This window comes from Aureimonas sp. SK2 (genome assembly GCF_029813115.1).
Taxonomy (GTDB): Bacteria; Pseudomonadota; Alphaproteobacteria; order Rhizobiales; family Rhizobiaceae; genus Aureimonas.
This window is the reverse complement of record NZ_JAPZDS010000008.1, coordinates 111,088-166,782: the sequence shown is the minus strand read 5'-3', so window position 1 is coordinate 166,782 and position 55,695 is coordinate 111,088. Positions and strand designations below refer to the sequence as shown.

Here is a 55,695-nt window from a genome sequence, read left to right as displayed (position 1 = left end):
CAGAAGGCCGCCGGCCGGACCGGCGTCCAGGCTGTGCGCGGCGGCCCCTTCCGGCGCCGCGACGAGCGGCAGGAAGTAGCGTTGCGCCTCGCCGTCCTCGATGGCGACCACCAGTTCGCCGAGTTCGGCCGCACCGATCGATCCTGCGATCGGCTCGAAACGCGCGCCCGCGACCGGCTCGGAGCGCCCGGCGAACCAGCGCTGGCGTCCGGCGAACTCGATCAGCGCGGCGGACGGCACCGAGGCCGCATCGAAGCCGTCGACCGGCGTCCTGCCCGGACTGGAGGATGAAGAGGTCATGCTGGCACTCTCGCTTCCCTGTGTTCGCGCGACGGCAAGGGCTCGAATCAGGCGGAGATCCGGAATACGGCGTAGGGCCGCTCATCCGGGCGGAACCACCAGTGCTGGATCTTGCCCGTCCAGGTGAACGTGCGCTCGTCCACGAGATCCTCGACCGTGATGGAAGCCTCGTCCCCCAGTCCGAGTTCCCAGAGGGGCACTTCGAAATGGCCCCCTTGCGGGTTGTGCGGGTCGAGGCTCACCATGACGAGGAGGTAGGACGAGCGGTCCGGCGTGCGCTTGGCGTAGTAGAGGACGTTGTCGTTCCAGAAGTTCAGGAACTCGAGGTTGCGGAAGTCCTTGAGCGCGGGTTCGGAGCGGCGGATGCGGTTGAAGAAGGCGATGTCGTCCCGGATGTTGCCTTCGCGCTTCCAGTCGAAGGCGCGGATCTCGTATTTCTCCGAGTCCTTGTACTCCTCCTTGCCCTTCACCAGCGGCTCGGATTCGCAGAGCTCGAAACCCGAATAGACGCCGTAGTTGCCGGCGAGCGTCGCCGCCAGCGCGAGCCGGATACGAAAGCCCGGACGACCGCTCGTGTGGAGGAAGAGCGGGTTGATGTCCGGCGTGTTGACGAAGAAGTTCGGCCGCATGTACTCGGCGCACTCCTCCCGCGTCAGCTCGGTCAGATACTCGCGCAGTTCCCATTTCTGATTGCGCCAGGTGAAGTAGGAATAGGACTGGTTGTAGCCGACCTTGGCGAGGCGCTTCATGAGCTTGGGCCGCGTGAAGGCCTCGGCCAGGAACACGGCGCCGGGATCCACGAGCCGCACCTCGGCGATCAGCCATTCCCAGAAGGGGAAGGGCTTGGTGTGGGGGTTGTCGACGCGGAAGATGCGCACGCCCTTGTCCAGCCAGAACAGGACGACGTCCAGAAGCTCCTGCCAGAGCGAAGGGATCGCGCCCTCGCGGTAGAAGTCCACGTTGACGATGTCCTGGTACTTCTTGGGCGGGTTCTCGGCATATTTGATCGAGCCGTCCGGCCGCCAGTCGAACCATTCGGGATGCTGCTTGATCCAGGGGTGGTCGGGCGAGCATTGAATGGCGAAGTCGATGGCGATCTCCAGCCCGTGGTCGGCCGCGCGCGTCACGAGGCGCTGGAAGTCGGCGAAGGAGCCGAGCTGGGGGTGGAGGTCCTTGTGGCCGCCCTCATGTGAGCCGATCGCGTAGGGGCTGCCGGGCTCGCCTTCCTGCGCCGTGACGTTGTTGTTCTTGCCCTTGCGGTTGGTCTTGCCGATCGGGTGGATCGGCGGGAAATAAAGGACGTCGAAGCCCATCTCGCGGATGTCGGGCAGACGCGCGATCACGTCGTCGAACGTCCCGTGGCGGTTGACGTCGCCCGACTGCGAGCGCGGCATCAGTTCGTACCAGGACGAGAACGCCGCGCGCTCGCGGTCCACCCATACCGGCACCTCGCGACCGTAGGACGAGAGGTTCTCGCGAAGGCCGACATCGCGCAGGAGGGCGATCGTCGCCTCCTCCTCGAAGGCGGCGTAGACGCTTGCGCCGTCGCCCTTGGCGGCGAGCTTGGCGATGCGCTCGCGCAGGGCCTTCAGGGCCTTCTGCTGGTCCTTGCTGCCCCGGCCCGATCCCGATGCCTTTTCGAGAAGGATCGCTCCCTCGCGCAGTTCCAGAGCGATGTCGACGCCCGCGTCCTTCTTCTTCTTGGTATCGCTCGCCCAGGTCGCGAACGTGTCGCGCCAGGCAAGGATGGTGAAGCGGTAGGGGCCGGGCTTTTCGAACGTGACCGTCGCGCCCCAGCGGTCGTTGGCGACGAAGGTGAAGGGCGTTTCCCGCCAGCCCGCATCGTCCCGACCGCGCGTGAGAAGCGCTGCGGCGATGATCTCGTGGCCGTCGGAGAAGATGTCGGCGGTGACGGTGAGCGGTTCGCCCTCGACGCGCTTCACCGCGAAGCGGCCGCCGTCGATCTCCGGCTCGACGCCCTCGATCGCGACGCGGTCGGGGCTGAGGCGGTGCAGGCGTTCCAGGGACGCTGCGGCAGCGGCCTTGCGGGCTGCCGTCTCGCGCTTCTTCGGCTTCTGCTCGGTTTCGGCCTGGGACATGGGCGGACCTTCCTGCTGCCAGTCGAGAAGCCGGGCGGACGGCTGTTCCGGCCCGCCCCGACGCGCAGAAGGAATAGGGGAAGGGCGCGTCTCTTCCAGTGCGCCCCGCCCTTTTGCCCGGCCCTTTTGTCGTCAGCCGTACCGGGTTACTCCGCCGCGGCGAAGACCTGCCGCTGCTCGCCGAGCTTCGGATTGCCGAGGGTGACGATGTCCCCGGCCTTCAGAAAGACCGGCGGCTTCATGCCGGCGCCGACCCCGTGCGGCGTGCCGGTGGTGACGATATCGCCCGGCTCCAACGCGAAGAATTCCGACGCGTAGGAGACGATCGTCGCGAAGTCGAAGATCATGTCGGCCGTGGTGCCGGTCTGCATGCGCTGGCCGTTGACGTCGAGCCACAGCTCCAGGGCGGCCGGATCCTCGATCTCGTCCGATGTCACCAGCCAGGGGCCGAGCGGGCCGAAGCCCGGCGCGCTCTTGCCCTTGATCCACTGGCCGCCGCGATCCTTCTGCCAGGCGCGTTCGGACACGTCGTTGCACAGGCAGAAGCCGGCGACGTAATCCATCGCCTCCGCCTTGGTGACCTGATAGCAGCGCTCGCCGATCACCACGGCGACCTCCACCTCCCAGTCGACCTTGGAGGAGCCCTTGGGGATCACGACGCCGTCGCGAGGGCCGGCGATCGAGGACACCGCCTTGTTGAAGAGAAGCGGCTCGGTCGGCACGTCCGAGCCGGTCTCGGCCGCGTGTTCGGCATAGTTGCGCCCGACGGCGACGAAGTTGCGCGTGCCCGCGACCGGGGGGCCCAAGCGGTGGCTCGGATCGGTCTTGGGCAGGCTCTTCGGGTCCAAGGCGCGCAGCTTCTCGAGGCCGGCGCGCGACAGCACGGCGCCCGCGATGTCGTCGATCTCGCCCGACAGGTCGCGCAAGGTGTTATCGGCGTCGATCAGGCCGGGCTTCTCCACCCCGGATTCGCCGAATCGGACCAGTCGCATGGAAATCTCCCTTTCGGTTGCTGGGTCATGTCCGCGGGCTGACAGGCATAGGCCGAAGGAGGCATGAGAGGCCAGAGCTTGCCGCGCGCAAGCGCCGCAGGTCGTCCGCAAAAGCTTTGCATGCGTCGTCGTGGGCATCGCGGGTGCAGAAGCGTCGCGACAGAAGGGCACGCAACAGCGGCCGGGCGCCTGATGGCGCCATGAAGCGGACATCGCATGGCCGGAAACCGAGGGCGGGTCGGCTCGCGGAGCTTCCGAGGCGTCGCACGGCAGCTCGCAGAAAAGGAGACTTGAAGCGACCGAACAAGCCACTCTACGCTCCCAAAGCATTTGGCGAAGCATGACGCTTCGTCGGCCAGGTCGAGGCAGGCGACGAGTTGCGCGCCGGCCCGACCGAGTTCGCTCGGAAGCAACAGCAAAGCCATGCGCCGATCCAAGCGTTTCTCGAATCTGCCGCTACCGTTCGGCTTGTTTCTGGTCGCCCTCGGGTTGTCGTCGGCCGTCGGCGTCTACTCGTATGCGCGGGCGCTGGACCAGTCGGTGGCCGTCGGGTCGGGAACGCTGAGGCTCGCCTCCGCGGCCTTGTCGGGACACCTCGCGCGCTACGAGGCTCTGCCCGTGCTGGTTGCGGAACGGCCGGAGGTGCTCGCTCTTCTGGCACGGCCCCGCGACGAGGCGGCCCGCCGTGAAGCCAACCTCTACCTGAAGTCGGTCAATTCGCTTCTGTCGTCCTCGGACGTCTATCTCATGCTGACCGACGGCGAAACGATCGCTGCCAGCAACTTCAACGGCCCCGGCAGCTTCGTCGGCGAGAACTTCCGCTACCGGCCCTATTTCCAGGACGCGGCCGAAGGACGGCAGGGACGCTTCTACGGCCTGGGCACGACGTCGGGCAAACGCGGCTACTACTTCTCCGCGCCGGTCCGCGCGAACGGCGTGGTCGCCGGCATCGTCGTCATCAAGGTGGATCTCGATTCCCTCGAGGCCGCCTGGGCAAGCGGCGAGTTCGAAATCATCGTGACCGACCCCGAGGGCATCATCTTCATGGCCGGTCGGCCGGACTGGCGCTTCCGCATCTTCGAGCGCGGGCCGCCGGATGCCCTGTCGCGGACCGAGGAAAGTCGACGATACGCAAACGAGCCATTGCCTGATCTCGGGGCAACCCGCTTCAAAGCCGGCAATCGGACCATCGTGGAAATTCCGGAGAAGGATGTCCTGCGCAGCTTCGTCACCCTCTCGGAGCCGATGCCCGAGGCCGGCTGGACCGTGCGGGTGCTGGTGGATCGAGCGCCGGCGCGACTTTTGGGCGTGGTCGTGGGCTTTGCGGTGCTGTTCCTGCTGGGCATCGGGGGCTTTGCCTTCGCGGCTCTCCAGCAGCGCCGGCACCGGCTGGCCGAGCGCGAGAGGGCACGTGCCGAGGCGCATGTGGAACTGGAACAGCGGGTCAGCGAGCGGACCGCCAAGCTCGCCAGCGTCAATATGCGTCTGAAGAAAGAAGTGGCCGATCGACGGGCCGCCGAAGATCTCCTGCGCCGGACGCAGTCCGATCTCGTGGAAGCGGGCAAGCTCGCGGCGCTCGGACAAATGTCGGCAGCGCTCAGCCACGAGTTCAACCAACCTCTCGCGGCCGCCAGCGCCTACGCCGACAGCACGACCGTGCTCCTTCAGCGCGGCCGCATCGAGGAGGCGAAAGAGAATGTCGAACGGATCGCCAGCCTCGTCGACCGCCTGACGAAGATTTCCCGACATCTGCGCAATTTCGCCCGGCGACCGGAGGAACAACTGGAGGCCGTCGATGTTCATGCGGTCGTCGCCGACGCGCTGGCCATCGCGGAATGGCGCCTGAAGGCCGCCGATGCGGAGGTAGAAACCCAGCTCGACCCACGGATCACGCATGTTTCGGCCGTGCCGGTCCGTCTGCAGCAGGTGCTGGTGAACCTCATCTCCAACGCTGCCGACGCGGTGGAGGGCGGCGAGTGCCGAACGGTGGTCGTCTCGGCGACTCCCGAACCCGACGGTCAGGTGCGCATCGCCGTGGCCGATCGGGGACCGGGCGTTCCCGACGCCATCCTGCCGCGCATCTTCGATCCCTTCTTCACCACGAAGGGCGTCGGCAAGGGACTTGGTCTCGGCTTGTCCATCTCCTACAACATCGTGCGCGACTTCGGCGGGAGCCTGTCGTGCGAGAAGCGGGCCGGTGGCGGCGCGGCCTTCTCCCTGACCCTTCGAACCCCCTCCATGGCCAACTCCGAGGCTGCCCTGTGAAGGATGCGACGGTCCTCCTCGTCGAGGACGAAAAGGAAGTTCGCCTGTCCTACACGCAGGCGCTGGATCTCGCGGGCTTCCATGTTCGCGCCTTCGCCAGCGCCGACGGCGCGCTCGAACAAGTCGGACACGGGCTGTCCGGCATCGTCGTCACCGATATCCGCCTCGCCTCCGGCATGGACGGGATGACCCTGCTCGGCCGCATCAAGGCGATCGATCCCGATATTCCCGTCGTGCTCGTCACCGGCCATGCCGACACCGCGCTTGCCGTTTCGGCCATGCGCGAGGGCGCCTACGACTTCATCGAGAAGCCCTGCCCGCCGCGCCAGCTGGTGGATGTCGTGTCGCGCGCTCTCGACCGTCGCCGGCTGGTGCTGGAAAACCGTCGCCTGCGAACGCTGGCCGACAGCCGTCGCGACGATCTCGAACTGCGCCTGATCGGGCGCACCACAGCGATGGTCGACCTGCGCTATCGTATTCGTGCGCTGGCCGCCGCCGATGCCGACGTGCTTGTCACCGGGGCCACGGGGACGGGCAAGGAGGTCGTATCGCGCGCGCTCCACGACATCAGCGCCCGCAAGGCCCGGTCCTTCGTGGTGGTGGATTGCGCGGCCTTGCCGTCGAACCTGGCCGAGGACGAACTCTTCGGCCACGAAGCGGGCGCCTTTCCCGGTGCCGTGCGGGCGCGTTTTGGAAAGTTCGAGCAGGCCCATGGCGGCACGCTGCTGCTCGACGAGATCGCCTCCCTCCCCCTCGACCTCCAAGCCAAGCTCCTGCGCGTGATCCAGGACCGGACGGTGACGCGGATCGGCTCCCATGTGCCTGTCTCGGTAGACTTGCGGATCGTCGCCACCATGAAGAGCGACCCGCAAGAGGAAGTCGCCGCGGGTCGGCTGCGGCCCGACCTTCTCTACCGCCTGAACGTCGTGACCTTGCGCCTGCCCTCGCTGGACGAGCGACGGGAGGACGTCGCCCTCCTGTTCCTGAAGTTCGTGTCCGAGGCGGCCGTTCGCCTCGGACGCGACGATGCAAGCGTGCCCCCGGCGGTGCTCGACGACATCGCGCGCCGCGCCTGGCCCGGCAATGTGCGCGAGGTGCGCAACGCGGCGGAGCGCTACGTGCTCGGCCTCGGCGTTTCAGCGGCCGAGGACGCGCGCGACCAGCCCGCTACCCGGCGTCTGGCGGACAGGGTGGCCGAATACGAGCGATCGTTGATCGCCGGGGCACTTGCAACGTCAGGCGGCAGCCTGAAGGCGGTCTATGAAAGCCTCGGCGTTTCGCGCAAGACGCTCTACGAGAAGATGCAGAAGTTCGGTCTCGACAAGCGCGGGTTCGGCGATGACGATGGCGGGGACGAGACGACATAACGGGTCTCGCAACGGCGGCGGCCCGCCTTTGGCTCCCAATGGGTCGATATCCACCCATCGCGAACGCGCAGATGGGTCATATTCCACCCATCGGCGGGGCGCTCGTCGAAATCTCTTGGCCGAGTGCCGGTGTTTGCCGTTGCGTCGCCCCATGGGCCTGCGCTCTTTTTGCCGAGCCGCATCGTGTTGGGAGACAGAAGGCGGTCCGACAAGCTGTCTGGGAGGACACGCATGACGCTTCAGCTTCTCTAAGCTTCCAGTTTCCAGCACCGACCGACCGGGCGCCGTCCGCTGCCCGTCGATGGGTCCGTCCGCTGCTGGCCGATCATCCGCCACCATACCGAGCCACCCTTCTGGGAAGGGTTGCCGACGCCGCTCACCTTTAGTCTGGGAGGAACCCTCATGCTCTTGAAACATCTCGCCGTTCTGTCCATCGGCGCGGTCCTGTCCGCCACGTCGGCGTTCGCGCAATCTGATTACCCGACGCAGCCGATCACGATTGTAGTCCCCTTCTCGGCGGGTGGGCCCACGGACACGGTGACGCGTCTGATCGCACAGACGATGACGAGCGAGCTCGGCCAGCAGGTTCTGGTTCAGAACGTGGGCGGTGCTGGCGGCACGCTGGGCGCGGGCCAGGTGGCGCAGGCCAAACCCGACGGCTACACGCTGCTTCTGCACCACATCGGCATGTCGACGGCCCCGACGCTCTACCGCCAGCTCGCCTTCGACCCGCTCACGGCCTTCGCGCCGATCGGTCAGGTGACCTCCGTGCCGATGACGATCGTCTCGCGCAAGGACCTCGAGCCCGCCGACGCGGCCGGCCTCGTCGCCTACCTGAAGGAGAACGGCGCCGACACGACCTACGCCCATGCCGGCATCGGCTCGGCCTCGCATCTGTGCGGCATGCTCCTGCAGGAGGCTCTCGGCGTCCAGATGATCACCGTGCCCTATCAGGGCGCGGCGCCCGCCATGACGGACATCGTCGGCGGCCAGGTCGACGTCCTGTGCGACCAGACCACCAACACCACCAACCAGATCAAGGCTGGCGAGGTGAAGGCCTATGCGGTGACGACGCCTGAGCGCGTCGCCTCCCTGCCCGACCTGCCGACCACCCAGGAGGTCGGCCTCGACAAGCTGCAGATCGGCGTCTGGCATGGCCTCTATGCGCCCGCCGGCACCGACCCGGCGATCATCGCCAAGCTGGAAGGCGCCCTGCAGAAGGCGCTGGCCGACGAGACGGTGAAGTCCCGCTTCGCCGAACTCGGCACTGCGCCGGTCTCGGCCGAGGAGGCGACGCCGGAGTCCCTGAAGAACCAGCTCTCCACGCAGATCGAGCTGTGGCGCCCGATCATCCAGGCCGCCGGCACCTACGCCGACTGATCCCGGCACGACGATCCGCATGACGTCGGCCGGCCGGGGCGCCTTGCTTCCGGTCGGCCCGCGCAAGAACGATGGCCTGGGGGGCAAACCACATGCATGCATCCGAGGGCGCCAAGTCGCGCCGCGACCTTCTGGCCGGCCTGATCTTCATCGCGATCGCCGCCGGCTTCGCTTTCGAGGCGTCGAACTACGAGATGGGCCGGGCGATCCGCATGGGACCGGGCTTCATCCCGATGACGCTGGCCATCTTGCTCGCCCTGTTCGGGGTGATGATCATCGTCGCCGGCCTGAAGAAGGACGAGCGGGTCGAGAAGACGCCGATCCCCTGGAAGGGCATACTCCTGATCCTGGCCGCACTCGTCATCTTCGGCGAGTTCGGCACCCTTCTGGGCCTCGTGCCGGTGGTCTTCATCGGCACCGCCGTCGTGGCGCTCGCCTCGGCAAAGAACCCGGTCGGCTCGGCGCTCGTCATCGCCGCCTGCATGTCGGCCCTGTGCTGGCTGGTCTTCAAGGTGGGCCTGGGCATCACCCTGCCGACCTTCGGCCCCCTTCTCACCTTCTCCTGAGGCGCGCCGATCCATGGAACTCCTGTCCCATCTCGCCCTCGGCTTCGAGACGGCGCTCACCCCCGTCAACGTCTTCTGGTGCTTCATCGGCGTGCTGCTCGGCACGCTGGTCGGCGTCCTGCCCGGCATCGGACCGACGGCGACCATCGCCATGCTCCTGCCGATCACCTTCTCCTTTTCGCCCGTCACCGCGCTCATCATGCTGTCGGGCATCTACTACGGCGCCCAGTACGGCGGCTCCACCACCGCCATCCTGATCAACCTGCCGGGCGAAAGCTCCTCGGCGGTCACTGCCATCGACGGCTACCAGATGGCCAGGAAAGGCCGGGCGGGCACCGCGCTCGCCACCGCCGCGCTCGGCTCCTTCTTCGCCGGCTCGGTCGCAACGTTGCTTCTGGCCATTGCCGCCCCGCCGCTCGCACGGGTCGCCCTTCAGTTCGGCGCGCCCGAATACTTCGCGCTGATCGTGCTCGGCCTTCTCGTCTCGATCTCGCTCGCCCACGGCTCGATCGTCAAGGCGCTCGCCATGATCTGCCTCGGCCTGCTGCTGGGCACCGTCGGCCAGGACATCTATACCGGGACGCCCCGCTTCACCTTCGGCCAGCTCGAGCTCTACCAGGGCATCAACTTCGTCTCCATCGCGGTCGGCGTCTTCGGCGTCGCCGAGATCTTCCGCAACCTCGAGAACGAGACGACACGCGAGATCGGGGTCAAGAAGGTCTCCGGTCTCTGGTTGACGAAGGACGACTTCAAGCGCATCGCCGGCCCCGTCGTGCGCGGCACCGCGCTCGGCTCCATCCTCGGCGTCCTGCCGGGCGGCGGCCACGTCCTATCCTCCTTCGCCTCCTACTCGATGGAGAAGAACCTCGCCTCCAACAAGTCGGAGTTCGGGCAAGGCGCCATCCAGGGCGTCGCCGGGCCGGAAAGCGCCAACAACGCGGCCGCGCAGACCTCCTTCATTCCGCTGCTCACGCTCGGCATCCCCGCCCACCCCGTCATGGCGCTGATCGTGGGTGCCTTCATCCTCCAGGGCATCACGCCCGGACCCAACGTCATCAACACGCAGCCGGCCCTGTTCTGGGGCATCATCGCCTCCATGTGGATCGGCAACGTGCTGCTCGTCATCCTGAACCTGCCGCTGATCGGGCTCTGGGTGAAGATGCTGACCATCCCCTACCGCATCCTCTTCCCCGCCATCGTGCTGTTCGCCGCCATCGGCTGCTACTCGATCAACAACAACCCGTTCGACGTCTATGCCATCGGCGTCTTCGGCGTCATAGGCTACGTCCTGATCCGCCTCGGCTGCGAGCCCGCCCCGCTGCTGCTCGGCTTCGTGCTGGGTCCCCTGCTCGAGGAGCACCTGCGCCGCGCCATGATCATCTCGCGCGGTAACGCCATGGTCTTCCTGGAGCGGCCTATCTCGGCCTCGCTCCTGGCACTTGGCCTTGCCTGCGTGGTCTTCGCGCTCCTCCCCTCCATCCGAAACAAGCGGAAGGAAGTCTTCGTCGAAGACGACTGAGGCATCGAGCATAGACGCAGGAAGCATCCCCAGACCTCACGGTCTGGGGATGCTTCCTGGCGTTCGGGCGATACGTTGATCGTTCGACCTTTTCGAAAGAGCCGACAGGGCCAAGCAGGTCAGGCCTTCGGCAGGCGTCATCACGCCCGCGCTTCATGGCTTTGAACACTGTTCGGACGTGGACGTCAGCGCGCCTGCACCTCGCCGCCCTGGCAGACCGGAGCGCTCCGGGAAGCAGCTGGCTGGTCGAGCCGTTCCGGCGGTTCGCCGTACATCCCACGCGCGTGGACCTTGCGCCCGTTGGCGTAGGTCGCCGCCACGTTGCGCTCATCGCCCATGGTCATCAGAACGAAAAGCTCCTCCTCCAGCGTCTCGACACGCTCGGCGCGTCGGCGCTGCGCCGGGGTAGCCGCCGTGTCGAGAAGGACGAAGTCGGCCTCGAAGCCCGGCGCCACCTGCCCGATCCGGTCGCCCATTCCGATCGCGTCGGCGTTTCCGGCGGCGAGCATGTAGAAGGCGGCGTGGCCGCGCAGCTTCTGGCCGCGCAGAGCCAGGACCTTGTAGCCCTCGGCGGCCGTCGTCAGCATGGAATAGGACGTGCCGCCGCCGATGTCGGTGGCGATGCCGGTCCTCAAACCGCTTTGAAGCGCCGCGTCGCGGTCGAAGAGGCCGGAGCCCAGAAAAAGGTTGGAGGTCGGGCAGAAGACCGCCGTCGCCCCCGCCTCCGCCAGCGCCGTGCGCTCGCGCTCCGACAGGTGGATGCAGTGGCCGAAGAGCGCCTTGGGCCGAACGAGGCCGTAGCGCTCGTAGACGGCCGTATAGTCCTTGGCCCACGGGAATAGCTCGGCGACGAAGGCGATCTCACCGTGGTTCTCGGAGAGGTGCGTCTGGATGTGGAGGCCGGGATGCTCGGCGGCGAGCGCCTGCGTCGCCTCCAGCTGCGCCTCCGTCGAGGTCGGCGCGAAGCGAGGCGAGATGGCGTAGGACAGGCGGCCGTTGCCGTGCCAGCGGCGGATGAGATCCTTCGACTCGTCATAGCCGCGCTGCGGCGTGTCGAGGAGCGCCGGCGGCGCGTTGCGGTCCATCATCACCTTGCCGCCAACCATGCGCAGGCCCAGGCGCTGGCTTTCCGTGAAGAAGCTCTCGGCCGACTGCGGATGCGAGGTGCAGAAGGCGACCGCCGTGGTCGTCCCGTTGCGCAGAAGCTCGGCCATCAGGAAGCGCGCGGCGGCGTCCGACACGGCCGGGTCGCCGTAGCGGGACTCCTCGGGGAAGGTGTATTTCGACAGCCACTCCATCAGCTCGGTCCCGTAGGAGCCGATCACCTGGGTCTGCGGCATGTGGAGATGCGGGTCGATGAAGCCCGGCATCAGGAGATGCGGGCGGTGGTCCGCGACGGGCATCGAAGGGTCGAGGCGGGGCAGAAGCTCCCCCGCCTCGCCGACCGCCTCCACCACCCCGTCGCGCACCACGACGAGCCCGTCGGCGATGTAGCGATGCGAGACGTCGACGCCGGCAAGGAGCGGATGCGCGTGATAGGTGAGGACGCGCGCACGGATCGCCAGCGTGCCGCCGGCCGGATGGATGTCGGTCATGTCTTCGATCTCTTATGGGCGCCAGACGCCGTCGCCGGACCGGATCCAGCGCGCCAGCGCCAGCCGCTCCTCCGGCTCGAGCCCGGTGATGTTGCCAGGCGGCATGGCATGGCTGCGCACGGCCTGCCGGTCGATCAGCGAGGCGTTGAGGACGATGTCGCGACCCGTCTCGAGAAGGATCGCCTTCGGCGCGTGGCTGATGCCTGGCCAGAGCGGCGCGCGGGAGTGGCACATGGAGCAGCGCGACTGGACGATGCTCTCGGCCTCAGTGAAATGCGCGGAGCGGGCGAGCGCGACCTGCGGGTCGGCGGGGAAGTCGAGGCTCGTCTCGGCCGCTGTCGGCTCCGAGCCGGGCGCCGCGCGCCAGCCGGGTGCGCCCGAGAGCGTGATCACCGCGGCGAACAGGATGCCGGCTACGGCCCAGCACCACCAGAGCTGCTGTCCCGTCTTGTGCATCGTGTTGAAGAAGTGGCGCACCACCGCGCCGATCAAGAGCACGAGACCGGCGATCACCCAGTTCCACTCCGTGGCGAAGGCCAGCGGGTAGTGGTTGGACAGCATCAGGAAGACGACCGGCAGCGTCAGGTAGTTGTTGTGGAGCGAGCGCTGCTTGGCCGCCGCGCCGAGGCGCGGGTCGGGCGTGCGACCGGCCTTGAGATCGGCCACCACGATCTTCTGATTGGGGATGATCAGCATCGCGACGTTGGCGGTCATGATCGTGGCGATCATGGCGCCCGTATGCAGCATCGCGCCGCGCCCGGAGAAGAGCTGGCTGAAGACGAAGCTCGCCGCCACGACATAGACGAAGAGAACGCCGAGCAGCGCCGAATCGTTGTTCCTCAGGGGCGACTTGCAGATCGCGTCGTAGACGACCCAGCCGAGCCCGAGCCCGAGGAGGCCGATCAGCGTCGCCCCCCAGGCCGGCAGGTCCGCCTTGGCCGGGTCGATCAGGTAGAGTTCGGCCCCGAGATAGTAGACGAGGAACAGGAGCGCGAAGCCGGAGAGCCAGGTCGCGTAGCTCTCCCATTTGAACCAGGTCAGGTCCTCCGGCATGTGCGGCGGGGCGACCATGTATTTCTGGATGTGGTAGAAGCCGCCGCCATGGACCTGCCATGCCTCGCCGCCGACGCCGACCATGGGCGCCCCGTGCGGCTTGCGCAGGCCGAGGTCGAGCGCGATGAAGTAGAAGGACGAGCCGATCCAGGCTATGGCGGTGACGACGTGCAGCCAGCGCACGCCGAACTGCAGCCATTCGGCGAAATAGGTCCACATGGGATAGCCCCCGAAGCGCCGCCCCCTTGTCGCGGACACTCCCAACGTTGATCCGATGTGCCTTGAGCGGCCCCTCGCCGTTCAGGAGACGGTGGGAGGAGCAGGCGTTGGTTGCGAAGGGCGCTCAGCGCCCTTCGAAGGGTTCTAGAATGCCTTGCCCAACCGCAGTCGGGCAAGGGGCCGCGGCGCGACAGGCCGCGCTTAGTTGCGCACGCCCTCGACGTACCAGTCCATCTTCAGGAGATCGGCGTCCGGAACCACCGCACCCGCCGCGACCTTCTCGGCGCCCGACTGGTCCTTGATCGGGCCGGTGAAGACCTCGTAGGTGCCGGCCTTGGTCTCGTCGATGACCTTCTGCGCGGCGGCCTTCACGTCGGCCGGCATCTTCTCGTTGAAGGGGGCCATCTCGACCTCGCCCTCCTTCATGCCGAGCCAGACGTTGTCGGCCTTCCAGGTGCCGTCGATCACCGCGTTGATGCGGTTGACGTAGTAGGGACCCCACTGGTCCACGATGGCGGTCATGTGGGCGTTGGGCGCGAAGCTCGTCATGTCCCAGGCCTGGCCGAAGGCGATGGCGCCGCGCTTCTCGGCCTCCTGAAGCGGGCCGGGGCTGTCGGTGTGCTGGGTGATGACGTCGGCGCCCTGGTCGAGCAGCGCGCCGGTCGCCTGCGCCTCCTTGGCCGGGTCGTACCAGGAGTTCACCCAGACGACCTGCGTCTCGAAGTTCGGGTTCACCTTGCGGGCGGCGATGGTGAAGGCGTTGATGCCCATCACCACTTCCGGGATCGGGAAGGAGGCGACGTAGCCGGCCTTGCCGGTCTTGGACATCATGCCCGCGATCGTGCCGAGCACGGCGCGGCCCTGATAGAAGCGCGAGTTGTAGAGCGCCATGTTGGGCGCCTGCTGGTAGCCCGTCGCGTGCTCGAACTTCACGTTCGGGAACTGCTTGGCGACCTTCAGCGTCGGGTTCATGAAGCCGAAGGAGGTCGCGAAGATGATGTCGTTGCCGTCCTGCGCGAGCTGGCGGATGACGCGCTCGGCGTCCGGCCCCTCGGCGACGTTCTCGACATAGCTCGTCTGGACCTTGTCCCCGAGCTTCTCCTCCAAGAACTTGCGGCCCTGGTCGTGGGCATAGGTCCAGCCGAAGTCGCCGACCGGGCCGACATAGACGAAGGCGGCCTTGACCGGGCGGTCGGAGACCTGCGCGAAGGCCGGCAGACCGAGCGCGGTGACGGCGGCGATCGCGGCACCCCCGAGGAGGACTTGGCGGCGGTTGAACAGGCTCATGAGGGCTCCTTGCAAGGGCATGGGTGTGGTCAGGCGGTTGCCCGGAACGGCTTGCCGAGGCAGGCCGGCGCGGCATTCCGCGTCCGCGCGCTGCCCGAGATCAGGGCCAGCACCAGTACGGTCGCGAGATAGGGAAGGCTCGTCAGGAACTCCGGCGCGACCAGCGACCAGCCGGCCGCCTTGGCCTGAAGTTCCAGCGTGATGACGGCGCCGAAGAGATAGGCGCCGAGAAGAAGGCGCCCCGGCCGCCAGGAGGCGAAGACGACGAGCGCGATGGCGATCCAGCCCCGCCCCGCCGTCAGCCGCTCGGCCCACATTGGGGTCAGCACCAGCGAGTAGTAGGCGCCGGCGAGCCCCGCCATCGCCCCGCCGAAGAGGACGGCGAGATAGCGCACCTTCAGGACGGGATAGCCGATCGAATGGGCCGAAGCGTCGCTCTCGCCGACCGCGCGCAGGATCAGCCCGGCCCTGGAATGCTTCAGGAACCACCAGACGCCGAAGGTGAGGAGGAGCGAGAGATAGACGACCGGCGAATAGCCGAATAGGACGCGCCAGATCGGGTCGCCCGACAGCGAGGCTGGAAAGACCGAGCCCAGGGTCGGCGTGGTGATGCCGACGAAGCCGGCGCCGGCCAGCGCCGAGACGCCCGTGCCGAAGATCGTGAGGGCCAGGCCCGTCGCCACCTGGTTGGCGGTGAGCGTCAGGGTCAGCCAGGCGAAAATCAGCGACGAGGCGGCGCCCGTCGCGATCGCCGCGAGCGCGCCCGCCCAGGGCGAGCCGACCGTGACGGACACGGCGAAGCCCGTGACCGCGCCGATCAGCATCATGCCCTCGACGCCGAGATTGAGGACGCCGGACTTCTCGACCACGAGCTCGCCCAGCGCCGCGATCAGGATGGGCGTCGCGGAGGCGACGACCGCGACGATGATGGCGACGAGGAGTTCGGGGGTCATGCGGCGGCTCCCCGGCCGGACGTGGGTTCGGGCGCGAGGCTGGGGGTCGACGCGGGCGGGATCGGCGCCGGCGCGGCGGCCGGGCCTGCGCCGCCCGTCAGTCGATAGCGGACGAGGATGTCGACCGCGAGCAGGAAGAACAGCATCATCGCCTGGAACACGCCGATGGCTGCGGCCGGCAGGCCGATCGTGGTCTGCGCGCTCTCGCCGCCCACATAAGTGAGCGCCAGGACCAGCGCGGCGAGCACGATGCCAACCGGATGGAGGCGCCCGAGAAAGGCGACGATGATGGCGGTGAAGCCGTAGCCGACGGGAAAGCTCGGGACCATCTGGCCGAACGGGCCGGAGGCCTCGAAGATGCCGGCGAGGCCCGCCATGGCGCCCCCCAGAGCCATGCACAGCCAGACGACACGCGCCTCCCGGAAGCCGCCGTAGCGCGCCGCCTGGGGGCTGAGGCCGACGACGCGCACCTGGAAGCCAGCCACCGTGCGCGCGATCAGGAACCAGACGGCCAGGGCGAGGGCCAGCGCGACGGGGATGCCGATATGGATCAGCGTTCCCGGCACCGCATAGGGCAGCGTCTGGGCGGACGAGAACATCGCCGTCTGCGGGAAGTTGAAGCCCATCGGGTCCTTCCAGGGCCCGCGCATCAGGTAATACAGGATCTGGATCGCGACGTAGTTCAGCATCAGCGACGACAGGATCTCCGAGACGCCGAGCCGGTTGCGCAGGAAGGCCGGGATCGCGGCCCAGGCCATGCCCCCGAGAACGCCCGCCGCCACCATCGCCGGCAGGATCCAGAACCCGTCCATGTCCAGGGTCAGGAGGGCGACGCCGGTGCCGGCGAGGCCTCCGATGACGTATTGCCCCTCGGCGCCGATATTCCAGACATTGGCGCGGAAGCCGACGGACAGGCCGATCGCGATGGTGGCGAGCGGCGCCGCCTTCACCAGAAGGTCCTGCCAGCGATAGGGGTTGAAGAGGGGCGTGACGAAGATCTCGCGCGCGGCGCCGAGCCCGTCGTAGCCGAGAAGCGTGAAGACCACCGTGCCGACGAGAAGCGTCAGTGCGACGGCGAGAACGGGCGTTGCGAAGAGCATCGCACGGCTCGGCTCGCGGCGGGGAACGAAGCGCAGCGCCATCAGGCGGCCTCGGCACCGGCTTGGGGCTCGCCGTGCAGCCCACCCATCAGGAGGCCGACCCGCTCGATCGAGATGCCCTTCACGCTCATGGATTCCGACAGGCGCCCCTCGTTGAGGACCGCAAGCCGGTCGCACAGTTCCAGCAGCTCGTCGAGGTCCTGGCTGACCACCACGATCGCGGCACCGCGCGCCGCGAGGTCGATCATCGCCTGGCGGATGAAGGAGGCGGCGCCGGCATCGACGCCCCAGGTCGGCTGCGAGACCACGAGAACTGCCGGTTCCTGGCCGATCTCGCGCCCCATGATGAACTTCTGCAAGTTGCCGCCCGACAGGCTGCCGGCGAGCGCCCCGTCGCCCGTCGCCTTGACGGAGAAGGCGGAGATGACGCCCCTGGCATAGTCGCGCGCGGCCGACAGGCGGATCAGCCCGCCCGAGGCCAGCCCCTTGCGGGTGCGTGCGGAGAGGATCGCGTTCTCGGCCAGCGACAGGGCGGGCACGGCGGCGTGGCCGTTGCGCTCTTCCGGCACCGTGGAAAGGCCGAGGCGGCGGCGGGCGGACACGCCCTCGCGCTCGACACGCCGGTCCCCGATCGTGATGGAGCCGGCGACGCCGGCGAGCTTCTCGCCGGACAAGACTTCCAGGAGTTCGTTCTGTCCGTTGCCCGCGACGCCCGCGATGCCGAGGATTTCGCCGGAGCGCACGGAAAAGGACACGTCCTTGAGGCTGGTGCCGAAGGGCGGGTCGCCGGGCGCGGACAAGGCCTCGACCTGCAGGCGGACCTCGGCGAGCCGACCCTCGGCCTTCGGCTTCAAGGCTTTCAGCGAGCCGCCGATCATCAGCTCGGCCATGGATCTGGCGGTCTCCTCGCGCGGGTCGCAGGAGGCGACCACCCGGCCGCCGCGCAGGATCGTGGCAGACGTGCAGAGCGCTTTGATCTCGCCGAGCTTGTGCGAGATGTAGAGGATCGAGCAACCCTCGGACGCCAGCTGGCGCAGCACGCCGAACAGGGCGTCCACCTCCTGCGGCGTCAGGACGGAGGTCGGCTCGTCCATGATCAGGAGCTTTGGCTTGCCCAGAAGCGCGCGCACGATCTCGATGCGCTGGCGCTCGCCGACGGAGAGCGTATGCACCTCGCGATGCGGGTCGAGGCCGAGGCCGTAGGCCGTCATCACCTCGCGCACGCGCGCCTCCAGCTCGCGCCGGGGCGGCGGATCGTCCATGCCGAGGGCGACGTTCTCCAGAACCGTCATCGCCTCGAACAGGCAGAAGTGCTGGAACACCATGCCGATGCCCAAGGCTCGCGCCTCGCGCGGCGAGCCGACGCGCACCGGCCGGCCGTCGAAGAGCATCACGCCCTCGTCGGCCTGCTGCACGCCGTAGATGATCTTGACGAGGGTGGACTTGCCGGCGCCGTTCTCGCCGAGCAGGGCATGGATGCGGCCGGGCTCGACGGAAAAGGAAATGTCGTCGTTGGCGACGACGCCGGGAAAGCGCTTCGAAATGCCCTTCAGTTCAAGACGATGCGCCATGGAACTCCGACCGGCGTCAAACCGGTATCCGTTATTGCACCATGTTTACGCAGGCGCAAAGCCTGCGCAATCCTGGCCCAGGTTTTGCCCAAGAAGTTGAACGACGAGCTCGGCCGCGACCATGGCCGCGATCACCGTCGGCCGCTTGTCGCGCACCGACGAGGCGCCGATCGGCAGGACGAGGCGGGCAATTCGCGCGCCCTCGCCGCGCTCCTCCAGAAAACGGCGGAACTTCTCGCGCTTGGTGGCCGAGCCGATCATGCCGACATAGGCGGCATCGTTCCGCGCGAGCGCCGCCGCGGCGATCAGGAAGTCGAGCCCGTGGTCGTGGGTCATCACGACGAAGGCCGATCCGACCGAAGCCCCGGCGATCTCCGCCTCGGGCATCGCGGGCCGCCGCCGCTCGACGCCCGGCGGCAGCTCGGCGAGCCGGTCGGCGCGGGTGTCGACGACGAGCGTGCGGAGCGGCAGCGGCTCCAGTGCGCGCGCGGTCGCCTGGCCGGTGTGGCCGGCGCCGAAGAGATAGACATGCGGCCAGGCGAGGCGCGCCGTCTCGTCCGCCCGTTCCAGCGTCTCCAGAAGCGCCGCCGTGCCGCGTTGGAGACCGAGCACCACGCGCCCGCCGCAGCACTGGCCGATGGCGGGGCCGAGCGGGATGTCGAGCCGCCCCTCGCGCTCGCCGGCCGCGAGCATGCGCCGCGCCTCGGCGATGCCCTCCATTTCCAGCGCTCCGCCCCCGACCGTGCCGAAGACGCCGGTCGCGGTGACCAGCATCGCCGCGCCCGCCTCGCGCGGGGTGGACCCTTCGGCGCGCTCGACCCGCACCACGAAGGCGGGATCGCGGGCGGCAAGCGCGACTTTCAGGTCGGCCAGCAAGGTCACGCTCCCCGCACCGCCTCGACGGCGGCGAGGATGCGCTCCGGGGTCGCCGGGGCGTCGAGGTCGGGGAAGCGACGGTGATCACCCGCCGCGCAGACGGCATCCCCCAGCGCGGAGAAGACCGAGAGCGCCAGCATGAAGGGCGGCTCGCCGACGGCCTTGGAGCGGAAGATCGTGTCGGCGGGATTGCGCCCCTTGTCCCAGAGCGCGACGCGCAGGTCGTCGGGCCGGTCATTGGCGGTGGGGATCTTGTAGGTGGAGGGTGCGTGGGTGCGCAGCCGCCCCGCCTTGTCCCACCAGAGCTCCTCCATGGTGAGCCAGCCCATCCCCTGGATGAAGCCGCCCTCGACCTGGCCGAGATCGAGCGCCGGGTTCAGGGAGCGGCCGACATCGTGCAGGATGTCGGCGCGCAGGAGGCGGTTCTCGCCAGTGAGCGTGTCGATCACGACCTCCGAGCAGGAAGCGCCGTAGGCGAAGTAGTAGAACGGCTTGCCGCTCGCCGTTTCGCGGTCGTAGGCGATGCCGGGCGTGGCGTAGAAGCCCGTGGAGGAGAGCGAGACGCGCGCGAGATAGGCCTCGCCGACGAGGTCGCGGAAGCGTATCTCCTTCTGGCCGATCCGCACGCGACCGGGCTCGAACTCCACCGCCTCGCGCGCCACCTTGTATCGCGAGACGGCATAGTCGATCAGCCGCTCCTTGATGGTGCGCGCGGCGGCCTGGGCTGCCATGCCGTTGAGGTCGGAGCCCGAGGAGGCGGCCGTCGCCGAGGTGTTGGGCACCTTGGCCGTGGTGGTGGCCGTGATCTTCACGTCCGCGACGTCGATCTGGAACTCCTCGGCCACAACTTGAGCGACCTTGGTGAAGAGGCCCTGCCCCATCTCCGTGCCGCCGTGGTTGAGATGGACCGAGCCGTCCTTGTAGACATGGACCAGCGCGCCGGCCTGGTTGAGATGGGTCGTGGTGAAGGAGATGCCGAACTTCACCGGCGTCAGCGCCAGGCCCTTCTTGAGAACGGGGCTCGACGCGTTGAAGGCGCGCACCGCCTCGCGCCGGGCGCGGTAGTCGCTGGAGGCTTCGAGTTCGGCGACGATCTCGCCGATCACGCAGTCCTCGACGGCCATGTGGTAGGGCGTGCGGCCCGACGCGCCCTCGCCCATCGCGGCGTAGAAGTTGCGCTTGCGCACATCCAGCGGATCGAGCTTCAGGTCGAAGGCGATGCGGTCGATCGCCCGCTCGATCGCGACCATGCCCTGCGGCCCGCCGAAGCCGCGAAAGGCCGTGTTGGAGACGGTGTTGGTCTTCAGGCGCCGCGAGTGGATGTGCGCGGCCTGGAGGTCGTAGGCGTTGTCGGCGTGGAACATCGCGCGGTCGGCGATCGCGCCCGACAGGTCCTTGGAATAGCCGCAGCGGACCGCGTGGCGGAAGGCGGCGCCGAGGATGCGGCCCTCGCCGTCATGGCCGACGCGGTAGTCGGCCCGCATCTCGTGGCGCTTGCCGGTCATCTCCATGTCGTCGTCGCGGTCGAGCCGGCACTTGGCGGGCCGCCCGGTCTTCACGGCCACCAGCGCGCAGACGGCGGCAAACAGCGCCGGCTGCGATTCCTTGCCGCCGAAGCCGCCGCCCATGCGGCGCACCTCGACCGTGACGGCGTTGTCCGGCCGCCCAAGGGCTTTCGCCACATTGTGCTGCACCTCGGACGGGTGCTGCGTCGAGGAGCGCACGAGGACGTCGCCGTCCTCCAGCGGGACGGCAGAGGCGATCTGGCCTTCGAGATAGAAATGGTCCTGCCCGCCGGTCTCGACCCGGCCGGAAACCACATGCGGCGCGGCGGCCAGGGCTGCCTCCGCGTCGCCGAGCCGCATCTCGTGCGGCGGCAGGAGGTCTTCGCCGGCCGCGTCGGCGGCGCCCAGCGCCTCGTCGATGGTGAGAGCGGGCGCGGCGTCCTCGTACGCGACCCTCGCGAGCTTGGCCGCCATCCGCGCGGTGCGCAGGTCCGCGGCGGCAACGGCGAAGAGCGGCTGGCCGACATAATGGACGTGTCCGTCGGCGAAGATCGGATCGTCGCCGAAGACGGGCGAATAGTCGTTGACCCCCGGCACGTCGGCCGCACCGAGGACGCAGACGACGCCGGGTGCCGCGCGCACGGGATCGAGGTCCATCGAGCGGATAGCCGCGTTGGCGCGCGGGCTCATGGCGATGAAGACCTGCAGCGTGCCGGGCAGCTCCGGCTCGTCGTCGGTGTAGCGCGCCTCGCCGGTGACGTGCTTCGTCCCGCTGTCATGGCGGATCGGCTGGCCGACGCCGCCCTTCAGCCGCATGCGGGGGGCCGGGGGCGCCTCGTCCAGCGCGGCCGGATCGACGGTGCCGGCTTCGCCCCGGTCCTGGATGCGGGTCTCGTCCATCACGCGACCTCCGAAATTCGCGTCGGCACGCCGGACAGCTGCAGCCGGAAACGCTCCAGGCAGGCGGCCGCCGCCTTCAGGCGGTAGTCCGCCGTCGCGCGCATGTCGCTGAGCGGCTGGAAGTCCTGCTGGAGCGCGGCCGCGGCGTCGCGCACCGCCGCCGCGTCGAAGGGCCGGCCGGTGAGCGCGGCCTCGGCCTGCGTCGCGCGCTTCGGCGTCCCCGCCATGCCGCCGAAGGCCAAGCGTGCGCTCGCCACACGCTCGCCCTCGAAACCGAGCCTGAAGGCCGCGAGCACGGCCGAAATGTCGGAATCCATCCGCTTGGAAATCTTGGAAGCCGAGAAGCGCTCGGTCTCCTTGAGGAGCGGCACCTCCACCGCGACGACGAACTCGCCCTCGTGCCGATCCTGCTTGCCGTATTCGAGGAAGAACTCCTCCAGCGGCAGCCGGCGCACCGCCTCGCCCTGGCGCAGATACAAGGTCGCGCCGAGCGCGATCAGGATGGGCGGCAGGTCGCCGATCGGCGAGCCGTTGGCGATGTTGCCGCCGACCGTGCCGGCGTTGCGCACCTGATAGCCCGCGAAGCGGCGCATGACCTCGCCGATGTCGGGATGGAGGCCCGCCAGACGCTCGCGGGCGTCGACATGGGTGACCGCCGCGCCGAAGAACAGGCTTTCCGGCCCCTCCTCCACATGGCGCAGGTCGTGGACGCGCGAGACGTCGATCAGCGTGTCGAAGGTCCGGTGCTGCTTGGTGACCCAGAGGCCCACGTCGGTCGCGCCCGCCACCAGCGTCGCTTGGGGATGGGCGGCATAGGTGTCGGCGAGTTCGTCGACATCGCCCGGCGAGAACCAGCGCGCGCCGCCCGCCTCGTACTGGAAAAGCCCCTCGCCCCGCAGCGCCGCCAGGGCCTGCGCCCGCGCCGCATCCGCCGCGCCCGTCTCGGGGATCGGCACCCCGGCGAGATCGAGCCCGGCCTCCACGATCGGCCCGTAGCCGGTGCAGCGGCAGAGATTGCCGGACACGACGTCCTTGACCGACTGCCGGTCGGTGAGGGCGCCCGTGCGCCAGCCGGCATAGAGCTGCATGACGAAGCCCGGCGTGCAGAAGCCGCACTGGCTGGCATGGCGCTCCACCATGGCCTCCTGGATCGGGTGGAGTCCGTCCTGCGACGCCAGATGCTCCACCGTCTCGACCGAGCGCCCGTGGAGCGCCGGCAGGAACAGGATGCAGGCGTTCATCGCGCGGCGCCTGAGGCCGCCGTGCCCGTCCGGCTCCTCGACCATGACGGTGCAGGCGCCGCAGTCGCCTTCGGCGCAGCCCTCCTTGGTGCCGGTCAGGCGCTCGGCGGGACCGCGCAGATACTGGAGCACCGTGGTCGTGGGCGGCAGGCCCTCCACGACGCGCTCTTCCCCGTTCAGGATGAAGCGGATCGGCGCCATCAGCTCCCCCGGTAGGTCGAGTAGCCGAAGGGCGAGAGGAGGAGCGGCACGTGGTAGTGCCGGTCCTCGGAGATGCCGAAGCGGATCACCACGTCGTCCAGAAACTTCGGCTGGGCGAGCTCCACCCCCTGCCCGTCGAAATAGGGGCCGCAGAAGAAGGTGATCTCGTAGGTGCCGTGGCGGAAGACATCGCCCTGCATCAGCGGCGCGTCGCAGCGACCGTCCTCGTTGGTACGCCCCTCGCCCACCAGCTCGCGGCGCTCGCCCTCCAGCCGGTGGAGGACGAGTTCCAGTCCGCGCGCCGGCACGCCGCGTGCGGTGTCCAGAACATGCGTCGTCAGCCGGCCGGAACCGGGTCGCGTGTCAGCCATGGAAAGAGGGTCCGTTCCGTTTTCGGGCATTCGGTTGGTCAGTCTGCACCTGTTGGCTCGGCCCCGTCCAGCGGAAAGGTTGGAAGCGTTCCAGCAGCCTCGCGCTTGGCAAGGGGTGGGCGAAGCGCGTATCGAAACGCAACAGACGCGACCAGCCGAGGCGAGCCCGATGACCACGCCCTATCCTCGCGACATGCACGGCTACGGCCGCCGCGCGCCCGACCCGCAATGGCCGAATCCGGGAGGCTCGGGGGCGGCCAAGATCTGCGTCCAGTTCGTCGTCAACTACGAGGAGGGCGGCGAGAACGCGATCCTCCACGGCGACAAGGCCTCCGAGGCCTTCCTGTCGGAGATCGTCGGCGCGGCGGCCTGGCCCGGCCAGCGCCACATGAACATGGAATCGATCTACGAATACGGCGCGCGCGCCGGCTTCTGGCGGCTCTGGCGCCTGTTCACCGAGCGTGAGATGCCCGTCACGGTCTACGGCGTCGCGACGGCGCTGGAGCGCAGCCCCGAGCAGGTGGCGGCCATGCGCGAAGCCGGCTGGGAGATCGCCTCCCACGGCCTGAAATGGATCGACTACCGTGACCACACCTGGGAGGCCGAGCGCGCCGACATGGACGAAGCGCTCCTCCTTCATGAAGCGGTGACGGGCGAGCCGCCGGAGGGTTGGTACACGGGCCGCTCCTCCGAGCACACGCTGGAACTCTGCGGCGAGCGCGACTTCCTCTACGTCTCCGACGCCTATGCCGACGACCTGCCCTACTGGCAGGAAACGCGCGGCAAGCCGATCCTGGTCCTGCCCTATACGCTGGACAGCAACGACATGCGCTTCGCCACGCCGCAAGGGTTCAACACGGGCGAGCAGTTCTACACCTATCTCAAGGACGCCTTCGACGCGCTCTATGCCGAAGGCGAGGCGGGCGCCGCCAAGATGCTGAACGTCGGGCTCCATTGCCGCCTTGTCGGCCGACCCGGCCGCTCGGCCGCACTCGCCCGCTTCCTCGACTACATACGGTCGAAGCCCGACGTCTGGGTCGCCACGCGCGCCGACATCGCCCGCCACTGGCGCGCCCGCTTCCCCTACCGCGAGACGATCAGCCCGCACCGCATGGAGCGGGCGGTGTTCCTGGAGATGTTCGGCGGGGTCTACGAGCACTCGCCCTTCATCGCGCAGCGCGCCTTCGAGCGTGGCCTGGGCAAGGCCAACGACACGGCCGGGGGGCTGGCGGCGGCGCTCCAGATCCAGTTCCGCCGCGCCTCCCGCGAGGAGCGGCTCGGCGTCCTTCGCGCCCATCCCGACCTTGCCGGGCGCCTCGCGCTCGCCGGCGGGCTGACGGCCGAATCCTCCGCCGAGCAGGCCTCCGCCGGGCTCGACCAGCTGACGCCGGACGAACTCGCCCGCTTCACCGACCTTAACACGCGCTACCTCGCGCGCTTCGGCTTCCCCTTCATCATCGCCGTGCGCGGCCTCACCAAGCACGACATCCTCGCGGCCTTCGAGACGCGGGTCTCGAACGACGAGGAGACCGAGTTCCGCACAGCCTGTGCCCAAGTTGAGCGGATCGCGCGGCTGCGCCTCGACGCGATCCTCGGGGCGCCCGGCGCATGAGCCTTCGCACCTTGCATGCCCGGCCGCTGACGGCGGAAGCCTTCCGTCCCTTCGGCGAGGTGATCGAGCCCGACAACTGCACCGAGATCCGCCTCATCAACAACGGCACCACGACGCGCTTCCACGACATCGCGCCGGTGGACGTCGCCTCGGGCGGCGGTCATGCGCTGATCTCGATCTTCCGGGGCAAGCCCTTCGCCCTGCCCTTCCGGGTGGAGATGCTGGAGCGCCATCCGCTCGGCAGCCAGGCCTTCATGCCGCTGGAAGGGCGGCCCTATCTCGTGGTGGTCGCGCCGGACGTCGGCGGTCGGCCGGGCGAGCCCGTCGCCTTCCTGGCGAGCGGCGCGCAAGGCGTCTCCTATGCGCGAGGCACCTGGCACCATCCGCTGATCGCGCTGGAGGAGCGGTCCGACTTCCTGGTGGTCGATCGCGGCGGACCCGGCGTCAACCTCGCCGAGTTCATGCTGGACGCGCCGGTTCTCGTGGACAGCTGACGCACGTCCTCGCTTGACGCGGCGCATCCCCGCGACATGTCCGCCGGGCTCAGGTGCAGTTCACGGCTTCGCGAGGAAGGCGTGCGTCCCCGGGCGAGGAAGGATGCCCATGCGAACCCGAGACCTGCCCGCCGCCCTACGCGTCATGAGCTGGGTCACCGGCCTCTGCGGCATCGCACTGTTGCTCGGCGGCGGCTGGCTCGCCGCGATCGGCGGCTCGCTCTACTACGTCGTCGCCGCGCTCCTCTTCCTCGCCACCGCCTGGCTCCTCCACCGCGCGCGGCCGGAGGCGCTCGGGGTGTTCGCGGCGCTGGTGATCGGCACCCTGATCTGGGCGCTCTACGAAGTCGGCTTCGACTGGTGGCCGCTCGCCGCGCGCGGCGACATCGTGTTCGTGATCGGCGCCCTGCTCCTCCTCCCCTGGGTCACGCGCCCCCTGTCGCGCCCGACGGTCGCGCAGACGCTGGAAGGGCGCGAGCGCCCGGTCTCCGTCCGCCAGGGCTACGGCGCCCTCCTGTCCGCTTCGCTGGTCGTCGCGGTCGCCGTCGCCGCAACGTCCTGGTTCACCGATCTCCATGCGAAGGAAGGCACCCTTCCCGGCACGCGTCTCGGGGCGGGCGACGGCGGCGTGCCCGAGGGCGAATGGCTCGCCTATGGCCGCAGCCAGATGGGCCAGCGCTATTCGCCGCTTGCCGACATCACACCCGCCAACGTCTCCTCGCTCAAGGAGGCCTGGTCCTTCCAGACCGGCGACCTGCCGCAGCCGGGTGATCCGGAGGAGACGACCTTCCAGGTGACGCCGCTGAAAATCGGCGAGCGCCTGTATCTTTGCACGCCGCACCAGAACGTCATCGCGCTGGACGCCACGACGGGGGCCGAGGTCTGGCGCTACGACCCGGTGATCCAGGGGGAACTGGCCCTCCAGCACCTCACCTGCCGCGGCTTGTCCTACCAGAGCGCCGAGGCGGCGCAGGCAGCCGGCCAGCAGGCCGGAGCGCCGCCTGCGCCGGCTGCGGCGGCGCAGCCCGCCGCGCCATCCGGGACGGCCAGCGAACTCGCTCAAGGCGGCAGTCTGACGGCGCCGCAGGAGGGCGGCGACACGCCGGCTCAGACCGGCGGCGCGCCGGTGGACCAGACGGGCGGCAACACGGACCCCGGCCTGCCGGTCGCCGTCGCCAACGCCCGGACCACGACCTGCGACGACAAGCTCTTCATGCCGACGGCGGACGGGCGCATCGTGATCCTCGACCCCGAGACCGGCGCCGTCTGCGCCAATGCCGGCGGCGGCGACGGGCAGATCGACCTCTGGGACCGGATGCCCAACGTCAATCCGGGCTCCTACTACTCGACCTCGCCGGTGATCGTCGCGGGCAACCGCGTCATCGTCGGCGGCACGGTGCTCGACAACGTCTCGACCGCCGAGGCGTCGGGCGTCATCCGCGCCTTCGACATCACCTCGGGCGACCTCCTCTGGAACTGGGACTCGGGGCGTCCGAACGAGACGCAGCCGATCGCCGAAGGGCAGACCTACACGCCCAACAGCCCGAATTCCTGGTCGATCATGAGCGCCGACGAGGGTCTCGGCCTCGTCTACGTGCCGCTCGGCAACCAGCCGCCGGACCAGTGGGGCGCCAACCGCTCGGCGGAGGTCGAGGAATATTCCTCCTCCATCGTCGCGCTCGACATGGCGACCGGCCAGCCACGCTGGCACTTCCAGACCGTGCACCACGATCTGTGGGACTACGACGTTCCCTCGCAGCCGAGCCTGATCGACCTGCCGGTCGGCGGCGAGATCGTGCCGGCGCTCGTCCAGCCGACCAAGCAGGGCGAGATCTTCGTGCTCGACCGGCGCAGCGGCGAGCCTGTGATGCCCGTGGTCGAGAAGCCGGCACCCGGCGGCGCCGTGCAGCCCGACCGGACCGCGCCGACCCAGCCGAAATCCGCCATCTCCTTCGATCCGCCCCCTCTGCGCGAACGCGACATGTGGGGCGCGACGATGTTCGATCAGCTCGCCTGCCGCATCGCCTTCCACGGCCTGAAATACGAGGGTCGTTTCACGCCGCCCTCGCTGGAAGGATCGCTGATCTATCCCGGCAATTTCGGCGTGTTCAACTGGGGCTCGGTGGCGGTGGACCCGGCGCGCGGCGTGATGTTCGCGACGCCCACCTATCTCGCCTTCACCTCGCGCCTCGTGCCCCGCCCGGACGACGAGACGCTGGTCGTCAACCGGAGCCAGCCGCAGGGCGCGCTGCCGGCGCTGAACGAGAATTTCGGCGCCCCTTACGCGATCGAGCTCGGCCCCTTCACCTCCGTCCTCGGCCTGCCCTGCCAGCAGCCGCCCTGGGGTTATGTCGCGGGCGTCGACCTCACCACCGGCGAGACGGCCTGGATGCACCGGAACGGCACGACGCGCGACGCCTCGCCGATCCCGCTGCCCTTCCGCATGGGCGTGCCCAATCTCGGCGGGCCGATGATGACGGCGGGCGGCGTCGCCTTTCTGTCGGGCACGATCGACTACTACGTGCGCGGCTACGACGTGACGACCGGCAAGGAGCTCTGGAAATCGCGCCTGCCGGCCGGCGGCCAAGCGACGCCGATGACCTATCGCGGCGCCGACGGGCGGCAGTACGTGCTCGTCGTTGCCGGCGGCCACGGCTCGCTCGGCACCAAGCGCGGCGATTCGGTCATCGCCTACGCCCTGCCGAACGGCAACTGACGCCGTCCAGATCGTTTCCGCCGAACGAGAGTTCGTCGGAAACGGTCTATGCCTTTGTTTGCCGCATTGTCCGACGCCGGAGCGATTCCGCTTCGGCTGGAAATGCTCTAGGCGAAGCGGCGCGCGGCCTCTCCGTGCTCGCGCCGCAGCCGGGCGAGGTCGACCCCGACGGGCTGGCCGTCCACCACGCGCCAGCGCCCTGCCACCATCACCCGGTCGGCGCGCGTCGCGCCGCACAGGACGAGCGCGGCGATCGGATCGTGCGCGCCGGAAAAGCGCAACTCGTCCAGCGTGAAGAGGGCGAGGTCCGCCTGGAGCCCGACCGCGATGCGGCCGATGTCGGTGCGCCCGAGGCAGGCGGCGGAGCCCTGCGTTCCCCAGCGGATGGCATCGCGCGCCGTGACCGCGGAGGCTGAGTTGCGCGACAGGCGGTTGACCATCAGCGCATGTCGCACCGCCTCCATCATGTTGGAGCTATCGTTGGAGGCCGAGCCGTCGACGCCGAGACCCACCGGGCTGCCGGCTGCCTCAAGCTCGGCGGTCGGACAGAAGCCGGAGGCCAGCACCGCGTTGGAGGTCGGGCAATGGCAGACCCCGACCTTGTGGGCACCGAGGCGCCGGCATTCCTCCGACGTGAAATGGATACCATGAGCGAGCCAGGTGCGGGGGCCGAGCCAGCCCACCTCTTCGAGATAGTCCACCGGCCGGCACCGGAAGCGCTCGACGCAGAAGCGGTTCTCGTCCTCGGTCTCGCCGAGATGGGTGTGGAGGCGGGCGTCGAAACGCTCGGCGAGCCCGGCGCTCTTCTCCATCAGGCTCTGGGTCACGGAGAAGGGCGAGCAGGGCGCGAGCGCCACCTGCACCATGGCCCCCTCGCCCGACTCGTGGAGCGTCGAGAGCAGGCGCTCGGAATCGGCGAGGATCTCGTCCTCGTCCTGCACCACCGAATCGGGCGGCAGGCCGCCGTCCTTCTCCGAGAGGTTCATGGAGCCGCGCGTCAGCGTCACGCGGATGCCAAGGGCGCGCGCCTCCTCAGCCTCGACGTCGATCGCGTTCCCGAGGCCGGCCGGGAAGAGGTAGTGGTGGTCGGCCGCGGTGGTGCAGCCCGAAAGCAGGAGTTCGGTCAGCGCGAGGCGGACCGAGAGGCGGAACGAATCCGGGTCGAGCCGCGCCCAGATCGGATAAAGCGCCTGGAGCCAGGGAAACAGCTCCTTGTCCACCGCCTGCGGATGGGCGCGCGTCAGCGTCTGGTAGAAATGATGATGCGTGTTGACGAGGCCGGGCAGCACGACATGGGCGGAGGCGTCGAACGTCTCGTCCACCGGCACCGACGGCCGGCCGCCGCTCGGCACGAGTTCGGCGATCCGGCCGTTCTCCACGACGACGCCGCCCTCGGCGCCTTCGGCTAGGACGGCAAGCGGCGTCTTCAGGAAGAGGCGCGCCATCAGGCGGCTCGCGCCCGCGCGGGAAGACCGCCGGTGGCCGCCAGGAAGTCGAGGATGTCCTCCAGCCCGACGCGCCGCGACAGATCGGCGAAGACCGTCGGCAGCCCTTTGCGGCCACGCTCGGCATCCGCCTCCATCCGCGCGAGATCGGCGCCGACATAAGGGGCAAGATCGGTCTTGTTGACGACGAGAAGGTCCGAGCGCGTGATCGCGGGTCCGCCCTTGCGGGGAATGTCGTCGCCCTGGCAGACGGAGATGACGTAGATCGACAGGTCGACGAGGTCGGGCGAGAAGGTGGCCGCGAGGTTGTCGCCGCCCGATTCCACCAGCACGAGATCGAGATCGGGATGGCGGGTCCGCAGGTCCGCGATGGCGCGCAGATTGAGCGAGGCATCCTCCCGGATCGCCGTGTGCGGGCAGCCGCCGGTCTCGACGCCGACGATCCGGTCGGCCGGCAGCGCCTGCCGGCGCACCAGGGCCTCGGCGTCCTCCACCGTGTAGATGTCGTTGGTGACGACGCCGATCGACCAATGGTCGCGCGCGGCGAGGCAGATCTTCTCGCAGAGCGTCGTCTTGCCGGAGCCCACCGGGCCGCCGATGCCGACCCGCAAGGGACCGTTGCGCCGGAGGCGGACGGTGGCGGTCTCGATCGTCGTCATGTGCGGAACAGCCTCGTTTCCAGGGTTTCGTGTCGCATGGCCTCTATCTCCGAGAGGATCGCAGCCGAGCCGAGATCGTCCAGCGTCGAGGCGCTCGCGTGGCGTGCCGCGGCCTCCAGCACCGGCTCGAGACGATGCAGGATCGCCACCGCCTCCCGCTGTCCGAGCGGCACGAGGCGCACGCAGACGCTGAGGAGATTGGCGGCGAAGGCATGGGCGAAGGCCGCGGCCGTGCTGCCGAGCGGCACGCCCTCGCGCGCGGCAAGCGCGCCGACCGCGACGGGATAGGGCATCGTCGCCGTCTCGCCCCAGGGCGCGGCGGCGGCGGCGAAGGCCTCGCCGAGATCGGACGTCTCGCGTCGCCGCTCGGCCGAGCCGGACAGGGCCGTGCCGAGCTCCGCGATCTCGGCAAGCCGGAGCGGATCATGGGCCGCCCGGTGCGCCGCCGCCAGGAGCACGAGGTCGTTCCAGCCGCTGCCGTGGCGAAGAAGGCTCTCGATCCAGTCGTGGCAGGCGGATGCCTCCCGCAGGAGGCCCGCCGCGATCGCGGCCTCCAACCCATGCGAATAGCCGAAGGCGCCGATGGGAAAGGCGGGTGACAGCCAGGTCTGGAGCTTCAGGAGCGACCCGAGGTCCAATGCGTCGGCCGGCACGGCGGGCTCAGTCATGGCCGTGGTGATGGCCTCCGTGAGGATTGCCGGCATAGGCGCCGCCGAGCGGATCGAAGGCGGCTTCCACGTCCCTCACCTCGGCGCCGAGGCCGCGCAGCATGTCGGCGATCACGTGGTCCCGGCGCAGAAGGATCCGCCCGTCCCGGATCTGGCACGGCAGGTGCCGGTTGCCGATCTGCCATGCGATCTGGAGAAGGTGGTCGGCGTCGCGCCCCGCGACGGAGAGGAGCGGCTCGGGCTTCGCCTTCACCTCCACCAGCCGCCCGTCGGACAGGACGATGGCGTCGCCCTCCCGAAGCAGGCGCGCCTCCGCCAGGTCGAGCAGGAAGGCGATGCCGCCGTCCGAGACCATGGCCATGCGCCGCCGGTGGCGCTGCGCCTCGTCCAGGGTGATCGTGTCGGCCGCCGGCTCCTGCCAGCGGCCCCGCTCCCGGATCTCTCCCGCTTCGATCAACCGCGTGATCCCTTCCTGATCTGTTGGCATTCGGCGATGGGCGCATCGCCCTTGGTCACGTCGAGCAGGCTCGCCTCGGCCCCCTTCGACCACCAGACCTGCGAGCCGGCCGCGTATTTCGCACCCGAGGCCGCGATCACGCCGACGAAGAGGCGCCGGCTCGGCCCGGCCTCCACGAGCGCCAGATCGTTGTCGGGCAGGTTCACGTAGTCCACCTCGCGCCGCACCCCGTCGGAACACTCGTAGGCGAAGCGCATGCGTTCGGGCGTGCCGGGCAGATCGAGCGTGAGCGGGTCGGCCAGGGCGCCGACGGTCGTCGGGAGAAGGACCGCGAGCGGGATCGGGGCATGCTTCATTCGCCGTCCGGGTAGAAGTCGGGATCGAGGATGTCGTCGATGGTGAAAGGGCAGGATGCGGGGAATGACGCCTCGGCCAGCCCCGTCTCCGAAGAAGCGAGGCGCCGAGCAGACTCGAACTCTTCCGCCAGGATTTCGCTCGGGAGTTTCCGAAGGCTGGGATTCTGTCTGAGGCAGCGCCCCAGCCTGTGACGCTGCTCGATGATCGTGCCCTTCCAGCCGGATGACCGATGGGAAGGCTGATACTTCCACTTCAACAAGTGGATCAGCAGGACATTGAGGCGGCTTTCGATCTCGCGCTGTTCACTGCGCCCCAAGCTCTCCAACTCCTCCGCGGCGTTGTCCCAGTCGATCGAATTGTGCGCCCGTGCGCGCAGCTTCGCCGCCTGGTCCTGCGTCCAGGCGTAGAAATCGCGTTCATAGAGCGGGGCGTCGGCGGGTTGCGGCTTGGCCATGCCAGCCAACCTAGAACAGGAAGTATCGCTGCGCCATCGGCAGCACCTTGGCGGGCTCGCAGGTGAGGAGTTCGCCGTCGGCGCGCACCTCGTAGGTCTCGGGATTCACCTCGATATGGGGCGTCGCGTCGTTGAGGATCATCGAGGCCTTGGAGATGCCGGAGCGCGTGTTCTCGACCGCCAGGAACGTCTTCTCGCAGCCGAGCTTCTCGCGAAGCCCGTCCGCCATCGCGGCGCCCGAGACGAAGGTGACGCCGCTCGCCCCGACGGCCTTGCCGAAGGCGCCGAACATCGGACGGTAGTGCATCGGCTGGGGCGTCGGGATGGAGGCGTTCGGGTCTCCCATCGGGGCGGCGGCGATCGTGCCGCCGAGGAGCACCATCATCGGCTTCACCCCGAAGAAGGCCGGGTCCCAGAGCACGAGGTCGGCGCGCTTGCCGACCTCCACCGAGCCGACCTCCCGCGAGAGCCCGTGCGCGATGGCCGGATTGATCGTGTACTTCGCGACATAGCGCCGGGCGCGCAGGTTGTCGTTGTCGCCCGTCTCGCCCTTCAGGGCGCCGCGCTGCTTCTTCATCTTGTCGGCGGTCTGCCAGGTGCGGATGACCACCTCGCCGACCCGGCCCATGGCCTGGCTGTCGGACGAGACGATCGAGAAGGCGCCGATGTCGTGGAGGATGTCCTCGGCCGCGATCGTCTCCTTGCGGATGCGTGATTCGGCAAACGCGATGTCCTCGGGAATCGAGGCGTCGAGGTGGTGACACACCATGAGCATGTCGAGATGCTCTTCCAGCGTGTTCACGGTGTAGGGCCGCGTCGGGTTGGTGGAACCCGGCAGGACGTTGGGCAGGCCGCAGACCTTGATGATGTCGGGCGCATGGCCGCCGCCCGCCCCTTCCGTGTGGAAGGCGTGGATCGTGCGGCCCCGGAAGGCGCCGACCGTGTCCTCGACGAAGCCCGATTCGTTGAGCGTGTCGGTGTGGATCATCACCTGCACGTCGTGTTCGTCGGCGACCGAAAGGCAGCAGTCGATCGCGGCCGGCGTCGTGCCCCAGTCCTCGTGCAGCTTGAGCGCCGCGGCGCCCGCCTTCACCATCTCGACCAGCGCCTGCGGCTGCGAGGCGTTGCCCTTGCCGGACAGCGCGAAGTTCATCGGAAAGGCGTCGAGCGACTGGATCATGCGCGCCATATGCCAGGGACCGGGCGTGCAGGTCGTCGCCAGCGTGCCGTGGGCCGGCCCGGTGCCGCCGCCGATCATGGTGGTGACGCCGGAATACAGCGCCTCGTCGATCTGCTGCGGGCAGATGAAGTGGATGTGGCTGTCGATGCCGCCGGCGGTCAGGATCTTGCCCTCGCCGGCAATACACTCCGTGCCGGGGCCGACCACGATGGTAACTCCCGGCTGCGTGTCCGGGTTGCCCGCCTTGCCGATGGACGCGATCCGCCCGCCGCGCAGGCCGACATCCGCCTTGTAGATGCCGGAATGGTCGAGGATCAGGGCGTTGGTGATGACGGTGTCGACCGCCCCCTCGGCTCGGCTCCGCTGCGACTGGCCCATGCCGTCGCGGATCACCTTGCCGCCGCCGAACTTGACCTCCTCGCCATAGGTGGTCAGATCCCGCTCCACCTCGATCAGGAGATCGGTGTCCGCCAGCCTCACGCGGTCCCCGGTGGTCGGCCCATACATGGCGGCGTAGGCGGGACGAGAGATCGAAGTGGACACGGCTCCTCCGGCAGGCAGTCGTTTGCGCTGCACAAGACTTAAGCCGCTCCGCTGGGCTTGTCTGCCTCCGACGCAGGCGAAGGCGAGCTTTTTTGCGCGCCGCGCGTTGAGACAGACGACCTCTCGGGAGGACCCCATGCCCGCCTTTCGCCTCGCCGCGCTCGTTCTCGCCTCCACCGCCGGCACAGCCCTCGCCCAGCCGTTCGATCCGGGACCGCCCGGCATCGTCACCGGCCAATCCATGTCCGGCGCGCCGATCGGCGGCTACCGGCCCGTTCGCCCGCCGGTCTCCATTCCCAATGCGCCGGTGTTCGGCGACACGGTGGAAGAGCGCGCCTATGGCCGGGACTACGACGATTCCTATCTGCGGCCGCGCGTGGTCAGGCCGGATGCGGACGGGAGCGAAACCCGTCTCCGGGCGGCGGAGGGGCGATCGACGGTCGAGCCGGACACGGCCGGCGACTTCGCGCGCTCCGATGGTTCGGTCATCAACAAGAGCGGAGTGACGCGGCCGATCTCGCCGCCGCGCCGCGCGCGGATCGTGCGCTAAGGGCGGCAATGCAACTTAAACAAGCGCTCAGACTTTTCGGCCTATAGCGGATAGGATGTCCGCATCCGTCTATGGCCGCCGACGCCCGATTCGCGGCGCGCGCCCAACCGAAAGGTCCGATCCATGCGCCGCGCTTCGCAGTCCCTTCTCGGCCTCGCCGTTCTCGCCGGGCTTTCGCTGGTCCAGCCGGCCGGGGCGCAGTCGCTGGGCGGGGCATCGAACTCCGTGGGCTCGTCCGCCTCGGGCGGTGCTGGAATCGGCGGCTCGGGCGGCGTCTCGCCCAGCCTTGGGGGCGCCGGCAATCCCATTGGCTCGTCGGGCGGTGTCGGCTCCAGCGCCACCGGCACCCAGCAGCGTGCGACGGCGGGCTCGGGCACCCTCAACCCGATCAACGCCGATGCCGCCGCGCGCACCGGAAACGTCGGTGCGGCCACCACGATCGGCGGAACCGGCGTCGGCGGGACGGGCGTCGCGGGCGGCCAGGCCTATGGTCAGGCGGGCGCCGGACCGGCGTCGCTCTACAACATTCCGCGCCCGCGCGTGAACGTCGATCTCGGCGCTATCCGTGCAGCCCTGCGCATGGGCCCGAACGCGACCCCGGACTCGCGCGGCTACTGACGGCAGCCGTGCCGTGGCCCGGTTTCAGCCGTCGAGCGACCCCGAAACGCGGGCATTGAAGCCGTAGACGCGGCGATCACCTGCAAAGGGGATCAGCCGCACGTCGCGCGACTGGCCGGGCTCGAAGCGCACAGCCGTTCCCGCCGCGATATCGAGGCGCATGCCCCGCGCGGCGGCGCGATCGAAGTCGAGCGCCGCGTTGGTTTCGGCGAAGTGATAGTGCGAACCGACCTGGATCGGGCGATCCCCGGTGTTGGCGACGCGCAGCGACAAGGCCTCGCGGCCCTCGTTCAGGGTGATCTCGCCTTCGCGCGTCAGGATCTCGCCTGGAATCATCGTCGACGCCCTTCGTGAATGCTTGCCGTCTGGCACGATCATGCGGCGCCGGCGAACGCGTGTCAAAAAACGCGCGACCGCAACATGCCGGAAACCTGACGCGCCGTCCGCGACACCGGATCGAAACCTTGGCCTGCTAGTTTTGGAGCATGGACAAGCCGGTCAGCGGCGGCGGGCAAGCGCCGACCGACAAGGAGAACCGGCGGAACAGGGACCGAACGACCATGAAACGCAAGCTGACAGGAGTGGCCGCGCTGGCTGTCGCGGTTCTGGGAACGATGGGCACGGCGATCCCCGCCGGCGCGCCCGAGCCCTTTCGGGTCCGCGTCGTGACCATGAACGGGGCAAGCGGCCCGGCCTACTATTCGCACGCCGAGCGCAGCTATCGCTTCGTGGTGGCCGCTCCCAAGGCCGAGGTCGTCGCGATGGTGCCGGGAACGGCCCTCAGCGAATCGGCTCGTGCACAGTGACGAGCTTGGTGCCGTCGGGGAACGTCGCCTCGACCTGGATGTCGTGGATCATCTCCGGGATCCCCTCCATCACCTGATCGCGGGTGACCACGTGGGCGCCGGCTTCCATGAGGTCGGCCACCGAGCGCCCGTCGCGAGCGCCTTCCACCACGAAATCGGTGATCAGCGCGATCGCTTCCGGATGGTTCAGCTTCACGCCGCGCTCCAGACGCTTGCGGGCGACGATCGCCGCCATGGAGACCAGGAGCTTGTCCTTTTCGCGCGGGGTCAGATTCATCGGGATCGATTCCGTTTCGGGACTGGACGCTAGAGCGACCATACAAGCGGCAGCGGGGCCTGCGCCAGAAGCGCCAGCATCGGCATGAGACGTTTTCTCAAACGGTAGCCGTCCTGGGCCACGATCCGGACCACGAGAAGACCATCCACCAGGCTGGCACCTTCGGTGGCCTCCAGGTCCCGGCGCACCCTCGCCAGCATGGCGCCGGGCTCTGGACCTTGCCAGACCAGGGTGGAGAAGGCCCGCGCGCCGCCAAGGGTGGAGGACAGGGCTGCGATGGACCCGACGGCGCCGCTCAGTTTGAGGTCTTCGGCAAAGATCAGCCGCCCGTCCCGGCGGAGCCGCCATCGGTCGGCGATCGCCCCCTCGTGCACGCTCTCGCCCATGGCCTCGCGGCCGAGCAGCACGCTTTCGGCCAGGAGAAATCGGCTGTCCGCTGCGGCGTCGAGGTCGAGCCTGCGCGACAGGCGCCCTCCATCGAAGAGGATCGTCTCCTGCGGGAGATAGGCAAGCGTCGCCCCCGCTCGCAGGCGCAGCGAGACGTCGACGGAGGCTGTCCCGCCGCTCGACCGGTAGACCCGCTCGCAGGCCTGCGTCGTCACGGTCAGCGCGGCGCCCGGCTCGACGTCGAACTCCATGCAAATCTGGTCGCCGCCGGTCAGTCCGCCCGACGTGTTGATGACCACCGCCTCGCAGGCCGCTCGGGGCAGGCGGGGAAAGCGCAGCTTGACGCAGCCGGCCTGGTGGAGGCGGCGGATGCCGGTGCGCTCGACCGGGCCGCGCCGGGACGCGCCGACCAGCGCCATCGCCTGCCCCCAGGCACGCTGGAGGCGGGGTGGACCGGGGTCGGGCCTATCGGTGGAAGGGGTGGTCGCTTCGGCGTGGTCGAGGGTCACTGCGCGGCTTCGACGAAGCCGCCCTGCTTCTCGTGGGCGACCTCGCGGCCCGGCACCGTGCCTTCGGAAAGGCGGCGCCCGGCGACCTTGAGATCGGACGGCCCGGCGATGAAGACCCGCGTCGCGGTGTGAAGGAGCGTCGCGAAGCTCGGATCGACCACGCCCGCCGCCGAGACCGCTTCGATGGTGGAGTCGGGCGGCAGGTCGATCTGCTTGATGAGGCAGAGCGAGGCGGCGTCCATGCGCGCCGCGAGCCAGGCGGCGAGGCTGTCGGACGTGGTGCTCCAGCTATGCTCGATCTCGTCGGCGCGGATCACGAGCTTGGCCGGCATCCAGACGGGAATGAGCCCTTCCGCATGCGCGGCGGCGATGGCGTCGATCGTGGCGGCGGCGCGAAGGCGGGTACCCAAGCTGACCAGCGCGTGGCCGAACTGCTCCATGCCGAGGATCGCCATGCGATGGGCCGCCGCGTCGTCGTAGCCGATCCGTGTCTGATACTGGCGCACGAGCTTGGCAAAGGGGCCGCCGCCGGGAACGATCACCAGCGCGCGCCGGGACTTCTCGATGGCCTCCACCCATTTGGGCAGGTCGGTCGACGCGATCGAGCTTCCGCCGAACTTGACGACGAGAACGTCCTCCATGGTGCCAACTCCCAACTCAACGCTCGGACACCCTGGACATCGGTGCGCCGCGTCGCATTTTGAACAAGTTTCGGCCGCGTTGGAAGGTTCCCTCGTCTCAGAATCGCGAGCCTTGGGTCAGGTCGAACGCCGGCGACGGATCTCGATGCCGACCGCTTCCGGCCCGAGATCGAGTTTTTCCACCCGAACCATCACCTCCGCGACGCGGGCGTCGGCCAGAAGCTCGGCCGCGAGTTCCTCGGCAAGGGTCTCGACGAGGTCGGTATGGCCCCGCTCGCACAGCCGACGGGCGGCATCCATGACGAGGTCGTAGGAATAGACCTCCCCCATGGCGCGCGGCACGCCCGGGCTCGAACGGCGCACCGCCGCCTCGACGCTGAAGCGCACGCGCTGCGGGCGCGACCGCTCGAAGCCATAGGCGCCGACGCTGGCGGTCAGGACGAAGTTGGTGACGCGGATCAGGTCAGTCGGCCCGGCAGGCGCGGCAGCTTCCGGCGCCAGCAGCATCCGGCGCGCGGCGCCGAGCACCTCCTCGTCGAGCCCGTCCAGCACCAGCGCGTCCGGCTTCAACACGGCCAGGCGCGGAATATCGGGGAGTTCCAGAGTGCCGGCGAGCCAGCACTCGACGCCGGCCGACCGGCAGGCGGACACGAGATCGGCCAGCGCTTCCAGCGAAAAGGCGCGCAGGAGCGGACGGCCGGGATCGAGCAGCAGGATGGCGACACCCTCCCGCGCCAGCGGCGCCGGGTCGATCGGGGCCTCGACGCTGCGCACCTGCCGCGGCTCTGCGGGCAGCGCCTCGTCCGCGGCGATGGCGAACAGAGTCTGGTCGCCGCCCTCGCGCAGGCGCTCGGGCACGCCGATCCCGGAGCGCTCGCGCCGGGTCGGGGCGAGCACGTAATCCGCCCCGCCCTCCAGGGCGCGACGCGCTTCCTCCGGCGACGACACGACGACGGCGAGGCGGCAGGGCAAGGCCATCAGGCGCGCCCGAACGCCTTGAAGGCGACCGTGGTGAACGTGTCCGAGACGCCGTCCAGCACCTGGAGGCGCTCGGTGACGAAGTGCCCGATGTCGCGGCCGGCCTCCAGATAGAACTTGGCGATGAGGTCGTACTGGCCGGAGGTCGAGTAGACCTCGGAAATCTCCTCCACCGTCTCCACCAGCGCGGAGGCGACGGAATAGGCCTTGCCCGGCCGGCATTTGAACTGAACGAAGATGGCTTGCATGGCGGACCCTCCGGCCCTCCCCCTATCAGCGCGACGCGCCCGCCGTCAAAAGGCGCGCGAGGCGGCCCGAGGCTTCCGCAAGGCTCGCCACCACGTCGAAATGATGGGTGCCGGCGATCTCGCCGCCCGCGATGCGCGCGCCGAGCCCGGACCAGTTGGACGCTAGCGCATGCGTCTGCCGGCGCAGCTCGGGCAGCTCGTCCGCACCCACCACCGCCTCGATGCGGCAGTCGTGGACGGGTTCCAGCAGCACGGGGCTTTCGGCTCGCGCTTCCGCCGCGTCGATGCGCAGGACGTCGTTCATGCGCGTGCGCCGGATCGGCCTGAGGTCCGAGAGGCCGCTGACCGGTACCACGAGGTCGATGCGCGCCATGACGGCGGGCGGCAGCGGCGAGCCGCTCGCGACCATCCGCGTGACGAGGTGGCCGCCGGCCGAATGCCCAACGAGGCGGATCGGCCCCTCCACCATGCGGCTGGCATGGACGATGGCTCGCGCGACGTCCTCGCCGATCTCCGCGACCCGCGCTTCGGGCGCCAGCCGGTAGCTCGGCATGGCGACGGCGAACCCGTTGTCGCGTGCCCCCCGCGCCAGGTGCGACCAGACCGACTTGTCCAGAGCCTTCCAGTAGCCGCCGTGGACGAAAACCACGAGCCCCTCCGCCCGATCGCGGTCGGGCCGGAAGAGATCGAGCCGATGACGGGCGTTCGGGCCGTAGGGGATGTCGAGTTCGGCGTGCCCGCGCGCTCCGGCCGCCTCGCGAAAGGCGGCGGCGAGCCGGGGAAGCTCAGCGATGATGCCGGCGGAGCCCTGCACCGCCGCCGAATTGTCGTAGGCGGCGTCGAAGTCGGCGACAGGGGTCCAGGCGGTCATCGGAACTCTCCGTTCGAGGAACGGCCCGTTCTATCAGTCGACGAAGGCGCGCTCCACGACATAGGTGCCGGGATTGGCGTTGGAGCCTTCCACGAGGCCGAAGCGCTCGCACATGGCGGCCGTGTCCTTGAGCATCGCCATGGAGCCGCAGATCATCGCGCGGTCCACGGTCGGGTCGATCGGCGGCACGCCGAGATCCGTAAAGAGCTTGCCGGTCTCCATCAGGGTCGTGATGCGCTCGCCCTTGTGCTCGCCCTCGCGGGTGGCCGAGCCGTGATAAAGGAGCTTGCCCTGGCTGATCTCGGCGAGAATCTCGTCCGTCTTCAACGCCTCGACCAGCTCCTCACCGTAGTGGAGCTCGGCCAGCGTGCGCGTCGTGTGGGTCAGGATGACCTGGTCGAACTTCTCATAGGTCTCCGGGTCGCGGATCGTGCCGGCGAAGGGCGCGATGCCGGTACCGGTCGAGAAGAGGTAGAGGCGTTTTCCGGGCAGAAGCGCGTCGAGCACCAGCGTGCCCGTCGGCTTCTTGCGCATCAGCACCGTGTCGCCGGGCTGGATCTTCTGCAGATGCTCGGTCAGCGGGCCGCCCGGCACCTTGATGGAGAAGAATTCCAACTCCTCGTCCCAGGAGGGGCTGGCGATCGAATAGGCCCGGAACACCGGCTTCTCGGCATTGGGCAAGCCGATCATCGCGAACTCGCCGGTGCGGAAGCGGAAGCTCGCCGGCCGCGTCATGCGGAACTTGAACAGGCTGTCGGTGTAGTGCTTCACCTCCGTCACCGTCTCGGCGAAGACGTTGGCGGGAATGGGGAAGCTCGGCGCGCCGGAAGCCTGGGCCGCGATCTCGGCGGTTGCGGTCATGATCGATCCTTAAGGCTCAGTGAGTTCTCTCGTGGCCCCGGAGATAGAGCCTGACGCGGCGCAGCAAAAGCCCCGCGTCCGATCGGGGTCCGGTTTGCACGAACGGCGCGGGGTCGAGAAGGGACGAAATTCTCAAACCGTCACCGCGCGCGGAATTTTCGCCGCCGTGCCGAACACGCGGCGATAGCGCTCGATATCCTCCGGCCGGCCCGTCGCCTTGGCCGGATTGTCCGACAGCTTGACCGCCGGGCGCCCGTTCGCCTCCATCACCTTGCAGACCAGCGAGATCGGATGGAGGCCGAAGTTCTCCTCCGGCGCGACGCCGCGGAAGTCGTTGGTGAGGTTGGTGCCCCAGCCGAAGCTCATCCGCACCCGCCCGTCGAAGTGCCGGTAGGTCTCCTCGATCGTGTCGATGTCCATGCCGTCGGAAAAGACGAGCAGCTTCTCGCGCGGGTCGATCCCCTTGGAGCGCCACCAGTCCATGATCGCCTCGCCGCCCTCGATCGGGGGCGCGGAATCGGGCCGGAAGCCCGTCCAGTCGCCCACCCAGTCGGGCGCGCGTTCCAGAAACGAGGCGGTGCCGAAGGCGTCGGGCAGGACGACGAGGAGGTTGCCGCCGTACCAGCTCTGCCATTCCTCCAGAACGCGATAGGGCGCTTCGCGCAAGTCCGCCTCCGTCTCGGCGAGCGCGGCGGCGACCATGGGGAGCTCGTGCGCATTGGTGCCGATCGCCTCGAGGTCGGCCTCCATGGCCAGAAGCACGTTGGACGAGCCGATGAAGCGGGACCCGAGCTTTTCCTTCAGAGCCTCCACGCACCAGCGCTGCCACAGGAAGGAATGGCGCCGCCGCGTGCCGAAGTCGGAGATGCGGATGGCCGGCAGCTTGTCCAGCCGCTCGACCTTCTCCCACATCTTGGCCTTGGCTCGGGCGTAGAGCACGTCGAGCTCGAAGCGGCGGTAGGTCTTCATCGCCGAGCGCGAGCGCAGCTCGTTGATGATGGCGAGCGCGGGGATCTCCCACATCATCGTGTCGGTCCAGCGGCCCCGGAACATCAGCTCGTACTGCCCGTCCCGCTTGGCGAGTTCGTAGGGCGGGAGCTGGAAGTCCTTCAGCCATTCCAGGAAGGCGGGCCGGAAGATCTGCCGCTCGCCGTAGAACGTGTTGCCGGCCAGCCAGATCATCTCGCGCTTGGAGAAGCGGATCGTGCGCGCGTGGTCGAGCTGCGCGCGCAGCTCGCCCTCGTCGATCTCATCGGCGACGCGCACGGTCCGGGTCCGGTTGATCAGCCGGAAGGTGACGTCCGTGTCGCCGTGCAGCCCCCAGATCATCTGCAGCATCAGGAGCTTGTAGAAGTCCGTGTCGAGCAGCGAGCGGACGATGGGGTCGAGCTTGAACGTGTGGTTCCAGACCCGGGTGGCGATGTCGATGGCGACCATGATTCGTCGAAGCGTCCGCTGGCGGTCGTGTAGACCCGATCCTTAGCCGAACGGGTATCGCCAACACAAATTTGCGAGCAGGGAATCGCTATTCGCTTCCCCCTCGGCACGCGCCGCCGTTCAGCGTCGCGCAGGACGTCCGGCCTTGCCGTCATCCCCTCGCCCGATTTCGGGCCGAGGCCTTCGCCACCCCATCGGATGCGAGGCGAGACCTTCGATGACGCTCAAACCGACCACCATCGCGCTCGCCCTTTCGGCGCTCTGCTGCGGCTCCGGCATGGCGCGGGCCGAGTTCCGGCTGGGTCTGCCCGTCGCCTGCGCGATCGGGGAGGAGTGCTTCGTGCAGCAGTGGCCCGACATGGACGCCGGGTCCGGCGCCACCGATCCGTTCTGCGGCATGGCCGCCTATAACGGGCACGACGGGCTCGACATCCGCGTGCCCTCCATGGCCGACGTCGCGCGCGGCGTCGCCGTGGTGGCGCCCGCCGCCGGCACCGTGAAGGGCGTGCGCGACGCCATGCCCGACCGGCTGATCGGCCCGACGGCGGCCGACCGCGCGACCGTCGCCGATGTCGAGTGCGGCAACGGTGTCGTGATCGACCACGGCGAAGGGTGGGAAACGCAGCTTTGCCATCTCCGGCGCGGCAGCGTGGCGGTGGAAACGGGCGACCGGGTGGAGGCGGGCGCCAGGCTCGGCGAGATCGGCGCCTCGGGCGCCGCCGAGTTCCCGCATGTCCATCTGTCCGTCCGCCGCAACGGGGAGAAGATCGACCCGGCCACCGGAAAGACGGTGGGCTCCGGCTGCTCGACCGGACCGACCTTCGCCGGAACGCTCTTCGACAAGCAAGCCGTCGCGGCTCTCGCCAAGGGTCCGACGGACGTCCTCGACCTCGGCCTTGCCGGCGCGCCGGTGGATTACGGGCGGCTCGTGGTCGAGGGGGCGCCGCCGACGCCGCCGGCCGGCGGCGAAGCGTCCATCGTCTGGGCCTGGGTCACGAACCTCGCCAAAGGCGACACGCTCGCCTTCCGGATGGTGGCGCCGGACGGCACGCCGTTCTTCGAGGGGTCGGGCGCGCCGCTGGAGCGCAACCAGGCCGTCTATTCGGGCTTTGCCGGCCGCAAGCGTCCGCTCGCGCCCGGCCGCTGGACCGTGTCGGTCGAGGTGCTGCGCGACGGCGAGGCCGTGGCCTCGCAGACGCGCGCGGTCGAGGTGAAGGGCTAAGAGCGCCTGACAAAACCTCACGGGGTCGGTCTGCCGGGTCCTTGCCGCCGATGCGTCGTCGCCGGCCGTCCGCCCGGAGGTATTGTTGGGCGCTCCAAGGCCTCAATCGACTTTGAGCCGCTCGATCCCCTCGCCGTCTCCCGCCCGCCGCAGACCGATATCGGCGAGAAGGCGGGCGTCGAGATGGGCGAGATCGAAGCGGGCGGCCCGGCGGCGCCGGCGGGCGTCGAGAACTCGGGTCAGACGGGCGAGCATGGGGATCTCCTGTTCGGGTGCCCCCTTCTGACCGCCTCCCGTTTCACCCGGACGACGCCGTCATGTCGCTTTGGTTTCGACAGAGCGCCCGTCCTGTTGCATCCTGCGGTCGATTCCATCGCCAGAGGGAGCGGCCCGATGCCCGTGCAACGCCTGATCCGAGCCGGCCGCGCCGGCATCCTGACTCTCTGCCTCCTGCAGACCGCCGCCGCCTTCGCCGCCTCGCCGGCGCCCGTGGCCGGCGAGAACGGCATGGTCGTCACCGCACAGAGGCTGGCGAGCGAGGTCGGCGTCGAAGTGCTCAAAGCCGGCGGCAACGCGGTGGACGCGGCGGTGGCCGTCGGCTACGCGCTCGCCGTCACCTACCCGACCGCCGGAAATCTGGGTGGCGGCGGCTTTATGACGATCCGCCTCAAGGACGGGCGCTCCACCTTCATCGACTTTCGCGAACGCGCGCCGGGGCGGGCCACGCGCGATATGTATCTCGACAAGGACGGAAACCCGGTCGAAGGCCTGTCCACCGACGGCTACCTCGCGGTCGGCGTGCCGGGCTCGGTCGCCGGCTTCGAGCATGCGCGCGAGCGCTACGGTACGCGCGAGCGCGCCGACCTGATCGCCCCGGCGATCCGCCTGGCTTCCGAGGGCTTCGCGCTGTCGCCCGGCGATGTCGCGAGCTTTGCGGAGGGCAACGAAGACCTCGCCAAGGACCCGGCCGCCGCCGCGATCTTCCTGAAGGCCGGCGGTGAGCCCTATGCGGTGGGCGAGCGGCTGGTGCAGAGCGACCTTGCCGGCGTGCTGCGCGCCGTGTCGGAGCGGGGGCCGGACGGCTTCTATCGCGGCCCGGCGGCGCAGGCGATCGTGGAAGCCTCGCGCGCCAACGGCGGCATCCTCGAAGCGTCCGACTTCGAGGCCTACAAGGTGCGCGAGCTCGCGCCCGTGCGCTGCGACTACAAGGGCTACGAGATCGTCTCCTCGCCCCCGCCGAGCTCGGGCGGCGTCATCATCTGCGAGATCCTCAACATCCTGAAGGCCTACCCGATCGCCTATACCGGCTTCGGCTCGGCCGAGACCGTCCATCTCATGGCCGAGGCGATGCGCCACGCCTATGTCGACCGCAACTCGGCGCTCGGCAACCCGGACTTCGTCGACAACCCGGTGGAAAAGCTCCTGTCGGAAGAGCATGCGGCCGCCATCCGCGCCAAGATCGATCCCAACCGTGCCGGCGTCTCGGCCGAGCTGAAGCCCGCCGGCATGGGCGAGAGCCGCGAGACGACGCACTATTCGATCGTGGACAAGGACGGGAACGCCGTCGCCGTGACCTACACGCTGAACGGCTCCTTCGGGGCGCGGGTGGTGGCGCCGGGCACCGGCGTCCTCCTCAACAACGAGATGGACGACTTTACCCAGAAGCCGGGCGTTCCCAATCTCTACGGGCTCGTCCAGGGCGAGGCCAACGCCATCGAGCCGGGCAAGTCGCCCCTCTCCTCCATGAGCCCGACCGTGGTCTCCAAGGACGGCGAACCCTTGATGGTGATCGGCAGCCCCGGCGGCTCGCGCATCATCACCATCACGCTCGAAGCCATCCTCAACGTGATCGAGCACGGGATGGACATTCAGGAAGCGATCGACGCACCGCGCATCCACCACCAGTGGCAGCCCGACCGCATCACGATCGAGCCGCACGCCCTCTCGCCCGACACGATCGCGCTTCTCGCCGCCAAGGGCCACAAGGTGGCGAAGGATCCGGACTGGCCGGTCTGGGGCGAGGCGGCCGGCATCCTGATCGGAGGCCCGAGCCTTGCCGACCGCGACCCGACGCGCAAGGAGCGCTTCTTCGGGGCGATCGACAGCCGCGCGACGGCAGGCGCGGCGATCGGATACTAGGAGCGGGCCGCCCCGCATCCCAGCGGATCGCGCGACACGCCGTCGACGGCTTCGCCGCCATGGACGCCGGCCAGAACCCAGCCGGCGGCGGCGGCAAGGATCGCATAGGCGACAAGCTCGGCCGTCTCTTCCAGGAACGTGCCGAGGTGGAGAACCCCGGCAAGGCTGGGCGCACCGTCGAATAGGGCGCCGATGCCGACGCACAGGGCCGCCAGCGCGAAGGGCCAGCCCTTGAAGCTCAGGCCGTAGGCGATGAGCGCGCGCCCATGGCGGCGGCGCAGCAGAGCATAGGGCAGCACCAGCGCCGCCAGCACGAGCGCTTCATGCCAGCGGAAGGCTTCCGACCCGAGATAGGTCGTCACCGGACCGATCTCGGGTAGTTCCAGTTCCCGGAACAGGAACACGAGGTAGAGAAGCGTCGCGAAGAAGGCCGCCATGCGTTCCGCCCCACGCAAGGCGGCGGCCGCCGCGCCCGAGAACACCACGGCGACCAGAAGCAGCGCCTCCTGCGTCCATTCCAAAGGTCCGTTCTCGCCCGCCGCACCCGGCAGGCCCCAATAGAACGGGGTCGACAGGGCGGCGACGAGGATGCAGGCGACCAGCCCCGCCAACAGCCTGGCGAAGCTTGGTGAAAATTCGAGACGATTCATGGCACCCCTCAGAAACGGCGCCACGCTATGGTCCGTCCGACTGACTGTCACCCCATATGACAAAATGATGAATAGCCGCCCACGGGTTTGCGGAGTGACCGCCGCCCAGCCGAATAACGCAGACTTGTACCGCAATGCAGCTATGCGTTTTTTGCACTACAGCATTCGGTGGCGGGACCGTATATTCCAATCATCAGAGCAACGGACACAGCGGCTACGAGCCGCCACCCAAGCTCCAGAGTTTCGCGACGGCCAACCTCCTCCCAAAGGCCGAAGCGGATCGAAGCCTGCGATCCTCCTCCCACGCAGGCTTTACTCTCGACGCCCTGCCGGTCCTCCCCCGGCAGGGCGTTTTTTCGTTTCGGCTGGCCTTCCGTTGCGCCGCACAAAGCCGCGCGAGACCGGCGCTTAAATTTCCGCAACGTGCGAACCAATCGTCGCCTAACGACTTATACGCGGTGAAGCGGCCGCGCCGCATGCCTATAGGGAGTTTCGCATCCATGGATAGCAACCGCCTCGAGGGCACCGCCAAGGAACTGGGCGGCAAGCTGCAGAGCGCAGTGGGCGATGCGTTCGGATCCGACCGGGATTCGGCCGAGGGACGCCGGCGCGAGGTCGAGGGCACCGCTCAGAACCTCTATGGCCAGGGCAAGGACGCCCTGCGCGAGGCGACGCACGACGCCTCGAAATACGCCGCCGATCTCTACGAGAACGCCGGCGTCTATGCCAACCGGGGCACCCGCGCCGTGCGCCGCACCGTGCACGACAATCCGCTGTCGTCGCTCCTGGTGGCCGGCGCCATCGGGTTCGTGCTGGGTCTTCTCGCGCGCGACAACGACTGACAGCAGCGTCTGATCCTCCCGAGCCCCGTGCGCCTCCGCCGGCGCGCGGGGCTTTTGCTTGGCTAGGCTCCCAGGCGCATCACGAGGCAGGGTTCCGCAACGCCCCGCAGGATGGTCGTGGCCTCCTCCCCCACGATCCGAAAGCCCAGAGCCCTGTAGAACTTGACGACGCCCTCGCTCCGCTCCACCACCCTGCATTCGATCGGAGCGGTGCCGGCGGCACGGCGCACCGCGTCCATCAGGCCCTTTCCCAGTCCCTGGCCCTGGCGATCCGGCCGCACGTAGACACCCCAGAGATGAACGACGGGTCGCCCGACGGAATGGATCGCCGTCGCAACGACCACCCCACTGTCGACGGCGCAGAACCCGTCCGACGTGCCGGGCGGGAGCATGGCGGCGACGCCCTCGTCCAGCGAGTGCAGCATGGCCGCGACGGCCGCAGCGCCGAGCGTCGGCCCGTATGTCGCGGGCCAGGTCTCCCGCCACACCGCAAGAAGCCCCTCGGCGTCGGACGGCCGGATCGGGCGGATCGTCGCCATCGGCCTATTCCGCCGCCGAGCGGAAGCCTTCCACGCCGCGATGGTCGGGGTTGAGGCGGGCGAGCGCCTCCTTGGCGGTCTCGCCGGGATATTCCGTGTCGATATAGACCGCGCGCCCGTCCAGCGACTTGTTGACGAGGATGATCGTGTCGAGCACCTCGGTGAAGGTCGCGCGCTTGTCCTCCGGGCCGGCGATGAGGAGCTGGAGGCCCATGTCGCGGAAGAAGCGCAGGAGCGCCTGCGTGTTGGGCACGTCCAGCTTGTTGAAGGCCTCGTCGAACAGGGCGAGCCCCATGCCGACCGGGCGCCCCGCGATATGGTCGGGGAAATAGGCGAGCGCCAGCGAGGCCGCGATCGCGACGTAGAAGGGCACCTGCGCCTCGCCGCCCGAGCCCTTCATCGCACGCGAGGACAAGGTCGTCCGGTTGCCTTCGGCATCGCTCATCACGATTTCGAACGTGTAGTACTGGCGGTAGTCGGCGAGCAGCGCCGCGTCCTCCGCGCCTTCGATCATCGCTTCCACCTCGCCCATCGACGTATCGAACATCTCGTCGGTGAGCTGGCCCTCGGCCGCCCGCTGGGCGAGGTCGTGCATGCCCTCGAACCGTCCGTTGACGGCATAGGAGAAGGCGTAGGTCTGACCGGTGAAGCGGTGGCGCTTCAGGAGGCGGTTGATGCCGGCAAGGCGGTAGCCGACGCGCGCCAGCTTCTCCGACAGGCGGGCCAGAAGGTCCTCGCGCATCATGCGCCGCATCTCGGCCGCCGCCTTCACGCAGGCGTCGCGATGTCCGCGCAGCTCGTGCGTCTCCAGCCGCGAGGCCTCGCCGAGGACCCAGGCGAGCGCGGGCACCATCGTGTCGCCGTCGAAGGCGGGAACCGGCTGGTTCCAGCGGCCGGCATATTCGGTGAGTTCCCGCAACGCCGAAAGCTGCTCGCGCCGCGCGGTACCCTCCGCCGCTTCGGCCGCGGCCTCCGCCTCGTTGCGCGCCGAGGCGAGCCAGGCGGCCGCATCGCGCCGCTCCGCCTCGCCGGCCGCGATCTCGGCGCGAAGGCCCGCGCACAGGGAGGCCAGCGTCGCCGCGTCCTCGCCCGGGCGGGTCAGCACGAGAAGCTCGGCCGTCGCCTCCGTCGCCAGAACCGCCCAGGCCCGACGGCGCCGGGTGACGGCGGCGCGGTGCCGCTCGGACGCCATGTCGCCGCGCGCCTTGAGATTGGCCACCGTCTGGCGCAGCGTCTCGACCTTGGGCTCGACCTCCTCGGCGAGTTCCGCCGCATAGGTGTCGCGCTCGGCCCGGATTTCCTCGATCTCGGCCTTCAGCGCCGCCGCCTCGCCCTCTTCCAGGGCGCGGCGGTCGCGCAGGAGTTCGTCCGTGCGCTGGCGCACGCCCATGGCGCGGCGCTCCAGCTCGGCCGGTCCCGCCTCGGGCGACAGGGCAGCCACGACCGGACCCAGCGCGCGGGCGCCCTCGCGCGCCTCGCGCAGGCGCGCCCGCAGCTCGGCGAGTTCCGCCTCCAGCCGGGCGCGCTCGGCTTCCAGCCCCGCGCCGTCGTCACCCTTTCCGCCGCCGCGCCCGAACAGGAGGTCGCCGAGGTCGCGCTGGACCGACAGGCCCATTCCGGACGAGGTCTTGCCGTTGCGCATGACGCCGCGCTCCAGCCGGTCGAGCTCGGCGTCGGTCTCGGCCTTGCGGAAGGCGCCGATGCGCACGTTCAGGAAGGCGCGGGCGTGCGGATCGTCCGTCGCCAAGGCCTCGAGGATGCTGCCGGCGGGGGGCCGCGCGTTGATCGAGCGTGTCGCCGACGTCTTCACCAGGGTGCAGCCGGCAAAGGCGTTCCGGTCGCGCCACATCAGGTCGAAAGCGCGCTGCAGCAGCGCCGGCTCCACGATCAGCGCCTCGCGACCTCGCCCGAGAAGGGCTTCGGCCGCGTATTGCCAGGAGGGGTCGGCGACGTCCACGACATCGCAGAGCGGCACGGCGGGAATGCCGGCCGCCTGAAGCGTGGCGAGAAGCCGCGAAGCCTCGCGCGAGAGGGTGCCCCCCGCCCCTTTGGGGCGCGAGAGCGCGCCGCGCAGGCGCTCCAGCTCGCTCTCCAGCGCATGAGCCCGGGCACCGAGCCGCTCGGTGACCTTGTCGAGCGCCGCCTCGAAGCCGTCCGCCCGGCGGGCCGCCGCAACCAGTTCTTCCAGCCGGTCGCCCTTGCCGCGCGCATGGTCGAGGAACGAGTCCCCGTCGCGCACCAGGGTCAGCGCCTCGGCGGCGGCACGCCCGGCTTCGACCGCGCCGGCCGGCAGGTCGTCCGCGTGGCGCAGGACGAGACGCGCGAGCGTGCCGAGCGCCTGGGAAATCCGGCCCCAGCCCTGCTCGATCTCGCGGATGTCGCGCTCGTTGAGCCGCGTCTCGGCGGCGATCTCGCGCAGGCGCCCCTCGCCGCCGGCCGCCGCCAGCCGGGCCGTCTTGTCGCGGATCTCCTCGTCCCAGGAGCGGATCCACTCGCGGCGGGTCGCGAGCACGCCCTGCTCCAGCGCCAGTTCCGCCTCGCGCTCCTTCAGGGCACGGCGGATCGACAACGCCTCCTGACCGGTGCGCCGCGCCTGGAAGGCGCCCGCGCGCCAACGCCCGAGATCGGCCGCCAGCCGCTCGCGGCCCCAGCCGAGGAACTTCGCGGCGATGCGCGAGACGTGACGGTGCTTGGCCTCGGCCTCCTCGATCAGCCCCTCCAGCTCGCGCCAGGTGGCGATGGAGGCGCGCACGCGCTCCACGTCGAGCGGGTCGGGCTCCAGCACGAAGTCGCGCACGAAGACGGTCGGGTCGAAGATCGGGCGGAAGGCGAGCGCGTTGGAAAAGGCACGCAGGAAATGGCGCGCGTTGGGAGCCGACCCCGGCCCGCGCATCGCGACGAGCATCTCGGCGGTGAACTTCTCCGCCGACGACTTGTATTCGGCAAAGGCCGGGCAGCTCTCGCGCAAGGACGCCGCGATCTCTCTCCACGGCATCACCGTCTCGACGCCGCCCTGGTTGCGGCGCACCGTCTCCAGCGAGAAGGCGTGGCCGGGCGCGATGAAGCGGGACAGGATTTCCTCGCGCGCCTCGCCCTGGCGCGCCGCCATGGCGATGCCGACCGCGATCGGCTCGCCCGTCTGGTCGTTGGCGAAGGTGAGGACCAGCAGCGTCTCGCAGGACTGGCGCAGCGGCCGGCCGTTCTCGGCCGGATCGCCCGTCATGCCGAGGCAGTATTCCAGCACGGAGCGCGAGGAGCGTCCGCTCGCGCTGGCGTTAAGGTTCAGCCGGTTCTGGCTGGCACCGGTGATGACGGTCTGGATCGCGTCCTGGATCGAGGTCTTGCCGGCGCCCGTCGGGCCGATCAGCGCCGCTTCGCCGCGGATGTCGATGTCCTTGGCGTCGATCAGGTACCAGTTGGAAAGCGAGATCCGCCTGAGGCTATACATTCGGCTCGTCCCCGGACGGCGGTTCGCTCTTGTTGTCGCCCTTTCCGCCCTCGGAGGAAAGCGGCTGGGGGGCGCCCGCCCACAGGATCAGCTCCTTCACATAGGAATCAGGCACGAGAATGCCGATGCCGGGCAGGATGGCGAGCGGCGAGACGCGCCGCACCCGGTCGCGCTCGCCGAGGCGCACCGCGCCGTGGCGGGCAAAGCCCCGCAGGATGTCGAGAAGGCGGGGCTCGTCGGGCGGCGGAACCTGCGCGATGCCGGCGATGCGGTCGACGAGGTCGTCCGTCGTGGCATCGACGACGCCGGCATCCCCGGCCTCGTGAGCCCGCAGCGCCTCCTCCCAGATCAGGCGGAGCGCGAGCAGCACGACCGTCTCGTCCTTGCGCAGGCGCTCGAACAGGCCGTCGTAGCGTGGCGCGTCGGCGGGGACGGAGAGCGCCACCATCTGGTCGCGCGGCGACACCACGAGCCGATAGCCGAGCGAGCCGAAATAGCGCTCGAAGAAGGTGGGATAGGCGCGAACGAGGTCGTAGCTGCGCCCGATATTGGGCGTGTGCGAATAGACGCACTGACGCGTCATCATCACCTGCAGGGCGCGGGTCATCTCCTCCGATGTCGGACGCTTGCCGGCGATGTGGCCGCCGGCCCAGTCGCCCTCCACGATGTCGCGGAACTCGTCGGTCTCAGGCGGCATCGGCATGGGCTCCCGGCCGGCGGCGGATCACGAAGTCCTGGCAGGTGATCCAGCGGTTGGCGCAGCGCTCGTCCAGGAACTCGATCTCGTAGCGCTTCGACAAGAGGCCACCGAAGATCGAAGGCAGCTCTCGGAGACGCTGGAAGGCGACGAAATCGTCCACCGACGATAGCGTCACGTCCCGCGCTCGGATCTCCGAGCGCCCGCCGAGCACCCGCTCGACATAGGCGGTCAGTACCGGCGCGGTCACGCGCGTGCGCCGGACGTATTCCTCCTTGGCGCGGGCGTAGCGCAGGGCCGCGGGATCGGGCGCGAGGTCGCGCAAGGGAACGGCAGCCACCGGCACCTTGTCGCGCCGGGGGGCCGGCACGTGCGGCGGCCCGAGCGGCAGGATGCGTGGCAGGAGCACCGGCGCGACCGGCACCTCGCCCTCGTGTGCCCGCGCCGCGACGAGCCGCAGCGCCTCGGCGAGGTCGGCCGTGGAGCCGCCGGCGATCCGGTCCATGTGGCGGGCGGCATTGACCATGCGCCGCTCGATGCGGGCCACCGTCGCGTTGATGGAATCGAGATGCCGCTCGGCCGCCTCGAAGACGTGGACGATGCGCGAGAGTTCCTCGCGGATTTCCTCCTCGCCGTCGCGCCCCGCGTCGAGCCGCCCCTCGCGGCCATAGGCCTCGCCGAGCGTCGAGAGCAGCGCCCGGTTCTCGATCATCTCCGTCGCCTGCCGGATGATGGCGGTGCGGAAGCGGAACGGGTTGTCCTTGGTTTGCAGGGTCTTGAAGTCGCGGATCAGGTGGCGCTCGACGAAGTCGCCGAAGAACTGGCGGAAGATGGCGCGCAGCGAGGGCTGGCGCAGGATGCGCTCCTCCGCCTGGCGCAGCGACACCGCGACCGTGCGCATGTGGCCCATGAAGTCCTCGGCGCCGCGAAGCGCGTTGCGCAGGGCTTCGGAGCGCTCGTCCGGATGAGCGGCCGCGCCTTCGAGGCCGGACAGGACCTCCAGGACCGCGCCGCCATAGGAGCGCGTCTCGCCCCGCTCGATGCGCGACAGGAGGTGGAGGAGCCCGGCCGCCTCCGGGTCGAGGTCGACAAGGCGCAGGTAGCGGTCGCGGTGCTCCACCATCCAGCCGGTCTCGACCAGCCGGTCGTAGACGGCGCGGGCGCGCTCCTCCGGCCGGCCCGCCGGAACGTCGCCCTCCTCGCCCTCGCTTTCGCGCGCAAGAAGGAACGCTTCGATGGCGCGCAGGACGTCCGCGCGCCGCGGCGCCTCGGCAGACGGCTCGAAGGTCTCGTGGAAGACATGGAGGAGGAGGTCGGAATAGAGCCGCTTCGCCGGAGCCGCCAAGGGCTTGAACAGGTCCGGCGGCAGGACGTCGAAGAGCGGCATTCCGATCCGGGCTCAGGTTGAACGGGGCGGGCGCCTTGCGCCGAAGGCCGCGCGCCCGTCGATCATCGACCGGGCGCTGCACGAGCCTGTTAAGCGGCTCTTAACCCCGTCGCGCCGCCGGATCAACCGGCGGACGCCTGCTTCCCCCCGGCGGGCTTATCGGCGGATGCCTTCTTGCCTCGGCGTTTGGCGTCGAGGCCCATGAAGCGGCGGACCTCGGGATGGCCCGGCAGGCGCAGGAAGAGCTGTCCGAGATCGGGCTCCTGCACGAGGTCGGCCGCCTCCACGACGCTGAACCACCGGCGCTCGCGCTGCCCCTTTTCCTTCCAGCTCTTGAGGACCTTGCCGACCCTCAGGAGGAACACGTCGACCTGGTTGTAGCGCGTCTGCAGCCGCCCACGCTGCCAGTAGGCGTAGCGCCCTACCGGCTCGGACAGGAGCTTTCCCTTGACGCCGGCTTCCTCCAGCGCCTCGACGCCGGCGGCCGCGTCGTCGCGGAGCCCGTCCATCGGCCAGCCCTTGGGAATGATCCAGCGGCGGGTCTCGCGCGAGGTGACCAGCAGAACCTCCAGTCCGCCGTCCTCGCGCAGGCGCACGGGCAGGGCTGCGATCTGGTCGCGCGGCAAGCCGGAAGGGTCGGGTGTCTGCATTGCAGTCGGGGTCATGGTCTTCTGAAGTCTGCTCACGTCAACCACAACCCTAGCGCGGGCGGCACGCGTTTCCGTTGTTAAACGCTCTCGAAGCGAGATTTGATGGCATGGGTGTCGCATCGATCACGCAACATCGCCGGACAGACCGGGCAAGCGCGTTGAACGAGCGTTCAACGAGTATACTCTCGTTCGGGCTCGACGTCGCGCTTTTTCTAGTCGAGGTCCGGCAAGCGCGGAGGATAGGCGTGCGTGCGGCCTGAAGGATCGATCACCCGATGGCCGTCGCCGGCCGGTTCGATGAAACCCGGACCGATCGGCACCTTGCCGTGCCCGCCCGGAATGTCGAGCACGTAGGTCGGCTGGCACAGGCCGGAAACCCGGCCACGCAGGTTTCTGACGAGATCCTGCCCGGCCTCGATCGTGGTGCGCATGTGCCCCGTGCCGGGCGCGAGATCGCCCTGGTGGAGATAGTAGGGCTTGATGCGGTTCTCCACGAAGCCGCGCATGAGGCGCGACAATGTGTCCGCATCGTCGTTGACGCCGCGCAGCAGGACGGACTGGCTGACCATGGGTAGGCCGGCGTCCACCATGCGCGCGATGGCGGCGCGCGCGGCGGGCGTGAACTCGTCGGGATGGTTGGCATGGAGCGCCACGAAGGTCGCGCCGGGAAAGGCGCGCAGCGCCGAGACGAGCGCGTCGCCGACCCGCGCCGGCTCCACGACGGGCACGCGCGTGTGGAAGCGCATGACCTTGACGTGCTTCATATCGCCCAGCGCGCGGCCGATCGCCTCGATGCGGCGCGGCGACAGGAGGAACGGGTCGCCGCCCGTCACCACGACCTCCCAGATTTCCGGCCGGCCCGCGACATAGGCGAGCGCGGCGTCGAGTTCGGGCTCGGTCAGGCTCCCAGCCCCGTCCGGCCCGACCATCTCGCGGCGAAAGCAGAAGCGGCAATAGACCGGGCAGACATGCAGCGGTTTCAAAAGCACGCGGTCGGGATAGCGATGCACGATGCCCGGAACAGGCGAGTGTGCCTCGTCGCCGATCGGATCGGCCCGCTCCTCCGGCCGGGTGTCGAGCTCGGCGGCGGAGGGCACGAACTGGCGGCCGATCGGGTCGTCCGCGTAGCCGATCAGCTCCGCCATGTCGGCGGTCACCGACACGGCGTAGCGCGCGGCTACGCGCTCCAGCTCGCCGAGGCTCTCGGGAGGCGCGAGGCCCGCGTCCACCAGCGCCCCGGCGCTGCGCAAGGGGCGGCTCATGACCTTAGGTCCGCGACGGGCGTCCAGAGGACATCCTCGATGCGCGTGGCGCCCGTCGCCAGCATCACCAGCCGGTCGAAGCCGAGCGCGATGCCGCTGGCCTCCGGCATCTGGCCCAGGGCGGCAAGGAAGTCCTCGTCCAGCGGATAGCGCTCGCCGTAGACGCGCTCGCGCTCGTCCATCTCGGCGGTGAAGCGGCGGCGCTGCTCGGCCGCGTCGGTCAGTTCACCGAAGGCGTTGGCGAGTTCGACGCCGCAGCAGTAGAGCTCGAAGCGCTCGGCCACCCGCCCGTCGCGCGCACTCGGCCGGGCAAGCGCCGCTTCCGGGATCGGATAGTCGTAGAGGATCGTCGCCCGGCCCTGGCCGAGCCGCGGCTCCACCTTCTCGGTGAGGACGCGGCTGAACAGATCCGCCCAGGTGTCGTCGTGCGCGGTGCGCAGGCCGGCGGCCTGAACATCGGCAAGGAGACGGGCGCGATCCGTCTCGCCGCCGGGCGCGACGGTGCCCAAGAGGTCGATGCCGGCGAAGAGCTGGAACGCCTCCGCGACGCTGAGGCGCTCGGGCGCGAAGAACGGATCGGCCTTGCGCTCGCGGAACTGGAAGCGCTTCACACCCGCCGTCTCGGCGGCGAGCGCCATGATCGCCGCGCAGTCGTCCATCAGCGCTTCGTAGGTCTCGTCCGCGCGGTACCATTCCAGCATGGTGAAGGCAGGGTGGTGCAGCGCGCTGCG

Annotated in this window: 52 protein-coding genes (2 of these 52 cut by a window edge); 14 read left to right on the top strand and 38 right to left on the bottom strand. The window is 69.3% G+C overall.

Features of this window, described 5'->3' with window-relative positions:
- From O5O54_RS12210 to O5O54_RS12200, 3 genes are all read right to left on the bottom strand, one after another.
- A protein-coding gene (locus O5O54_RS12210) for a phosphotransferase (protein WP_279482054.1) crosses the window boundary here: on the bottom strand, window positions 1-300 show its start. Its footprint begins 1,188 nt before the window's first position; the window shows 300 of its 1,488 coding nt (coding positions 1-300); it begins with the start codon at window positions 298-300; its stop codon lies beyond the left edge, outside the window.
- A 47-nt stretch (window positions 301-347) separates the two neighbouring features.
- Entirely contained in the window at window positions 348-2,399 is a 2,052-nt protein-coding gene (locus tag O5O54_RS12205; protein ID WP_279482053.1) for an alpha-1,4-glucan--maltose-1-phosphate maltosyltransferase, read from the bottom strand.
- A gap of 146 nt (window positions 2,400-2,545) precedes the next feature.
- Window positions 2,546-3,391, bottom strand: coding sequence for a fumarylacetoacetate hydrolase family protein (locus tag O5O54_RS12200; protein WP_279482052.1), 846 nt, complete (start codon window positions 3,389-3,391; stop codon window positions 2,546-2,548).
- A gap of 423 nt (window positions 3,392-3,814) precedes the next feature.
- Between O5O54_RS12200 and O5O54_RS12195 the strand changes: the two genes are divergently transcribed.
- From O5O54_RS12195 to O5O54_RS12175, 5 genes are all read left to right on the top strand, one after another.
- Window positions 3,815-5,656: an ATP-binding protein gene (locus tag O5O54_RS12195; RefSeq protein WP_279482051.1), complete on the top strand. Its 1,842-nt coding sequence runs from the start codon at window positions 3,815-3,817 to the stop codon at window positions 5,654-5,656.
- Window positions 5,653-7,023 carry a sigma-54 dependent transcriptional regulator gene (locus O5O54_RS12190; RefSeq protein ID WP_279482050.1) on the top strand — a complete coding sequence of 457 codons (1,371 nt, stop codon included), beginning with the start codon at window positions 5,653-5,655 and terminating at the stop codon, window positions 7,021-7,023. The genes O5O54_RS12195 and O5O54_RS12190 overlap by 4 nt, the downstream gene beginning before the upstream one ends.
- 402 nt (window positions 7,024-7,425) lie before the next feature.
- Window positions 7,426-8,403, top strand: a complete 978-nt coding sequence (locus O5O54_RS12185; RefSeq protein WP_279482049.1) for a tripartite tricarboxylate transporter substrate-binding protein — start codon at window positions 7,426-7,428, stop codon at window positions 8,401-8,403.
- Between the two features lie 92 nt (window positions 8,404-8,495).
- Entirely contained in the window at window positions 8,496-8,969 is a 474-nt protein-coding gene (locus O5O54_RS12180; protein WP_279482048.1) for a tripartite tricarboxylate transporter TctB family protein, read from the top strand.
- A gap of 13 nt (window positions 8,970-8,982) precedes the next feature.
- A complete protein-coding gene (locus O5O54_RS12175) occupies window positions 8,983-10,488 on the top strand; it encodes a tripartite tricarboxylate transporter permease (RefSeq protein WP_279482047.1) in 1,506 nt (501 codons plus the stop codon).
- A 185-nt stretch (window positions 10,489-10,673) separates the two neighbouring features.
- On the opposite strand, the gene guaD is transcribed toward O5O54_RS12175, so the two are convergent.
- The 10 genes from guaD to uraH all read right to left on the bottom strand — a co-directional run bounded on the left by guaD (window position 10,674) and on the right by uraH (window position 23,360).
- Window positions 10,674-12,083: a guanine deaminase gene (gene guaD, locus O5O54_RS12170; RefSeq protein ID WP_279482046.1), complete on the bottom strand. Its 1,410-nt coding sequence runs from the start codon at window positions 12,081-12,083 to the stop codon at window positions 10,674-10,676.
- A gap of 12 nt (window positions 12,084-12,095) precedes the next feature.
- On the bottom strand, window positions 12,096-13,355 hold the full coding sequence (locus tag O5O54_RS12165; protein ID WP_279482098.1) for a urate hydroxylase PuuD: 1,260 nt from the start codon (window positions 13,353-13,355) through the stop codon (window positions 12,096-12,098).
- A gap of 201 nt (window positions 13,356-13,556) precedes the next feature.
- Window positions 13,557-14,642 carry a BMP family ABC transporter substrate-binding protein gene (locus tag O5O54_RS12160; RefSeq protein WP_279482045.1) on the bottom strand — a complete coding sequence of 362 codons (1,086 nt, stop codon included), beginning with the start codon at window positions 14,640-14,642 and terminating at the stop codon, window positions 13,557-13,559.
- A 29-nt stretch (window positions 14,643-14,671) separates the two neighbouring features.
- On the bottom strand, window positions 14,672-15,595 hold the full coding sequence (locus tag O5O54_RS12155) for an ABC transporter permease (RefSeq protein ID WP_279482044.1): 924 nt from the start codon (window positions 15,593-15,595) through the stop codon (window positions 14,672-14,674).
- Window positions 15,592-16,737: an ABC transporter permease gene (locus O5O54_RS12150; protein WP_279482043.1), complete on the bottom strand. Its 1,146-nt coding sequence runs from the start codon at window positions 16,735-16,737 to the stop codon at window positions 15,592-15,594. The genes O5O54_RS12155 and O5O54_RS12150 overlap by 4 nt, the downstream gene beginning before the upstream one ends.
- On the bottom strand, window positions 16,737-18,266 hold the full coding sequence (locus tag O5O54_RS12145; protein WP_279482042.1) for an ABC transporter ATP-binding protein: 1,530 nt from the start codon (window positions 18,264-18,266) through the stop codon (window positions 16,737-16,739). Before O5O54_RS12145 ends, O5O54_RS12150 begins: the two co-directional genes overlap by 1 nt.
- 45 nt (window positions 18,267-18,311) lie before the next feature.
- Window positions 18,312-19,148 carry a xanthine dehydrogenase accessory protein XdhC gene (xdhC, locus tag O5O54_RS12140; protein ID WP_279482041.1) on the bottom strand — a complete coding sequence of 279 codons (837 nt, stop codon included), beginning with the start codon at window positions 19,146-19,148 and terminating at the stop codon, window positions 18,312-18,314.
- The gene (xdhB, locus tag O5O54_RS12135; protein ID WP_279482040.1) at window positions 19,145-21,547 is read right to left on the bottom strand and encodes a xanthine dehydrogenase molybdopterin binding subunit; all 2,403 of its coding nucleotides are present in this window, start codon (window positions 21,545-21,547) and stop codon (window positions 19,145-19,147) included. The genes xdhC and xdhB overlap by 4 nt, the downstream gene beginning before the upstream one ends.
- Window positions 21,547-22,989, bottom strand: coding sequence for a xanthine dehydrogenase small subunit (gene xdhA / locus O5O54_RS12130; protein ID WP_279482039.1), 1,443 nt, complete (start codon window positions 22,987-22,989; stop codon window positions 21,547-21,549). The genes xdhB and xdhA overlap by 1 nt, the downstream gene beginning before the upstream one ends.
- Complete coding sequence (uraH, locus tag O5O54_RS12125) at window positions 22,989-23,360, bottom strand: hydroxyisourate hydrolase (protein ID WP_279482038.1); 372 nt, start codon at window positions 23,358-23,360, stop codon at window positions 22,989-22,991. Before uraH ends, xdhA begins: the two co-directional genes overlap by 1 nt.
- 169 nt (window positions 23,361-23,529) lie before the next feature.
- On the opposite strand from uraH, the gene puuE reads away from it, so the two are divergent.
- From puuE to O5O54_RS12110, 3 genes are all read left to right on the top strand, one after another.
- Entirely contained in the window at window positions 23,530-24,972 is a 1,443-nt protein-coding gene (gene puuE, locus O5O54_RS12120) for an allantoinase PuuE (protein ID WP_279482037.1), read from the top strand.
- The gene (locus tag O5O54_RS12115; protein WP_279482036.1) at window positions 24,969-25,466 is read left to right on the top strand and encodes an ureidoglycolate lyase; all 498 of its coding nucleotides are present in this window, start codon (window positions 24,969-24,971) and stop codon (window positions 25,464-25,466) included. The genes puuE and O5O54_RS12115 overlap by 4 nt, the downstream gene beginning before the upstream one ends.
- Before the next feature lie 103 nt (window positions 25,467-25,569).
- Window positions 25,570-28,182 carry a membrane-bound PQQ-dependent dehydrogenase, glucose/quinate/shikimate family gene (locus O5O54_RS12110; RefSeq protein WP_279482035.1) on the top strand — a complete coding sequence of 871 codons (2,613 nt, stop codon included), beginning with the start codon at window positions 25,570-25,572 and terminating at the stop codon, window positions 28,180-28,182.
- A gap of 107 nt (window positions 28,183-28,289) precedes the next feature.
- Here the strand turns inward: O5O54_RS12110 and O5O54_RS12105 are convergent, their stop codons facing one another.
- Genes O5O54_RS12105 through ureC form a run of 7 tightly spaced genes read right to left on the bottom strand, consistent with a single transcriptional unit; the run spans window position 28,290 to window position 33,945 of the window.
- The gene (locus O5O54_RS12105; RefSeq protein ID WP_279482034.1) at window positions 28,290-29,627 is read right to left on the bottom strand and encodes an 8-oxoguanine deaminase; all 1,338 of its coding nucleotides are present in this window, start codon (window positions 29,625-29,627) and stop codon (window positions 28,290-28,292) included.
- A complete protein-coding gene (gene ureG, locus O5O54_RS12100; protein ID WP_279482033.1) occupies window positions 29,627-30,286 on the bottom strand; it encodes an urease accessory protein UreG in 660 nt (219 codons plus the stop codon). Before ureG ends, O5O54_RS12105 begins: the two co-directional genes overlap by 1 nt.
- Complete coding sequence (locus O5O54_RS12095; RefSeq protein ID WP_279482032.1) at window positions 30,283-30,954, bottom strand: urease accessory protein UreF; 672 nt, start codon at window positions 30,952-30,954, stop codon at window positions 30,283-30,285. The genes ureG and O5O54_RS12095 overlap by 4 nt, the downstream gene beginning before the upstream one ends.
- Entirely contained in the window at window positions 30,947-31,411 is a 465-nt protein-coding gene (locus O5O54_RS12090) for an urease accessory protein UreE (RefSeq protein WP_279482031.1), read from the bottom strand. Before O5O54_RS12090 ends, O5O54_RS12095 begins: the two co-directional genes overlap by 8 nt.
- On the bottom strand, window positions 31,408-31,767 hold the full coding sequence (locus O5O54_RS12085; protein WP_279482030.1) for an MliC family protein: 360 nt from the start codon (window positions 31,765-31,767) through the stop codon (window positions 31,408-31,410). The genes O5O54_RS12090 and O5O54_RS12085 overlap by 4 nt, the downstream gene beginning before the upstream one ends.
- Window positions 31,764-32,222, bottom strand: coding sequence for a DUF29 domain-containing protein (locus O5O54_RS12080; RefSeq protein ID WP_279482029.1), 459 nt, complete (start codon window positions 32,220-32,222; stop codon window positions 31,764-31,766). Before O5O54_RS12080 ends, O5O54_RS12085 begins: the two co-directional genes overlap by 4 nt.
- Window positions 32,223-32,232: 10 nt before the next feature.
- The gene (gene ureC, locus O5O54_RS12075; protein WP_279482028.1) at window positions 32,233-33,945 is read right to left on the bottom strand and encodes an urease subunit alpha; all 1,713 of its coding nucleotides are present in this window, start codon (window positions 33,943-33,945) and stop codon (window positions 32,233-32,235) included.
- Between the two features lie 136 nt (window positions 33,946-34,081).
- On the opposite strand from ureC, the gene O5O54_RS12070 reads away from it, so the two are divergent.
- Both O5O54_RS12070 and O5O54_RS12065 read left to right on the top strand, forming a co-directional pair.
- Window positions 34,082-34,495: a hypothetical protein gene (locus O5O54_RS12070; RefSeq protein WP_279482027.1), complete on the top strand. Its 414-nt coding sequence runs from the start codon at window positions 34,082-34,084 to the stop codon at window positions 34,493-34,495.
- A 123-nt stretch (window positions 34,496-34,618) separates the two neighbouring features.
- A complete protein-coding gene (locus O5O54_RS12065) occupies window positions 34,619-35,113 on the top strand; it encodes a hypothetical protein (RefSeq protein ID WP_279482026.1) in 495 nt (164 codons plus the stop codon).
- A 24-nt stretch (window positions 35,114-35,137) separates the two neighbouring features.
- Here O5O54_RS12065 and O5O54_RS12060 read toward each other — a convergent pair whose 3' ends face one another.
- A complete protein-coding gene (locus tag O5O54_RS12060) occupies window positions 35,138-35,449 on the bottom strand; it encodes an urease subunit beta (RefSeq protein ID WP_279482025.1) in 312 nt (103 codons plus the stop codon).
- Between the two features lie 224 nt (window positions 35,450-35,673).
- On the opposite strand from O5O54_RS12060, the gene O5O54_RS12055 reads away from it, so the two are divergent.
- A complete protein-coding gene (locus tag O5O54_RS12055) occupies window positions 35,674-35,919 on the top strand; it encodes a hypothetical protein (protein ID WP_279482024.1) in 246 nt (81 codons plus the stop codon).
- Here O5O54_RS12055 and O5O54_RS12050 read toward each other — a convergent pair.
- The 8 genes from O5O54_RS12050 to pncB form a co-directional block, all read right to left on the bottom strand.
- Window positions 35,894-36,196: an urease subunit gamma gene (locus O5O54_RS12050; RefSeq protein ID WP_279482023.1), complete on the bottom strand. Its 303-nt coding sequence runs from the start codon at window positions 36,194-36,196 to the stop codon at window positions 35,894-35,896. The two genes, O5O54_RS12055 and O5O54_RS12050, sit on opposite strands and share 26 nt — an antisense overlap.
- Before the next feature lie 29 nt (window positions 36,197-36,225).
- The gene (locus tag O5O54_RS12045) at window positions 36,226-37,092 is read right to left on the bottom strand and encodes an urease accessory protein UreD (RefSeq protein ID WP_279482022.1); all 867 of its coding nucleotides are present in this window, start codon (window positions 37,090-37,092) and stop codon (window positions 36,226-36,228) included.
- The gene (locus O5O54_RS12040; protein WP_279482021.1) at window positions 37,089-37,733 is read right to left on the bottom strand and encodes an amino acid kinase; all 645 of its coding nucleotides are present in this window, start codon (window positions 37,731-37,733) and stop codon (window positions 37,089-37,091) included. Before O5O54_RS12040 ends, O5O54_RS12045 begins: the two co-directional genes overlap by 4 nt.
- 117 nt (window positions 37,734-37,850) lie before the next feature.
- Window positions 37,851-38,711, bottom strand: a complete 861-nt coding sequence (locus tag O5O54_RS12035; RefSeq protein ID WP_279482020.1) for a dihydroneopterin aldolase — start codon at window positions 38,709-38,711, stop codon at window positions 37,851-37,853.
- The gene (locus O5O54_RS12030; protein ID WP_279482019.1) at window positions 38,711-38,959 is read right to left on the bottom strand and encodes an Lrp/AsnC ligand binding domain-containing protein; all 249 of its coding nucleotides are present in this window, start codon (window positions 38,957-38,959) and stop codon (window positions 38,711-38,713) included. The genes O5O54_RS12035 and O5O54_RS12030 overlap by 1 nt, the downstream gene beginning before the upstream one ends.
- Window positions 38,960-38,984: 25 nt before the next feature.
- On the bottom strand, window positions 38,985-39,830 hold the full coding sequence (locus tag O5O54_RS12025) for an alpha/beta hydrolase (RefSeq protein WP_279482018.1): 846 nt from the start codon (window positions 39,828-39,830) through the stop codon (window positions 38,985-38,987).
- A 33-nt stretch (window positions 39,831-39,863) separates the two neighbouring features.
- A complete protein-coding gene (locus tag O5O54_RS12020; RefSeq protein WP_279482017.1) occupies window positions 39,864-40,691 on the bottom strand; it encodes a ferredoxin--NADP reductase in 828 nt (275 codons plus the stop codon).
- Between the two features lie 132 nt (window positions 40,692-40,823).
- Window positions 40,824-42,128: a nicotinate phosphoribosyltransferase gene (pncB, locus tag O5O54_RS12015; protein WP_279482016.1), complete on the bottom strand. Its 1,305-nt coding sequence runs from the start codon at window positions 42,126-42,128 to the stop codon at window positions 40,824-40,826.
- Between the two features lie 217 nt (window positions 42,129-42,345).
- Between pncB and O5O54_RS12010 the strand changes: the two genes are divergently transcribed.
- Window positions 42,346-43,350: a M23 family metallopeptidase gene (locus O5O54_RS12010; protein ID WP_279482015.1), complete on the top strand. Its 1,005-nt coding sequence runs from the start codon at window positions 42,346-42,348 to the stop codon at window positions 43,348-43,350.
- 102 nt (window positions 43,351-43,452) lie between these two features.
- Here the strand turns inward: O5O54_RS12010 and O5O54_RS12005 are convergent, their stop codons facing one another.
- On the bottom strand, window positions 43,453-43,605 hold the full coding sequence (locus O5O54_RS12005; protein WP_279482014.1) for a DUF1127 domain-containing protein: 153 nt from the start codon (window positions 43,603-43,605) through the stop codon (window positions 43,453-43,455).
- A gap of 138 nt (window positions 43,606-43,743) precedes the next feature.
- On the opposite strand from O5O54_RS12005, the gene ggt reads away from it, so the two are divergent.
- The gene (ggt, locus tag O5O54_RS12000) at window positions 43,744-45,489 is read left to right on the top strand and encodes a gamma-glutamyltransferase (protein ID WP_279482013.1); all 1,746 of its coding nucleotides are present in this window, start codon (window positions 43,744-43,746) and stop codon (window positions 45,487-45,489) included.
- Here ggt and O5O54_RS11995 read toward each other — a convergent pair.
- A complete protein-coding gene (locus O5O54_RS11995) occupies window positions 45,486-46,139 on the bottom strand; it encodes a hypothetical protein (protein WP_279482012.1) in 654 nt (217 codons plus the stop codon). The genes ggt and O5O54_RS11995 overlap by 4 nt on opposite strands.
- 500 nt (window positions 46,140-46,639) lie before the next feature.
- Between O5O54_RS11995 and O5O54_RS11990 the strand changes: the two genes are divergently transcribed.
- Window positions 46,640-46,981, top strand: a complete 342-nt coding sequence (locus O5O54_RS11990; RefSeq protein WP_279482011.1) for a CsbD family protein — start codon at window positions 46,640-46,642, stop codon at window positions 46,979-46,981.
- Between the two features lie 62 nt (window positions 46,982-47,043).
- Here the strand turns inward: O5O54_RS11990 and O5O54_RS11985 are convergent, their stop codons facing one another.
- From O5O54_RS11985 to epmA, 7 genes are all read right to left on the bottom strand, one after another.
- The gene (locus O5O54_RS11985) at window positions 47,044-47,520 is read right to left on the bottom strand and encodes a GNAT family N-acetyltransferase (RefSeq protein WP_279482010.1); all 477 of its coding nucleotides are present in this window, start codon (window positions 47,518-47,520) and stop codon (window positions 47,044-47,046) included.
- Window positions 47,521-47,524: 4 nt separating this feature from the next.
- A complete protein-coding gene (locus O5O54_RS11980) occupies window positions 47,525-50,968 on the bottom strand; it encodes an SbcC/MukB-like Walker B domain-containing protein (RefSeq protein ID WP_279482009.1) in 3,444 nt (1,147 codons plus the stop codon).
- Window positions 50,961-51,665, bottom strand: coding sequence for a DUF4194 domain-containing protein (locus O5O54_RS11975; protein ID WP_279482008.1), 705 nt, complete (start codon window positions 51,663-51,665; stop codon window positions 50,961-50,963). Before O5O54_RS11975 ends, O5O54_RS11980 begins: the two co-directional genes overlap by 8 nt.
- Window positions 51,655-53,052, bottom strand: a complete 1,398-nt coding sequence (locus O5O54_RS11970) for a Wadjet anti-phage system protein JetA family protein (RefSeq protein WP_279482007.1) — start codon at window positions 53,050-53,052, stop codon at window positions 51,655-51,657. Before O5O54_RS11970 ends, O5O54_RS11975 begins: the two co-directional genes overlap by 11 nt.
- Before the next feature lie 122 nt (window positions 53,053-53,174).
- The gene (locus tag O5O54_RS11965; protein WP_279482006.1) at window positions 53,175-53,717 is read right to left on the bottom strand and encodes an NUDIX hydrolase; all 543 of its coding nucleotides are present in this window, start codon (window positions 53,715-53,717) and stop codon (window positions 53,175-53,177) included.
- Between the two features lie 197 nt (window positions 53,718-53,914).
- Window positions 53,915-54,964 (bottom strand): lysine-2,3-aminomutase-like protein, encoded by a 1,050-nt coding sequence (locus tag O5O54_RS11960; RefSeq protein ID WP_279482005.1) that lies wholly within the window; start codon window positions 54,962-54,964, stop codon window positions 53,915-53,917.
- Window positions 54,961-55,695 carry the 3' portion of an EF-P lysine aminoacylase EpmA gene (gene epmA, locus O5O54_RS11955; RefSeq protein ID WP_279482004.1) on the bottom strand. 318 nt of this gene lie beyond the right edge of the window, so the window shows 735 of its 1,053 coding nt (coding positions 319-1,053); the start codon falls outside the window, past its right edge — the gene reads right to left on this strand; it ends in the stop codon at window positions 54,961-54,963. Before epmA ends, O5O54_RS11960 begins: the two co-directional genes overlap by 4 nt.

Coding starts and splice junctions, on each gene's coding strand:
- O5O54_RS12185 (WP_279482049.1), top strand. CDS start 7,426: ATGCTCTTGAAACATCTCGCCGTTCTGTCCATCGGCGCGGTCCTGTCC.
- O5O54_RS12070 (WP_279482027.1), top strand. CDS start 34,082: ATGCCCGCCTTTCGCCTCGCCGCGCTCGTTCTCGCCTCCACCGCCGGC.
- O5O54_RS12150 (WP_279482043.1), bottom strand. CDS start 16,737: ATGGCGCTGCGCTTCGTTCCCCGCCGCGAGCCGAGCCGTGCGATGCTC.
- O5O54_RS12040 (WP_279482021.1), bottom strand. CDS start 37,733: ATGGAGGACGTTCTCGTCGTCAAGTTCGGCGGAAGCTCGATCGCGTCG.
- xdhA (WP_279482039.1), bottom strand. CDS start 22,989: ATGGCGCCGATCCGCTTCATCCTGAACGGGGAAGAGCGCGTCGTGGAG.
- xdhB (WP_279482040.1), bottom strand. CDS start 21,547: ATGGACGAGACCCGCATCCAGGACCGGGGCGAAGCCGGCACCGTCGAT.
- O5O54_RS12030 (WP_279482019.1), bottom strand. CDS start 38,959: ATGCAAGCCATCTTCGTTCAGTTCAAATGCCGGCCGGGCAAGGCCTAT.
- O5O54_RS12035 (WP_279482020.1), bottom strand. CDS start 38,711: ATGGCCTTGCCCTGCCGCCTCGCCGTCGTCGTGTCGTCGCCGGAGGAA.
- O5O54_RS12160 (WP_279482045.1), bottom strand. CDS start 14,642: ATGAGCCTGTTCAACCGCCGCCAAGTCCTCCTCGGGGGTGCCGCGATC.
- O5O54_RS11975 (WP_279482008.1), bottom strand. CDS start 51,665: ATGCCGCCTGAGACCGACGAGTTCCGCGACATCGTGGAGGGCGACTGG.
- O5O54_RS11995 (WP_279482012.1), bottom strand. CDS start 46,139: ATGAATCGTCTCGAATTTTCACCAAGCTTCGCCAGGCTGTTGGCGGGG.
- O5O54_RS11990 (WP_279482011.1), top strand. CDS start 46,640: ATGGATAGCAACCGCCTCGAGGGCACCGCCAAGGAACTGGGCGGCAAG.
- O5O54_RS12110 (WP_279482035.1), top strand. CDS start 25,570: ATGCCCATGCGAACCCGAGACCTGCCCGCCGCCCTACGCGTCATGAGC.
- puuE (WP_279482037.1), top strand. CDS start 23,530: ATGACCACGCCCTATCCTCGCGACATGCACGGCTACGGCCGCCGCGCG.
- O5O54_RS12115 (WP_279482036.1), top strand. CDS start 24,969: ATGAGCCTTCGCACCTTGCATGCCCGGCCGCTGACGGCGGAAGCCTTC.
- O5O54_RS12105 (WP_279482034.1), bottom strand. CDS start 29,627: ATGGCGCGCCTCTTCCTGAAGACGCCGCTTGCCGTCCTAGCCGAAGGC.
- O5O54_RS12010 (WP_279482015.1), top strand. CDS start 42,346: ATGACGCTCAAACCGACCACCATCGCGCTCGCCCTTTCGGCGCTCTGC.
- O5O54_RS12080 (WP_279482029.1), bottom strand. CDS start 32,222: ATGGCCAAGCCGCAACCCGCCGACGCCCCGCTCTATGAACGCGATTTC.
- O5O54_RS12025 (WP_279482018.1), bottom strand. CDS start 39,830: ATGACCGCCTGGACCCCTGTCGCCGACTTCGACGCCGCCTACGACAAT.
- O5O54_RS12205 (WP_279482053.1), bottom strand. CDS start 2,399: ATGTCCCAGGCCGAAACCGAGCAGAAGCCGAAGAAGCGCGAGACGGCA.
- ureG (WP_279482033.1), bottom strand. CDS start 30,286: ATGACGACGATCGAGACCGCCACCGTCCGCCTCCGGCGCAACGGTCCC.
- O5O54_RS11970 (WP_279482007.1), bottom strand. CDS start 53,052: ATGCCGCTCTTCGACGTCCTGCCGCCGGACCTGTTCAAGCCCTTGGCG.
- ggt (WP_279482013.1), top strand. CDS start 43,744: ATGCCCGTGCAACGCCTGATCCGAGCCGGCCGCGCCGGCATCCTGACT.
- O5O54_RS12005 (WP_279482014.1), bottom strand. CDS start 43,605: ATGCTCGCCCGTCTGACCCGAGTTCTCGACGCCCGCCGGCGCCGCCGG.
- O5O54_RS12050 (WP_279482023.1), bottom strand. CDS start 36,196: ATGAATCTGACCCCGCGCGAAAAGGACAAGCTCCTGGTCTCCATGGCG.
- O5O54_RS12175 (WP_279482047.1), top strand. CDS start 8,983: ATGGAACTCCTGTCCCATCTCGCCCTCGGCTTCGAGACGGCGCTCACC.
- O5O54_RS12195 (WP_279482051.1), top strand. CDS start 3,815: ATGCGCCGATCCAAGCGTTTCTCGAATCTGCCGCTACCGTTCGGCTTG.
- O5O54_RS12085 (WP_279482030.1), bottom strand. CDS start 31,767: ATGAAGCATGCCCCGATCCCGCTCGCGGTCCTTCTCCCGACGACCGTC.
- O5O54_RS11965 (WP_279482006.1), bottom strand. CDS start 53,717: ATGACCCCGACTGCAATGCAGACACCCGACCCTTCCGGCTTGCCGCGC.
- uraH (WP_279482038.1), bottom strand. CDS start 23,360: ATGGCTGACACGCGACCCGGTTCCGGCCGGCTGACGACGCATGTTCTG.
- guaD (WP_279482046.1), bottom strand. CDS start 12,083: ATGACCGACATCCATCCGGCCGGCGGCACGCTGGCGATCCGTGCGCGC.
- O5O54_RS12020 (WP_279482017.1), bottom strand. CDS start 40,691: ATGACCGCAACCGCCGAGATCGCGGCCCAGGCTTCCGGCGCGCCGAGC.
- O5O54_RS12095 (WP_279482032.1), bottom strand. CDS start 30,954: ATGACTGAGCCCGCCGTGCCGGCCGACGCATTGGACCTCGGGTCGCTC.
- O5O54_RS12145 (WP_279482042.1), bottom strand. CDS start 18,266: ATGGCGCATCGTCTTGAACTGAAGGGCATTTCGAAGCGCTTTCCCGGC.
- O5O54_RS12055 (WP_279482024.1), top strand. CDS start 35,674: ATGAAACGCAAGCTGACAGGAGTGGCCGCGCTGGCTGTCGCGGTTCTG.
- O5O54_RS12200 (WP_279482052.1), bottom strand. CDS start 3,391: ATGCGACTGGTCCGATTCGGCGAATCCGGGGTGGAGAAGCCCGGCCTG.
- O5O54_RS11985 (WP_279482010.1), bottom strand. CDS start 47,520: ATGGCGACGATCCGCCCGATCCGGCCGTCCGACGCCGAGGGGCTTCTT.
- O5O54_RS12060 (WP_279482025.1), bottom strand. CDS start 35,449: ATGATTCCAGGCGAGATCCTGACGCGCGAAGGCGAGATCACCCTGAAC.
- O5O54_RS12065 (WP_279482026.1), top strand. CDS start 34,619: ATGCGCCGCGCTTCGCAGTCCCTTCTCGGCCTCGCCGTTCTCGCCGGG.
- O5O54_RS11980 (WP_279482009.1), bottom strand. CDS start 50,968: ATGTATAGCCTCAGGCGGATCTCGCTTTCCAACTGGTACCTGATCGAC.
- O5O54_RS12165 (WP_279482098.1), bottom strand. CDS start 13,355: ATGTGGACCTATTTCGCCGAATGGCTGCAGTTCGGCGTGCGCTGGCTG.
- O5O54_RS11960 (WP_279482005.1), bottom strand. CDS start 54,964: ATGAGCCGCCCCTTGCGCAGCGCCGGGGCGCTGGTGGACGCGGGCCTC.
- pncB (WP_279482016.1), bottom strand. CDS start 42,128: ATGGTCGCCATCGACATCGCCACCCGGGTCTGGAACCACACGTTCAAG.
- O5O54_RS12155 (WP_279482044.1), bottom strand. CDS start 15,595: ATGACCCCCGAACTCCTCGTCGCCATCATCGTCGCGGTCGTCGCCTCC.
- O5O54_RS12180 (WP_279482048.1), top strand. CDS start 8,496: ATGCATGCATCCGAGGGCGCCAAGTCGCGCCGCGACCTTCTGGCCGGC.